This is a genomic window from Sphaerisporangium sp. NPDC088356 (assembly GCF_040685555.1).
GTDB lineage: Bacteria > Actinomycetota > Actinomycetes > Streptosporangiales > Streptosporangiaceae > Sphaerisporangium.
The window spans coordinates 1-57671 of sequence record NZ_JBFBIK010000029.1; the positions used below are offsets into that span (position 1 = coordinate 1).

A 57671-nucleotide genomic window follows, 5' to 3' on the forward strand; every position below is an offset into this window, starting at 1 on the left:
CATGCACTGGCTTTTAACACACTGTTGAGTTCTCAAGAAACGGACGCGTACACCAGACAAGAACCAGAACCAGTGGCTCCGGCCCGTCCAGGGCTCACCTCTCGTTACCTAACTTTACCAGATCCAGACACTTCCTGTCAAATCTTGCGATCTAGCAGGAACCGCCCCGAACTGGTACAGTTCGGCCGCCCCGTCTCCAGGGCAACCCGTCCAACTTACCGGACCAACCGGACAGATGCAACCTTAGTGCACCAACCGGGATGATCCGGACGCTAGAAGGGCTGTGGGCAAGCCAGTAGCCCGCAAGATTTTTTGGATCTCTCGGGGCCTGATCGCCGCCCAACGAGGGGAAACTCTAGCAGCATCCCAGGAGTGCCGGACGCCACTCTGATATCCGGTAAACCTTTCCCGCCCCTCAGCCATCCCAAACAGCGAGCGATTCGCGCCGGCGCAACCCGCCAGCAAGTCATCCGCAATCGCCAGACGTTACGAAGAGGGTGCGGGACTCCGCTGGCGCCACCCCGGTGCCCGGATCCCCGCCCGTGGAGGTGGTCATCATGACGCGGTCGGAGTTCGACGACATCCGCGCTCACATCGCGGCCGAGGAGGGCGACTCAGACGATCTCCTGCAGATCGCCCGATCCCTGCTGGACGACTTGGAGCAAGCGCGACTTCGCGAAGCGACCCTTCGCGCCCAGTACCTGGGTCTGCTGACGGCCGGACGGGCGACCGTCGCCTCCGACGCCGTGGGAGATCCCGACCCGCTCACGTTCCTGCGGCACGAGCTGGACAAGAGGGGCCAGCTGCCTGCCGGCGACGAGGAGGTCGTGCGGATCCTCGCGGACGCCCATATGGCCGAAGAGCTGCTCGCCCACCTGGAGGAGGCGCCTCCCAGCCGCCTAAGGAGGAGCGGGCGGATGCGCCGGTGCGCCGGCGTCGCCCGCAGGCTGCCTCACTAGCGAACCGGCACCGGCGAACCGGGACCTGCGGACCGGCACCGGCAACAACCGGCACTAGCAACAATCCGGCGAAATCGGTGATGCAAGCTCACTTGTTGAGATGACAGCCTTTGCCCTGACATGAGGGTCGCCCTGGAAGACTTCCCCCATGTGGATCCGGGGGCTGAACTGGGCGGCCGTCACCCTGGTAGCGGTGTTCGGCCTGCTCTGGCTGGGCGTGGTGCTCTTCGCCGCCACGACCACGCCAGGCTGGCTGCGCACCGTCCAGATTCTCTTCAGCATCTGCCTGATCGGCTGGGCGGCCAGGAAGTCACTACACCTGATGAGGGCCATGGCATGACCTATTTCGCTTCTCCGTAACAGGACACCGCCACCGCCTCCATGGGAATGCGGACGGGCGTCGCTCCGAAGAGCAGGCGGGTGGCGTCCTCCGCCGCCCGGCTCACCGCCGCGGAGACCTCGCCCACGAGGTCCTCGGGGCAGTGGACCATCACCTCGTCGTGCTGGAAGAACACCAGCCTGGCCGGATGGGGCAACCGCCCGCGCAGCAACGCCATCAGCGTGAGCGCCCACTCGGCGGCGGTGGCCTGCACGACGAAGTTGCGGGTGAACCGCCCTCGGTCGCGAGCCGCACGGCTGCCCTCGGGCCCTGAGACGAGGTTCAGCCAGTGCGCCGACGGCGGCGGGCACGTACGTCCGAGCCAGGAACGCACCAACTTGCCTTCCTCGCCGGTGCGCGCGGCGTCCTCCACGAATGCGTACGCCTGCGGGAACCTCTGCCGCATCATCGCCAGCAGCTTCGGGGCGTCGCCGCTGGTGCCGCCGTACATCGCGGACAGCATGGCGATCTTGGCGTTGTCGCGGTCGCCGCCGAAGGCCTGGGCGAGCGCGGCGTACAGGTCGATCTCGCCCGCCGCGCGGGCCAGGCCGCAGTCGCCGGCCATCGCGGCCAGCACCCGGGGCTCGAGCTGGGCCCCGTCGGCCACGACCAGCCGCCACCCCTCGTCGGCGACCACCACGCGGCGCATCACCTTGGGGATCTGCAACGCGCCTCCCCCGTTGGTGGCCCAGCGGCCCGACACCACGTCCCCCACCACGTACTCGGGGTGGAACCGGTGATCGCGCACCCACTGGTCTGCCCAGGTCCAGCCGTGGAAGCTGTGGAGCCGGGCCAGCTCCTTGTACGCCAGCAGCGGCGCGACCGCCGGATGGTCGACCTGCTTGAGCACGTGGGATCTGGTCGAGGAGATGGCGAGGCCCGCCGACTTGAAAGCCTTGACGATCTGCTGCGGGGAATCGGGGTTGACGGTGGTGCCGAAGGCGGCACTGACCCGATCGGCGAGGGCCTGGAGCTTGGCGGGCCGCATGCCGTGGACGGGCCGGGGGCCGAGGAGGCGGGTCAGCAACTCGTCGTGGATGTCCTCACGCCACGGCATGCCGTCGTGGCCCATCTCGGCGGCGATCAGCGCGCCGGCCGACTCCGCGGCGACCAGGAGACGGAAGCGGCCGGGGCTCTCGGTGGCCTCGATGCGCCTGAGCTGGTCGAGATAGACCTCGGTGACGTCGATCTCGGCGGGCTCTGGCTCGAACAGGGTGTCCTGCACGGCGTGCGTGCCCGCCCGGTCGTCGGGAACGGGGAGGCCGTGCAGCCTGGCATACGCGGCCTGCGCCGACCTGGGCTCGCCGTACCTGCCTTCGTGGCCGAGGAGCAGTGACTCGGTGAGCGTCAGGTCGTGGCAGCGCGCCAGCCGCACCTCGCGGGCGAGGAGGGCGGGGTAGATCTGTCGCGTGTCGGCCCAGATCCATCGGGGATGCGCGGCGAGCTCCAGGTCACCGACTGCCCGCGCGAGATCGCGGACGCGCCTGGCGTCCTCACCCATCGGTCGCAGCGTGCCGCCATCGGCGCCCGCCGTCACCGCGATCCGCATACCGACGAGACTAGCCGAGCGGGACGACAGTCATCGATCACAGGTTCGAGTACGCCGCCCCCGCGTCCGACGCCTCGCCGGGCGTTGCATGGACGGGGGTACGGGCGCGAGGCTGATCACATGCTTGCGTTGATCAGGGCATGTCACCCGGGCCCCACGGTGGTCGTCACGGCTGTGGGGTGCGCACTCGCGGCCGGGGTCGGAAGGGGCGCGGGCGGCACGTTCCTGGTCGGGGCCGCCGTGCTCAGCGGCCAGTTGTCGATCGGCTGGAGCAACGACTGGATCGACCGTACGCGCGACCGCGCCATCGGACGGGCCGACAAGCCGCTCACCGGCGACTCGGCCGAGCCCCGCACGGTCGCGGGGGCGGCGTTCGCCGCGCTGGCCCTGTGCGTGCCGCTCTCGCTGGCCAGCGGCGTGCTGGCCGGCTCCGTGCACCTCGCCGCCGTTGCCTGTGGATGGTTGTACAACCTCAGGCTCAAGGCCGGCGTGGCCTCCCCTTTGCCGTTCGCCGTCGCCTTCGGCCTGCTGCCGGCGTTCGTGACCCTGGGGCTGCCCGGGGAGCCGTGGCCCGCGTGGTGGGCGCTGCTGGCGGGGGCGCTTCTCGGCATGGGCGCCCACTTCGCCAACGTCGTCCCCGATCTGCCCGACGACCTCGCGCTCGGGGTACGCGGCCTGCCTCAGCGTCTCGGGCCCACGGGGGCCAGGCTCGGCGCCGCGCTCCTCCTGGTGGCCGCCTCCGTGGTGATCGCCCTGGCTCCGGGGGATCGCGGGGGGCCGGTCACCGTGGCCGGCCTCGGAGCGGTCGCGGTCGTGCTGATCGGGAGCCTGCTCATGGCCCGGCGCTCCGTACGGCGGGCCGCCTTCGCCGTGACCGTCGCCGTGGCCGCCATCGACATCATGATGTTCGCCGCCCAGGGCGGCAGCCTCGTGTGAGCGCGACGTGCGCTGTGGCGTGGTCTCCCGCCGTGAAGGCTCTGCGTGATCGATGAGCGCGAGAGCGAATTCGGTCGTCCAGTGCGGTACGGCGCGCACCAGCGAAACGGAGAACAACGCCGAGAAGAGCCGAGACGCATCGGGAGTCAATCGGCCCCGCACATGCGTGAGGGCCCGGGATCCAAATGGATCCCGGGCCCTCATTGGTAGCGGGGGTAGGATTTGAACCTACGACCTCTGGGTTATGAGCCCAGCGAGCTACCGAGCTGCTCCACCCCGCGTCGGCTTGCATTTGAAGACTATCGGCCCGTTGGGGCACTGGCAAATCGTCAGGTCTTCGCTGCTCCGGGGCCGGTACGGCTGTCGCCAGCCGTGCCGGCCCCGGAACGTGCCTACGAGCTGGGCGTCGGCGATGGAGTGGGGCTAGCCGTCGGCGTCGCGGTCGCCGCGGCCGCCGACGGCGCCGGGGTGGGCGTCGCCGAGGGCGTGGGGGACGGGCTGGCCTTCTGCTTGCCCAGCGCCGACTCCAGGTCCTTCAGCGCCTGGGCGAGCCGCTTCTGCGCCTCGCCGTACCCCGCGAAGTCACCGGCCTTGATCGCCTTCTGGCCCTCGTCGTACGCCTTCTGGGCGCTGTCGAAGGCCTTGGCGAGATCGGGCGTCACCGTGGAGGTGTTCGGCTCGGTCGGCGTCGTCGGAGTGGACGGCAGTTGCTGGCCCTGGCCGAACACCTGGTTCAGCGCGTCCGACAGCGTGGTGCCGATGCCGACGTCGGACCCGAACATGACGAGCACCCGCGCCAGGGTGGGATAGCGCGCGGAGTTCTGCACCTTGGGCTGGACGTAGACGGGCTCGACGTACAGCAGGCCACCGCCGAACGGCAGGGTCAGCAGGTTGCCGTTCAAGGTCTCCGTCGTACCGCCGATCCGCAGGTCGTTCAGGACGCTGGCGGCCTTCGTGTCGAAGGTGTTCTGCGCCTGTTTGGGCCCGGGGATCGTGGTGTCGCTCGGTAGCTGAAGGATCTTGATGTTCGTCGCCGAGTCGCCGGTGGCGTCCACCGCCATGAAGGCCGCCAGGTTGTCCCGGTTGTTCGGCACCATGGTGGTGGTGAGCGAGAAGCGCGGCTCCGTCTCGTTCGGCATCCTGAGCGTCACGTAGTACGGAGGCTGCTTGGTCTTCGAGCTCGCCGGGTCCTCGGGCACCTTCCAGAAGTCCTGGCTGCCGTAGAACGCGTTCGGGTCGGTGACGTGGTAGTTGCCGAGGATGTCGCGCTGCACCTTGAACAGGTCTTCGGGGTAGCGCAGGTGCTCCATCAGCTCGCCCGAGATCTTGGACTTCGGCTGGATGACGCCGCCGAAAGCCTTCTCCCAGGTCTGGAGCAGCGGGTCCTTCTCGTCCCAGGCGTACAGCGAGACGGTGCCGTCGTAGGCGTCCACCGTCGCCTTGACCGAGTTGCGGATGTAGTTGATGTGGTCGCGCGGCTGCTGGGCGGCCAGGAGCCTCTCGGTCGAGGTGTCCCTGGTCATGTCCCCGAAGCTGCGGCGCTCGGAGTAGGGGTAGTCCTCGGACATCGTGTAGCCGTCGACGATCCACAGGATGCGCCCGCCCACGATCGCGGGGTACGGGTCGCCGTCGAGCGTCAGGAACGGGGCCACCTGCTGGACGCGGTCGCGCGGGTCGCGGTTGTACAGGATGCGCGACTTGCTGTTGATGTCGGACGACAGCAGCAGGTTGGTCTCGCCGTACTTGCTCGCGTACAGCAGGCGGGTGAGGAAGTTCCCCATGGGAACGCCGCCCTTGCCGGTGTAGGTGAAGTTCTCCTGACCGCTGCCCTGCCCGTTGTTGCTCTGCTCGGGGAAGTCGAGCTCGATTGGCTTGGCGCCGCCACCGACGATGGAGTACTCGGGGGAGTTCTCACCGAAGTAGATGCGCGGCTCGAAGTCGCCCAGCCCCTTGGTGGGCGGGATGTCCTTCACGATGAAGTCGGGCTTGCCCTGGGAGTCGGTCTTGCTTCCCGGGCCGGCGACGAACCCGAAGCCGTGGGTGTAGACCAGGTGGTCGTTGATCCAGTTGCTGTCCGGAGCCTTGCCGACTTCACGGACCGCGACCACCGTGTCGCGCGACACCCCGTCGATCTTGTAACGGTCGACGTCGAGCTGGTCGGGGAACTGGTAGTAACCCTTGATCTGCTGGAGCTGCTCGAAGGTCGGGGACAGCACGCTCGGGTCGAGCAGCCGCACGCCGGGGATCGTCGAGACCTCGCTCTGGAGCTCCTGCTGAGTGCCCTGCGTCTTGGCGCTGTAGGGGGTGACCTCGGTGGAGGCGACCCCGTAGCCGTCTCTGGTCGCCGTGATGTTGCGCTTGATGTAGTCCTGCTCTTTGCTCTGCTGGTTCGGCTTGACCTGGAACTGCTCGACCAGCGCCGGGTAGACGGTGCCGACCAGGACGGCCGAGAGCACGAGGAGCCCGAAGCCGACGCCGGGGAGCATGCCGCCCGGCCGCACGATGCCGGCGAAGAAGAGCGCGGCGCAGATCAGCGCGATGATCGCCAGGATGCTCTTGGCCGGCAGCACGGCGTGGACGTCGGTGTAGGAGGCGCCGAAGACCTTGCCACGGTCGGAGAAGACCAGGCCGTACCGGTCGGTGAAGTACGCGACGGCCTTGAGCAGCACGAACAGGCCCACCAGCACCGACAGGTGGACCCGGGCGGCGCGCGTGGCGTGCAGGCCAGGCGACTGCAGCCGGAAGCCCCCGTACAGGTAGTGGACGATCGCCGCGGCGACGATCGAGATGATCACCGCGGTGAACAGGAAGCTCAGCACCATCCGGATGAACGGGAAGGTGAACATGAAGAACGAGATGTCCATGTGGAACATCGGATCGGCCTTGCCGAAGGACGACCCGTTGATGAAGAGCAGCCAGGTCTTCCACTGCCCGGCGATGGAGGAGCCGGTGAACAGGCCCAGCACCGCCAGCCCGATGAGGAAGATCATCTTTCGGTGCGGGTCGATCGCCGCGCGGTAGCGGTCGGCGCCCTGGGAGGCGCCGCCGAACATGCCGATCCCGAACAGGGGACGGGCCCGGTAGGCGATGATCATGTTTCCGCCGACGACGCCGCCCATCAGCAGCGCGCCGAAGACGAACAGCAGCAGCTGGGTGACGAGCATCGTCGAGAAGACCGAGGTGTAGCCGACCGAGTCGAACCACAGCCAGTCGGTGAAGATACCGGCGAAGACGAAGAACAAGATGACGATCGCGACCAGAGTGATCGCGACGGGCACGAGAAGCCGCGGCCGGCGGGGCAAACGCATCGCCCGACCCGCGCCGGGGTTCCGGAAGGTCAAGGCCCACCCCTAGATTTCACGAGTAACGGTCCGTGTCTGGCAACCTACACCGGTAGACAAGCGGTCACCTTCCAAGCCCCGGGAACGGTCGGGCCACAACTCGCGGCCTCCCCACACGCGGCCGGCCCACGCGCTGCATGAGCGCGAGCACGGCTCGGAGCACGCGCGACGCCACCGGATAGGACGTGCGCGTACAGGTGGCCCAACGCCTCGGCCACCCGGGGGGTTCCCCACCGGGTGGCCGGGCACGCGGGACATGCCGCGAAACCCCGAAGGTTCACGCGGGCTCGACCGGCCGGGCGAGGTCACCTGGCCGGACAACTCGCCACTTGCCCGGATCCCGTGCGAAGCGAGTCGATCGCCTGGACGGCCTCGTGCATGGTGCTCACCTTCACGAGGCGAAGGCCCTTCGGCACCGCCTGGACGGCGTCGTCGCAGTTGTCGGCGGGGGTCAGGAAGACCGTGGCCCCCGCGTCGCGCGCGCCGACCATCTTCTGCTGGATGCCGCCGATCGGGCCTACCTTGCCGTCCGGAGTGATCGTGCCGGTGCCGGCGATCGACGAGCCGCCCGTGAGCGGGCCGGGCGTGAGCTTGTCGTAGATGCCGAGGGAGAACATCAGGCCGGCGCTCGGCCCGCCGACGTCCCCCACGTTGACGTTCACGGTGAACGGGAACTTGAACCGGGTGCCCATGATCATGCCGACGATCGGCCCGTTGGCGCCGGGCACCGTGCCGACCCGGAGGGTCATGGGCTTGCCGTCGCGCACGAGGCTGAACTCGACCTGCTCGCCCGCCTTGTGCTTGCGCACGCCGGCGGCGACCTCGTCCACGGTGTGAACCGGCGCGCCGTCGACGGCGGTGATCTCGTCGTTGCGCAGGAGCTTGCCATCGGCGGGCTTGCCCTTCTGCGTGGACGCCACGGCGACGATGACCTTGATGGGGATCTTCAGCTCGTTCAGCGCCGCGGCGGTCGCGTCCTGCTGGGAGCTGCTCATCTCCTGGGTGTTCTGCTCCTCGACCTCCTTCACCGACACGGCCTTGGGGAAGATCGTCTCCTCCGGCACGACGGCGACGGTGGGGTCCATCCAGCCGCGCAGCGCGGTGAGCAGGTCGATGTGGGCCTCGGGGCCGCCCTGGTAGGCCACGGTGACCAGGCTGAGCTTTCCCGACGTGGGGTAGGTCTGGTGCCCCGAGATGCTGATGACCGGCTTGCCCTTGACATCGCCCAGAGTGTTCTCCGTCGGACCGGGGCTCAGTGCGACGTACGGCACGGGCAGCAGCGCGCCGGCGCCGCCGAGCACGAGCGTGAGCACGCCCGCAACCATCAACGTCAGACGTCGTCGGGACATGGGGGCAACTCTATGCGCTCACCGGGACGACGGTTACGCGGACACACACAGGGCGGACATCCAGGTCAATCACAGCCTCAGAACCGGCGAACTCCCTGGTCAGCCGCAGGAGCCGACCCATTCGGCGGAGCCGTCGGCGAAGACCTGGTGCTTCCAGATGGGCACTTCCCGTTTGAGATCGTCGATCAGGCGCCTGGACGCCTCGAACGCCTCGCCCCGATGCGCGGCCGACACGGCGACGATCACCGCCGTGTCGCCCAGCTGCAGGTCGCCGACCCGATGCACGGCCGCGAGCGCCGTCAGGGGGAAGTCGGCGGCGATCTTCTCGGCGACCCGGCGCAGCTCGGCCTCGGCGTTCGGGTGCGCCGAGTACGACAGCAGGGTGACGGGCTTGCCGTGGTCCTGGCTTCGCACGGTGCCGACGAAGATCGTCGTACCGCCGGCCGCGTGGTCACCGACGGCGCGGAGGACCTCGTCCACGGAGAGCGGGGTGTCGCGAATGCCCAGCAATCGGATGACGTCCACGCCATGAGAGTACTCCGCTTCCCGGACGTGGCCCGGGACCCCCATGCCCATGGGGAGGCCCGGAACCGCGCCCCGAACCGCCTGGAGCCGCATATCCGCAGGTCCGCCGCGCGTGACCGGCATACCCCTGAACGCCTCCTAGATCCGCCGCTTGCGCCGTGCCCTGCGGACGATGGCGGCGGTGCCGATCACGGCGACGGTGGCGCCCGCCGCGGTCAGCGTGGCGTCCTTGCCGGACAGGCGGCGTCCGACGACCGCGTGCTTGCCCTCGCGGAGATCCAGAAGCTGCTGGAGCGCGGCCTCGTTCGTCCACGCCGGCTTCCATCCGGCGGCGCGCAGGGAAGCGCAGTCGACCACCCAGGGGTAGACGACGTAGTGCAGGTCGGTGGCGGGAGCGGGCGTGATGCCGAGGCGGTGCAGGCGCTGGGCGGTGCCGAAGGTCAGCCCGGCGGGCAGCTCGAAACGCCGCAGGCCGGAAAGCTCCTCGACCTGCTCCATTTCCAGCCATCCGTCGCTGCCGACGGTGACGACCCCGGAGACCAGGCCGAGCGCCGCCAGCTCCAGGGCGGAGACCAGGTCGTCCACGTGGCAGAACTGCCAGTGCGGCGCCGAGCCCTTGACGGTGAGCAGGCGCGGAGCCTCGAAGTGGCGCGTGACCACCGTGTCCATGCCCGGGCCCACCACGGCGGCCGGCCGCAGCACGGTCACCTCCAGGCCGGGATGGCTGCGAAGGCACCGGCGTACCAGTGCCTCGATCTCCAGATGGTCGCCTACGACGCCGGAGTCGGGCTCGGCGGCCACCGGAGCGTCCTCGGGCAGCGGGACCGGGTTGTCGGGCACCGCCCCGTAGACCATGGCGCTCGTCACCAGCACCACCCGGCGCACCCGCGCGGCGGCCGAGGCCGTGAGCACGGTCTGCGCCGCCCTGAGGTTGTAGGCGCGGCGCTCGGCCGGGTCCGCGTCGAGCCGGTAATCGGTGGCGAGGTGGACCAGGACGTCGACGTCGGAGATCCGGTTCGCCAAGAGCGGATCTCGGACGTCGAGAACCCGCCAGGTGACGTCCGGAACGTCGCCCCGCTGGTCGTCAATCGCCACCACGCGGCGGAAATCCGCAGACGAGGCGACACGGGAGAGGAACTCCCTGCCCAGCCCTGTGGCCGCGCCGGTGACGGCGACGACCGGTGGCCGGTGGCGTTTCGAGGTAGGCACGAGGTCCTCACTTTGCACTGATCCGCCCTACGACGGATAACGTGGCGGATGTGGACTCCTCCATCCTGCACGAGGTAGAGCGGTGACTGACCTGCCAGGTCGCGAAAACGACCCCAACGAGAATCCGTTCGCGATGTTCGGCGATCCGGAGCAGATGGCCGCGGCCATGCGGCAGTTCGCCGACATGCTCTCGGCCCCGGCGGGCTCAGGGCCCGTCAATTGGGATATGGCCAAGAACATCGCGCGCCACGCCGTGGTCGCCGAAGGCGACCCGAGCGTCATGGAAGGCGAGCGCCGCCAGATCGTCGACGCGCTCCGCCTCGCCGACCTCTGGCTGAACGAGGTCACCGAGCTACCCAGCGGCCTCACCAACCCGGAGGCGTGGAGCCGTTCGGAGTGGATCGAGAAGACCGTCCCGGTCTGGAAGCGGCTCTGCGACCCGATCGCCGAGCGCATGGTCGAGACCATGGGCGGCGCCCTGGGCGGCGCGGGTCTCGGCGGTGAGGCCCAGGCGATGGCCGCGCAGCTCGGGCCGCTTATGGGCATGATGCGCCAGATGGGCGGCATGATGGTCGGCACCCAGATCGGCCAGGCCCTCGGCACGCTCGCCCCCGAGGTGATCGGCTCCTCCGACATCGGGCTTCCGCTTTCGGAGACCGCGGCCCTGCTGCCCGGCGGGATCGCCGCGTTCAGCCACGGCCTGGAGATCCCCGCCGAGGAGATCCGCCTGTACCTCGCGCTCAGGGAGGCCGCGCACCACCGCCTCTTCCAGCACGTCCCGTGGCTGCGCACCCAGCTGTTCGGCGCCGTCGAGGAGTACGCCAAGGGCATCACCGTGGACACCTCCGCCCTGGAGGAGCAGATCCGCGGGCTCGACATCAACAACCCCGAGCAGATCCAGGAGGCTCTGAGCGGCGGTGCGCTGCTCAAGCCCGAGGAGACCGAGCGTCAGAAGGTCGCTCTCGCGCGTCTGGAGACCATCCTCGCCCTGGTCGAGGGCTGGGTCGGCACGGTGGTGGACTCCGCCGCCGAGGGCAAGCTGCCCTCCTCGGCCGCCCTGTCCGAGACCGTACGGCGACGCCGCGCGACCGGAGGGCCGGCGGAGCGCACCTTCGCCACCCTGGTCGGGCTGGAGCTCCGTCCGCGCCGCCTGCGCGAGGCCGCCGCGCTCTGGCAGGCCCTCGCCGCCGACCGTGGCGTCGACGGGCGCGACGCGGTGTGGTCCCACCCCGACCTCATGCCGACCGCCGGCGACCTCGACGATCCCCAGGCCTTCGTCCGGGGCGAGGCGAGGTTCGACCTGTCGTCGTTCGAGGACCAGGGCGGGCGGGAGCCCGGCAAGCCCGGCGACACCCCGGAGGAGCCGGGCCCGAAGGAGCCCGGCGGCGAATGACGCTGCGCGACGAGGCGCGAACCGCGCTGAGCCTGTGGACGGCGCCCACCCCCGCCGAGGAACTGCTCCGCAAGGAGTTCGTGGAGCACCTGCACGCCTACGACGACGCGATGTGGCGTTCGTGCGCGGCGGGCCACCTCACGGCCACCACGGCGGTGCTGTCCCACGACGGCGGCAAGGTGCTGCTGACCCTGCATTCGAAGGCCCAGATGTGGCTGCCCATGGGCGGGCACTGCGAGGTCTCCGACGTGTCGCTCGAAGCCGCGGCGCTGCGCGAGGCGACCGAGGAGTCGGGCATCCCCGGGCTCAGGCTGCTGCCGGGCCCGCTGGCGCTCGACCGCCATCGGGTGTGGTGCCACCCGCCGCACACCTGGCACCTCGACGTCGAGTACGGCGCGGTGGCGCCGCCGGGAGCCGAGTTCGTGATCAGTGACGAGTCACTGGAGCTCCGGTGGGTCCCGGTCGACGAGATCCCCGAGCCGACGGACGAGGCGACCCGCAGGCTCGCCCGCCGGGCGAGGGCACTCGTGCTGTCCTGACGGCGGGGTGGAGATCAGGCGTGCCCTTCCCGGCGGCCGGGCTCTGACACGCCTCGGCTTCTTCACGCGGTTCATACATTCGCTCGATAGGGTCGTGATCAGGACACCGAGCCGGACCTTGAGATGGGTGAAGAACACGGCCGAGACACAGGTGGGCGGCGTGATAGTGACTCCTACCCGTCCACGACGGCTTCAACGGCGCGTGCCGGGCACACTGGCCTGGCTCGCGGTGACGCCGTTCGCCGCCTGGGCCGTCACCCGGGTGGGCGGCCTGGAGCGCGGGTCGTTCCCTGAGCAGATCATGACGGCCACGCCGTACGCCGCGGCGGGCTCGCTGCTTCCGGTGCTGCTGTCCGTCCTGTCCAAGAAGAAGGCCGTGACGGCCGTCGCCGTCGCGACGTCGGTGGCGCTGGGGTTCAGCGTGCTCCCCCGCGCCTTCGGGGACACGCAGGTCGCGTCCGGCCGGCCCTTCACGGTGCTCACGGCGAACCTCTTCTTCGGTCACGGTGACGCGGACACCGTGGTCGACCTGGTCCGCCGCCACCGTCCCGACATCCTCAACACCCAGGAGCTCACTCCCGGGGCCGTGGCCGACCTCGACGCGGCGGGGCTGAAGGAGCTGATGCCCTACCGCGTCCTGCAGGACGAGTGGAGCGCGGCGGGCAGCGGCATCTACTCCAGCCATCCGATCACCCAGCTCGACGGGCTGTTCCAGGTGATCGGCCACAACATGCCCGCGGTGCGGCTGAGCCTGCCCGAGGGCCCGCAGGTCGAGATCGTCGACGTGCACACGCTTCCCCCGCTGGGCCGTCAGGTCACCCAGTGGACCGAGGGGCTGCGGGCGCTGCCGCCGGGGCCGTCATCTGGACCGTTCCGCATCCTGGCGGGCGACTTCAACGCGAGCCTCGACCACGCCGAGATGCGGCGCCTGATCGCACGGGGTTACCACGACGCCGGCGACACGACCGGCAACGGCCTGACCCCGACCTGGCCGGCCAACAAGCGGATTCCCGCGATGATCACGATCGACCACGTGCTCGCCGACCTTCGCGTCTCCGTGCTGGGCTACCACGTGTACGACGTTCCTGGCACCGACCATCGGGCCGTGCTGACCCGGCTGTCGCTGCCGGTCGCCGGGCACTGACCGCACCGGGCTACGCGCTGAGCAGGGCCCGGGTGTTCTCCCAGCCTTCGAGGCCGGGGTCCAGCCTGGCGATGTCGCCGGGGGCGCGAAGGCGGTGCCAGCCGGGGCCGGTGGCGACCATGCGGCTCCCGGGTGCCTGGCCGCGGAGCCGTACGACCACATCGGGATCATCGAGGCCGGCCGAGGCCCACGCGGGGAACGGCAGCCTGGCCGCCATCGCCACCGCGCCGCCGTCGGCGGCCGGGCAGATCGCGATGGGCGCGCGGCCCAGCTCGCGGAAGAGCTTCCCGATCAGCAGCGGGGGGAGGTCGGGCGCGTCGCCGCTGATCACCACCGCCTCCTCGCCGTACGGCTGGAGGGCCGCGAACGCCTCGGCGGGACCGGCGGGGCCGGAGAGCGAGATCACCCGCGTGCCCGGCCAGGCGAGGTCTTCCAGCCCGTCCACACCCGCGGCGAGGATCACCGGCTCCACCAGGTCGAGCCCGGCCACGATCTCGTAGGTGTCCTCCGCCAGGGCGAGCAGGAACTCGCCGGGATCGACCCCGGGGGGCGCCCCCTTGCCCATCTCGGGCGTGACCAGGACGGCCGCGAGCCTCAACATTCCTCCACTGAACCGTTGGCGGCCATGGAGAACCCCTCCAGGAAGCCACGCGCGCGCTCGGCCTTGGGATAGCGCTCCACCAGCGCCCAGAAACGGGGACCATGACTCGGCACCAGCAGGTGCACCAGCTCATGCATGATCACATAGTCGACCACCCAGGCGGGCATGCCCCGCAGACGCGTCGACAGGCGGATGCTGCCGTGGTCTGGGGTGCACGAACCCCAGCGGTGCCGCTGGTTGTCGACCCATCGCACACTGGTCGGCCACGCCTGATCGTCAAGATAGCGGGAGGCGAGCTCTCTGGCCCGGTCGAGCAGGTCGTCGTCGCTCGGGCGTCTGCGCTGCTCCTTGGCCGCCAGCCGATCGAGCATCCGGCGCACCCACTGTTCCTCATCCACTCTGCTCAAACCGGCAGGCAGGAGCACGATGGTCTTGTCGCCATCGCGGTATGCGGATACGGTTCGCCGTCGGCGTGCACTCCGGCGGACCTCGACTGTCTCGGGGGGCACATATGCACGGTAGCCGAGAGTCCTGGGATTCCACAGGGGGTGAATCACGTTTTCGCTGGTCAATCCCGGTTCGTGTAATGTTCAACAATCACTTGACTCACGACGGCCCCACAAGATGGTGAGCACGGGGCTCGCGAGGTGGTACTGAATCGTCCATGTTCGCGCAGAGCGCATCGCTCCCGCATCGTCCCCCTGAGTTATCCACAGGCGGGCACAACCGGCCTCGGCCCGTGGTGGAGATGTGCCAGGCTGCGCGACCGTGACCACGACACCATCTCCGGACCGGCCCGCCCGGCAGCCCGTCCGGCCCAGGCTGAAGCCCGCGCTGCGCCGCCTCGACCGTGACGACCGCACCCTCCAGCTCGGCGTCCATCCCCTCCGGGCCGTGGTGCTGACCGATCTCGAGCCCCGCATGCGGAGCTTCGTCGAGAGCCTCGACGGCACGCGCACGCTCGACGAGCTGATCGCCCGTGGTGATCTCGACGAGGGCACCGTCCACAAGGTCATGCGCCTGCTGACCGAGCGCGGGTTGCTCGACGACGCGTCGGTGCGGCCCGAGCCGCTGCGCGGGCTGTCCACCGCCGAGCGCGACCGGCTCGGCCCCGACCTCGCCGCCCTGTCCCTGTCCGCCGCCGACGCGGGCGACGGTGGGCTCGCGGCACTGGAGCATCGCCGCGCGGCCTACGTCCGGGTGTACGGCGCGGGCCGGATCGGCGCCCAGATCGTCGCCCTCCTCGCCGCCGCGGGCATCGGCCACCTGTGCGTCATCGATCCCGGCCCGGCCCGCCACGAGGACGTCGTCCCTGGCGGGCTCTCCTTCGCCGAGGTCGGGCTCGGCAGGCAAGAGGGGGCGGTGGCGGTCGCGCGCCGGGTGGCCCCGGGCGTCAACGCCTGGACGGGGCGTACGGCCTCACACCTCACCGACGGCGCCCGCCGTCCCGACCTGGTGGTCCTCGCTCCCGTGGGGCCGCTCGACGGTGTGGTGACGCGGGAGCTCGTGGCCCTCGGCATCCCTCACCTGCTCGTGACGGCGGGCGAGGGAGTCGGCTCGGTGGGTCCCCTCGTGCTCCCGGGCCGCACCTCATGCCTGCGGTGCCTTGAGCTGACCCGGCGCGACCGCGACCCGTCGTGGCCCGTCGTCGGCGCCCGGCTCGGCGGCTTTCCCGCGGGTGAGATCGCCTGTGACACGGTGCTGTCAACGCTGGTCGCGGCGCAGGCGACCGGGCATGTGCTGGGTTCTGTCGACGGCCTGGAGCCGGTTGTGACCAATAGCACAGTTGACGTAATGCCTGATTGGCGTTGGAAAAAACGCTCGTGGAGCGCTCATCCGCAATGTCGTTGTAGTCGAAACCAGTTTGGTCCGCTAACAATGGTCGCGTGAGTGACTTCCCCCAACATGCCGTGACGCGTTCCGCCAAGCTGGCGACGCTCCCTCTGGGGTTCGCCGGCCGCACCGCTCTCGGGCTTGGCAAACGGATCGGTGGGAAGTCCGCCGAGATCGTCGCCCAGGAGATCCAGCAGCGCACCTCCGACCAGGTCTTCCGCGTCCTCGGCGAGCTCAAGGGCGGCGCGATGAAGCTCGGCCAGGCTCTGTCGATCTTCGAGGCGGCGCTCCCGTCCGAGATCGCCGGGCCCTACCGGGCGACGTTGACCAAGCTGCAGGACGCGGCGCCACCGCTGCCCGCGTCCACGGTGCACGCGGTCCTCACCGAGCAACTCGGCGACGACTGGCGGGAGAACTTCCTTGCGTTCGACGACACCCCCACCGCCGCGGCCTCGATCGGCCAGGTGCACAAGGCCGTCTGGCACGACGGCCGCGAGGTGGCCGTCAAGATCCAGTATCCCGGCGCGGGCAAGGCGCTGCTGGCCGACTTCAACCAGCTCGCGCGCCTCGGGAAGCTGTTCGGGGTGCTGCTGCCGGGGCTCGACATCAAGGCCGTCGTGGGCGAGCTGAGAGAGCGCATTTCCGAGGAGCTCGACTACCTGCGGGAGGCGGAGGCCCAGCACGGCTTCGCCATGGCGTTCCACGACGACCCCGACTTCCGCGTGCCGGACGTCATCGCCGCCAACGAGCAGATCCTGGTCACCGAGTGGATGGACGGCACGCCGCTCTCCAAGATCATCACTGACGGCACCAAGGAGCAGCGCGACCGGGCCGGGCTGCTGTTCGTGCGCTTCCTGTTCAGCTCCCCCGCCCGCGCCGGCATGCTGCACGCCGACCCTCACCCCGGCAACTTCCGCATATTGCCCGACGGCCGCCTCGGGGTTCTCGACTTCGGCGCGGTGAACCGCATGCCCGACGGCTACCCCGAGGTCTTCGGCACGCTGACCCGCATCTTCAACAAGGGCGACATGGGCACCGTCGTCCAGGGCCTTCGCGACGAGGGGTTCATCCGTCCCCACATCGAGGTCGACACCGAGGCGCTGCGCGCCTTCCTCGCCCCCTACGTCGAGCCGACGCAGGTGGAGGAGTTCACCTTCAGCAGGGAGTGGCTCCAGCGGCAGGTCGCGACCGTGACCGACCTGCGCCCGACGAATGTGGTGCGCCAGCTCAACCTGCCGCCCTCGTACGTGCTGATCAACCGCGTACACGCCGCGGGCATCGGTGTGCTGTGCCAGCTCGGCGCCACGGCGCGCTTCCGCGACGAGGTCGTGCGATGGGTTCCCGGCTTCTCCGACGACGACCCCGAAGGCAGGTCCACCGCCCTCGCCGCCTCCTGAGCCAGGGTCCACCACACCCGTCAGGTGGCGGTGCGCAACCCGTATTCGAATGAACGCGAAGAGGCGGATCCCGCTTACCGGATCCGCCCCTTGAATTGTTACTCGCACGCGATGGTCATGGCCGTTCCACGAGCATGCGGGGCCATGATCAAATGCGTGCCGTCATCGCGTCACGCCATGCGCGCGAGCGCCTGCCGAAGGCGTACGGAAGCACGTTCGGCCTGCTTGCGGGCCCTTCGCACGCGCAAGATCCGGTTGACGAGCCGTTGCTCCTCAGCCTCGCGGTGAAGGGTTTGTATTCGGTCTTGAACCAGTTCTTTGTACATATACGGCATCTCGCTGGTCCAAGAAGGAATGGTGGTCATCGGGGTGGTCCTTTCGAAGTCTTCGGGCTTGCTAAGAAGGGGTACGAGGTGTTTCAGGCTGCGACCGGGGTCTTGCGGGGACGCCCACGCGGCCTCTTCTTGGGAACGACGGTGCCCCTGAGAACGAGCTCACCGCCCCAGACGCCCCACGGCTCCTCGCGCTCCAGCGCGCGGGCCAGGCAGGCCTTCTGGATCGGGCACCCACCACAGAGTGCCTTGGCGAACTCGACGTCGTCGGGGGACTCGGCGAACCACAGGTCGGGGTCGGTACGACACGGGATATCGGCTTCGTCGACCAGGTCCATGGTCGTCCAAACCGCCATCTGCGTCACCTTTCTGTCTGCTGGTTGATCTGGTCTTTTACCTCTTGGGTGGTCGGATCGTGGCGGCCGAACAACAAGAAGGCCGCGGATCCTGGTACGGATCCGCGGCCTGGAGGCTCATTCAACCGGTCAGGTTGTGACCGGTTGCCTCCAGGGTGGCGGACCCTGCACCCCACCATTGGCGGTGCTCGTGGTCAGCGGGTCGCCGGCCTGTCGCTCGAAAGCGATCGGGTGCACGGTGACCATGGCGGTGTCGCCGTAGGCGAAGGCGTCCGAGCCCAGGGCAGCCTGGACGCGGGCAGTCTTCTCCTGCCGAAGTTTTGCCGGGCCATCAGCCGTGAGGCCAAGGGTCATGGGCGCGATCGGAGCGGTCAGGCTCCGCTCAGCTCCGGTGGGAACGACGGTGCGGCTGCTCCGCAGGGAAGCGAGCCACGGCGTGGCGAACGTCGAAATCGAAATCGTCTTCACGGTGGTCACCTCCCAATCGAGTGCGGGGTCGGACGGGGATCGTCCGACCGGCTTGTGCATGACTCTAAACGCGGACCACGCAGCCCGGCAACACATTTTCTACCTGCGATTTCACGGATTCGCGACACGAATCATGCACTCCTGCACGACCGAGACCGCGAGCTCTCCGGTGGGAGTGAACATCTGCCCCTGGGCGAGCCCCCGCGCGTTGCCCGACCACGGCGACTCCTGCGCGTACAGGACCCAGTCGTCGACCTTGAGCGGGCGGTGGAACCACATGGCGTGGTCGAGGGAGGCGCCGACGACGTTCGATGCGCCCCAGGCCAGGCCGTGGGCCAGCAGCACGGTGTCGACCAGCGTGTAGTCGGAGGCGTAGGCCGCGAGCACGACGTGCAGCAGCGGGTCGTCCGGCAGGTCGGCGTCGTAGCGGAACCACACCCGCGTGTCGGAGCCGCGCAGCGAGGGGTCGCGCTGGGCCTCCCAGGTGAGCGGCGTGACGTAGCGCGAGTCCACCGGGCGCGGCTTGGCCAGCCATTCGCCCCACGGCTCCTTGTCTCCCACCAGATCGCGCATGCGGTCTTGGAAGAGCGGCAGCGTCTCGGGGTCGGGCACCGCCGGCATGCTCGCCGCCTGGTGGCTGACGCCCTCCTCGAAGATGTGGAAGGACGCGGACAGCGAGAAGATGGTCTTGCCGTGCTGGATCGCGGCCACCCGGCGGGTCGTGAACGACCGGCCGTCGCGGACGCGCTCGACGTTGTAGACGATGGGGATCGCCGGGTCGCCCGGCCGGATGAAGTACGCGTGCAGCGAATGGACCGTGCGGTCGGAGGGCACCGTGCGCCCCGCCGCCACCAGTGCCTGCGCCGCCACCTGACCGCCGAAGACCCTCTGGATGCGCTCCTCCGGGCTCCGACCCCGGAAGATGTCACACTCGATCTGCTCCAGGTCGAGCAGGTCGAGGACCTCCTTGAGCGCCTCGTTCACGTCACTTCCCCTCCGCGGCAGATCTCCAGCACGGCCTCGCCGTACCGCTCCAGTTTGACGCGGCCGATGCCGGCGATCGACAGCAGGGCTTCCTCGGATGTGGGGACCCGCTCGGCCATCGCCTGGAGCGTGACGTCAGTGAACACGACGTAGGCGGGCACCTTTGCCTCTTTCGCCGCGTTCGTACGCCAGAGCTTAAGGCGTTCGAGCAGGTCCTCGTCGTAGTCGGCGGGGCAGGAGGAGCAGCGGCCGAGCTTCTGCTCGGCGCCGACGGTCAGGGTCTTGCCGCAGACCCGGCACTGGATCGGAGTCGCGACGCGGGCCTGGCCGGAGCGCCGATCCCTCGCGGGGGCGCTCGCACGGCCGACGCCGGCCGTGACGCCGGTGAGCCCGTCCAGGAAACGTGACGGGCGCCGGGCCTTGCGTCCCCCCGGCGAGCGGGCGAGCGCCCAGGACAGGTGGAGGTGGGCGCGCGCGCGGGTGATGCCGACGTAGAGCAGGCGCCGCTCCTCCTCGATCTGCTCGGGGCTCTCGGCGTAGATGATCGGCAACATGCCGTCGGTGAGGCCGACCAGGAAGACCGCGTCCCACTCGAGCCCCTTGGCGGCGTGCAGGGAGGCGAGCGTCACGCCCTCGATCGGCGGGGCGTGCTGCTCGGTGGCGCGGCGCTCCAGCTCGGCGACGAAGCGCGGCAGGTCGCCGCCCTCGGCCGCGAGGTCCTCGGCCAGCTCGGCCAGGGCGTTCAGCGACTCCCATCGCTCGCGGGCGGTGCCGCCCCCCGGCGCCTGGGCCGTGAGGCCGATGCCGGCGAGGATGTCGTGGACGGCCTGCGCGAGCGGCTCCTCGTCGTTGGCCGAGCGGGCGGCGCCCCTCAGCAGCACGACGGCCTGCCGCACCTCGGGGCGCTCGAAGAACCGCTCGGCGCCGCGCAGGAGATAGGGGATGCCCGCCTGGGCGAACGCCTGCTCGTACACCTCGGTCTGGGCGTTGACGCGGAACAGCACGGCGATCTCGCGCGTGGGCACGCCCTGGGAGATCAGCTCCTTGACGCGCCTGGCGACGGTCTCGGCCTCGGCGGGCTCGTCGTCGCACTCGGCGAAGACGGGCTGCGGGCCCTCGGGGCGCTGCGCGACGAGCTCCAGCCGGTGGGGGGTGCGCGACTTGGCGAGCACGCTGTTGGCAAGGCCGACGACCTGGGGTGTCGAGCGGTAGTCGCGCACCAGCTTGATGACCGTGGACGAGGGATGCTCAACGGCGAAGTTGGTGAGGTAGCGCGGGGTCGCGCCGCTGAAGGAGTAGATGGTCTGGTTGGGGTCGCCGACGACGCAGATGTCGTCACGCCCGCCGAGCCAGGTGTCGAGCAGGAGCTTCTGCAGCGGGTTGACGTCCTGGTACTCGTCGACCACGAAATAGCGGTATTGCCGGCGGATCTGGCCGGCCACCTCGCCGTGCTCGGTCATCACCGCGGCGGTGAGCTCGAGGATGGTCTCGAAGTCGACCAGGTGACGCCGGCGCCGCAGCGTCTCGTACGCCTCGTACAGGCGCGCGACCTCCTCGGGAGCGATCGGGGGCGTGCGGCCGGACTTCGCGGCGAGACCGGGGTAGTCCTCCGGCCCGACCTGGGTGACCTTGGCCCACTCGATCTCGCTCGCCACGTCGCGCAGCTCCCCGCGGTCGGGGTTGCGCCGGAGCTCGCGGCAGGCCTCGATCAGAAGCGGCAGCTTGGACTCGACCACCTTCGGCGGGTCGCCGCCGATCACCCGGGGCCAGAAGTAGGTGAGCTGGCGCAGGGCGGCGGCGTGGAAGGTGCGCGTCTGGACACCGTGGGCGCCGAGCTCGCGCAGGCGCTGCTTGAGCTCGCCCGCGGCACGTGTGGTGAAGGTCACCGCCAGGACACCCTGCGCGTCGACCACACCCGTGCGGACGGCGTGGGCGATGCGGTGGGTTATGGCCCGGGTCTTGCCCGTGCCCGCGCCGGCGAGCACGCAGACCGGCCCCCGCACCGCCTCGGCCACCTCGCGCTGCTCCGGGTCGAGCCCGGCGAGGGCGTCTTCGCGCTCCAACTGGGCCTCCTAACGTGCGATGCGGACAGGGGTGCTGGCATCATCCTTCCAGCAGCGAACCACGCGCGTGGCTTCTGATGTGCACAACCTAGGGCCGTACGGGCACCATCAAGGCACCTGGTTGTCCGCGACCGGAGTGCTTGCGCGTGCACAACCAAGGCATTTTGCCCCACAATGGGATGCCATGATTCCGGGGGAAGGAAAGAGGCCCGTGAGAACCGCGGTAACGGTGGGATCGCTCGCTCTGGCTGCTGCCGTCGCCCTGGCACCCGCGGTCGCGTCGCCGGCCGGTGCGACGACCGCGCCAACGCCAACGCCCACCGCCACCCCCACTCCCTCCGAGGACGTGCTGGCCTCGACGGTGGTGCGCACCTACTCTTACGGGCGGCAGTCGGCGCACCAGCGCATGGACGTGTGGTGGCAGCCGGACGCGGGGCGCAGGCCGGGCGTGTTCGTCATCCACGGCGGCTGGTGGAGCGGCGGCGACAAGAAGTACATGACCGAGGTCACCCGCATGTACGCCGAGATGGGCTACACGGTCTTCAACATCAACTACCGGCTCTCGCAGGAAGCGCCGTGGCCGGCGCAGCGCACCGACACGCTGTCGGCCATCGCCACCGCCCGCAGGCACGCCGACCTGTTCTCCTTCGACCCCGATCGCTACGTCGTCATCGGGTTCTCGGCGGGGGGCCACCTCGCGACGGCCGTCGGCACGTACAGGGACGGCCTCCCGGGGCTGCGCGGCGTCGTCGGGGTCTCCCCCGTGGTGTCCCCGCTGACCGCGTACTCCGACGGTGACGAGGGGGCCGACTTCGATCAGCGCAAGCTCCGTCAGGCCGCCATCGCGCTCGCGGGCCACTGCCGTCCGACCGGCGCGTGCGCGAAGGTCTGGTCGAGCATGGAGGTGCCCTGGCACGCGAGCGCGCACGACGCGCCCGTGCTGACCGTGCACTCCAAGGACGAGTTCGTCCCCGCCTACCAGAGCGAGTTGCTGAAGGAGCAACTCAACCAGGTGGGTGTGGCGATGAACATCCGGGTCGTGCCGGGCATCAACCACAGCGCGCCGCTCTACCGCGAGCCTGGTGTCGCCACGGGCATCGCCGAGTGGGTCGCGGGCAAGCTCGCGCCGCCCGCCCCGCCGAAGACCGACACCCAGCAGAAGACCGCGACCCAGCGAAGGACGGCGGCCCAGCAGAAGACCGCGAGCCACCTGCCCGCTCTTCACAAGGTCAGCGCCCGGAAATCCGTCCTCTAGAGTCCGGGAACACGAGCGATCCTCACGGTGTTGCCAGCTAGTGCCAACGCCACTCGGAGGACGTGAAGGGATACATCACGCTATGGCGCTCAAGGTCTACACCACCAACTGGTGCGGTCCGTGCAAGCGGCTGAAGAGCCAGCTGACACGGGAAGGCATCTCCTACCAGGAGATCGACATCGAGGCCAACCCCGACGCGGCGGAGTTCGTCATGAGCGTCAACGGCGGGAACCAGGTGGTCCCCACCGTCGTGCTCGAAGACGGCACCGCACTCACCAATCCCTCCGTCATCCAGTTGAAGGGGCTGCTGGCGCGGGCGCAGGCCTGACGCGGCCCACGGCGGTTCACCGGCGATCGGGGCTTCCCCGGTCGCCGTTTCACCGCTCCCGGAGTTCGCGCCCGGAGGGCGTCACCAGTCGCCGGGCAGGTACGAGCCGTACCACGTCTCGATGAGGCGGCGGGCGATCGATACGCCGGGCGGGAGCCGGATGTCGCCGTTCTCCACGGCGGCGCCCAGCTCGGCGCGGGTGACCCAGAACGCCTCGGCGATCTCCTCGGGGTCGCAGGTGATCTTCGTGGTGGTGGCCTGCGCGAAGAAGCCGAGCATCAGGCTGCGCGGGAAGGGCCACGGCTGGCTCCCCATGTAGCGCGGGGCGGTGACGGTGACCCCGACCTCCTCGAACACCTCGCGCGCGACGGCCTGCTCCAGCGACTCACCGGGCTCCACGAACCCCGCGAGGACCGAGAACCGCCCCTCGGGCCACTGCGGGCCGCGAGCGAGCAAACAGCGGTCGCGGTGGTCGTGGACGAGCATGATGACGGCGGGGTCGACACGGGGGAAGTGCTGGCTGCCGTCTTCGGGGCAGACCCGCATGTGACCGCCGGCGATGACGGTCGTGGGGGAGCCACACCTCGGGCAGTGGTCGTGGGTGGCGTGCCAGGCTTCCAGGGCGACGGCGTTGACCAGCAGCCCGGCGTCGCGGTCTCCGAGCGTGGCCCCGGCCCTGCGCAAACCTTCGGAGGCCACGTCGGCCCAGTCGGGGACGTCCTGTATCGCCCCGGCGACCTCGGTGCCCTCGGGCAGCGGGAGCGGGGCGGGCAGTGGCAGCGGGGCCTCGACCGCGACGGCGAAGTACGCGACCCCCTCGGGATCGACGCCGAGCAGGTAGCGCTCGCCCGCGGGGGCCTGGTGCGGAGCCAGGAACACCAACTCGGCCGTGCCGTTGTGGCGCCGGATCAGCGTGTTGCCGTCGTTGATGAGCAGGACGCGCGTGCCGGGGTCGGCCCAGGCGGACTTCAGCCAGGCCTCGTCGCTTCGGTGAAGGGCGGACCTGTCGACCCCTCCTCGCGCCAGAAGCAAGGGGCCGAGCAGCCCCTCTTGCGAGATCTCCTCCACGTGCGCCTCCTCCCCAGCAGACTGTCCATCCTATGCCGCCGGAGAGGACGGACCGAAATGACTGCCACACCGGCGACAACACCGACTTTTATCGTGATTAGCATGTCGGGCAGCAGGCTGATCTCCGTACGGCTAGGATGCGCTAGTTAGGTTAGCCTTACCTGATCCGGGGGTGCCCTGCGTGCGGCTGTACCTCACCGCGCTCAATCCGACCGACTCGGTCACCGGTGGATTCCTTCCCGCGGCCCGCGCGCTGGGGTTCGAGGTGACGCTGCTCACCGACCAGCCCGAGCGTTACCCCGGCGTGGAGGCGCTGCGGACCGACGTCCGCGACGTCCGCTCGGTGATCGACACGATCGCCCGCCACCACCGGCCGGAGGCGATCTTCTCCAACTCCGACCACATCCAGCCCGAGACCGCTCTGGCGGCAGAGTATTTCGGTCTTCCCGCCAAGGACTGGCGCGCCTGCCTTACGGCCAAGAACAAGGCGCTCATGCGCGACAGGCTCGCCGCCGCCGGGGTGGAGACGGTCCGGTCCGTACGGCTCGCGCCCGGTGACCCGGTGCCCGGCGATCTGCCGTACCCGGTGGTGGTCAAGCCGCGCGAGGGGGTGGCCAGCGAGGACGTCGTCCTGGCCCGGGACGGCGAGGAGATGGCCAGGGTCGTGGAGAACATCCGCTCCCGGAGACCCGGCGCGACGCTGGTCGCCGAGGAGTACCTCGAAGGGCCGCTGCACACACTCGAGACGCTGGGCGACGGCCGTGCCCTGCACGTTCTCGGCGGGTTCCGCACCACCCTCGGCCCGCTGCCCCACTTCGTGGAGGAACGGCTCGACTGGCGTCCTCCGGACCCCAAGTGGCGGGAGCACGTCCTCCGGGCGCTCTCCGCGATCGGCGTCGGCTTGGGCGCCTGCCACACCGAGTACGTCCTCACCTCCCGAGGGCCGCGCATCGTGGAGGTCAACTACCGGGTCATCGGTGACACGTGCGACTTCCTGCTCGCCGAAGTGCTCGGAGTGCCGCTCTTCGAGTGGATCCTCCGCGTCCACCTCGGCGAACCCGTCATGACGCCCCCGCGCGCGGGCGGGCACGGCGCGGCGGTGAGCTTGATCGCCGGACGGTCCGGAACCATCAAGGAGTCTCCCGGAGACGTGGCCGAGACCATCGATGGCGTACGACTCCGCCACCGGCCGCTGCGGCCGGCGGGAGAGACCGTCGAGCTGACCCACACCAACCGCGACTACCTCGGCATCGTCCGCGCCGTCGGCCCGGACGAGGACGCCGTGGACCGCGCGATCGACGCCTTCCGCGTCCGCTCGCCCTGGGTCGTCGAGTGACCCCCGCGATCGTCGAGTGCGGCGATCCCCCCGCGCGTCCGGGGAACGCCGATCGGGACTCGGCCCCGGCCGGGGCCCGCGCGACCGCGCCGGGGGGCGACGGGGACACCGCCGAGTCGTACCTCGCGGCGCGCGTGCTGGACGCGCTGCTCCGTGAGGACTACGGCGGGCTGGCCGCCCGGATGACCCGCACCAAGGACGGCGTCCAACTCGTGCTGCCCACCGGACGGCGGGTACGGCTCGCGCCCGGCCGGCTGTATCAGGACTTCGTGGTCGCGGGCGATGAGTCGCTGACACTCGACGAGGTGCTGAGCACGCTCGCCGGGATCGCCGATCCGGCCGACGCCGCAGGGGTGACCGCCTTCACCGAGGAGTGCCGCGCGGCCCTGCGCGCGTACGAGCTGCACGACTCGCACCGGGCGGACATCCTCGCCCGCCTCCACCGCGAGCCGGCGCTCCCTTCCACAGGCTCAGCGGGGGTAGGGGCCTGTTCGACCGTGGTGTACGAGACGCTCGGGGCGTTCGCCGATCATCCGGTGTATCCGACGTCGCGGTCCCGGCTCGGCCTCTCGGACGAGGAGGTGACGGCCTACGCCCCGGAGTTCGCGCCGAGCTTCGCGCTTCGCTGGGCGGCGGTGCCGATCGAGCGGGTGACCCGTTCGGGGTACCTTCCCCCCTGGTGGCCCGCCGCCGCGAATCCCTCGTACGTGCCGTTCCCCGTGCACCCCTTGACGCTGCACGCGGTGCGGGACATACCCGGCGTGATCGTCCACGACGAGCCGTACCTGGTGGTGCGGCCCACGCTGTCGATGCGCACCGTCGAGGTGGACGCCCGTACCCATCTCAAGCTGCCCCTGGCCACCAGCACCCTGGGAGCGCGCAACCGCAGGTCCATCAAGCCGGCCACCCTCGGCGACGGTGCGCGGGCGGAGCGGCTGCTGCGCGAGGTGCTGCTCAGGGAGCCCGACCTCGACGTGCTCCTCGCCGACGAGCAGACCTACGCCCACGCCGGGCACGAGCACCTCGGCTGGATGGTCCGCCGCCTGCCGCCCGGAGAGATCGTCTCGGTCGCCGCGCTCCTCTCGCCCTCGCCCACGTGTGCCTCCGGGCCCCGGGTACTCGACGACCTGGCCGCGAGGCATCACGGGGGCAATGTCGGCGCGCTGCTCGCCGGCTACCTGCGCGTGCTGTTCGCGTGGAACGTCAGGCTGTTCGTCACCTACGGCATCGCGCTGGAGGCGCACCAGCAGAACCTCTCCCTGGTCTTCGGCGACGGGACGACGCGGTTGCTGGTCAAGGACAACGACGGGCTGCTCGCCTCGCCGGACCGGCTGGTCGCGGCGGGCCTGTCCGTACCGGACTTCGCCGACCGGCGCCTGCTGACCGACGACCCGAATGCCCTCGCTGACGTGTTCGTGACGATCACCCTGCACCTGGCCGCCGCCGCGATCGCGTTCGGCGCCGGCCACGGCGAGCTGGTCGCCGAGGCCCTCCAAGACGCACTCGCCCCGTACGGCGGGCATCCGATGGCCCGGCTGCTGCGGGCCCGGACGCTGGACGCCGCGCGGCTGGTCGGCAAGTCCATGGTCAGCGCGGGAACCCTGGTGGACCGGGCACGCATCGGCGCCGCCGACATCAACAAGCACTACGGCACCAGCGGCCCGAACTACCTGCGCCGCCATCCCCGCAGAGAGGCGAACCATTGAACGGCGTCGCGCTCGACTCCCCCAGCCTCGGCTCCCCCGTCCGCGGCTCCTCCGGCCTCGCGCGGGGCGTCTCGGAGGAGGTCGCGCGGGAGACCGCGGAGGAGGCGTCGTTGGCGGCCCTGCTGCGCTGCTGCGTACGCGAGGTGGCGGGCCCGCGCGGCCAGGTGTGGGCCGCCGCGCCCTTCCAGCTGCTGCGCCTTGCGGGGAACCTGATCCGCGTGCCCACCTCGGGCGGTCTCGCCCTGCGCTTCGACGGCCCGGCCGAACGGCTGGAACACGGCTCCTGGCGCCCCCTGTCCGTGGACCACCTCGTACACCTCGTCGAGACCGAGCTCGCGGGCCAGGACGATCCCGCCGGCACGGTTGGCGTCGCTGGGTACAACGTCGCTGGGTACAACGGGGAGTTCGCCGGGCAGGTGCGGGGTAGCCGGGCGGCGGTCGCGACGCTGCTGCGCGTGCGGGCGTCCGCGACGCCGCCGCAGGACCCGTGGCTGGCCTCGGAGCAGGCACTGGTCTTCGGGCACCCGTTCCATCCCTCGCCGAAGTCCCGCGGAGGCTCGGCATGGGTGCGGTACGCGCCGGAGGCGCACGCCGCGTTCCCGCTCCGGCTGCTCGGCGTGCGGGACGACCTGGTGGCGTCCGGGGGCGATCCCCGGATCCTCGACGGGCTCGGCCACGCGCCCGCCGGGTACACGCTGCTGCCCGCCCACCCGTGGCAGCTCGAACTGCTCGGCGCGGAGCTGGCCGCCCCGTTCGCGGACGGCCGGCTCGTGGACCTCGGGCACAGCACCCGGGCGGCGGTCCCCACCTCGTCGGTACGGACGGTGTACGAGCCGCACACCGGCAAATGCCTGAAGTTCAGCATCGATGTACGGATCACCAACTGCGTGCGAAAGAACGCCTGGTACGAGCTGACCGCGGCGGCCGAGCTGACCAGGCGACTGGACCCGGTCTTCGGAGACCTGGCCGAGCGCTTCCCGGGGACCGGCTGGCTTCCCGAGCCCGGATACCGTTCGGCGTCACTCGGCACGCGCCTGCTCGAAGGCCTCGGAGTGATCGTCCGCTCCAGCCCATGGGAGGTCACCGGGCCGGGCGTCACACCCGTACTGGCCGGGGCCCTGGCCGCACTCGGCGATGGCACCCGGCACGTGGACGGAGCCGGCGAAGGCACGAGCCGGGGGCCCCGAGGCACGGGCGGGGGCGAGCCGGTCGAGGGGGTCCGAAGCACGGGCGGGAGCGAAGGCGAGCCGGGTGGGACGGGAGACGTCGTGGGGGCGGCGGCGGGTGCGATGCGGCGGGATCCAGTGGGTTGGTGGGGGGCGTATGTCGAGCGCGTCGCGCTGCCGGTGCTGGACGCGTACTTCCGGCACGGCGTGGTGCTGGAACCCCATCTGCAGAACGTGCTCGTGGGCATCGACCCCGTAGGCATGCCAGTTGAAGCCATATTTCGGGATATGGAGGGCACCAAGCTGGTCGCCGGGCGCCACGACCTATCTGGCCTGCCCAATCTGGTCGCGGCAACCGCCACCTATGACGCCACGCGTGGCTGGAACCGCGTGGTCTACTGCATCATGGTGAACCATCTCCCCGAGATCGCGGCCACGGTGGCAAGATCGGCGAAAGTCCACCGCGAAATGACCACCGAGCCGGCGGCATCCCGTGACGAAGACGAGTTGCTTCGCGAGCTGTGGGCCGGCACGCGCGCGCGGGTCACCCGGTACGCCGACGAGAACGGCCGGCCGCTGCTCCTGGACGACCTGCTGGCCGGGGTCCCCCTGCCCGCCAAGGCGAACCTGTCGGCCCGGTGGGCCCGCTCAGCCGACCGCGACGCCGGGTACGTCCCCGTGGCCAACCCTTTCGCAGGATGGCCCACGTGATCGTCCCCGTGGCCGGTTCCGTTGAAGGAGGGGTCTTGTGATTGTTTCGATGGTTCCCGTCGTCGGCGGTTTCGGGGGAGGGCCGGCGTGATCGTTCCTGATCGGGTTCGGGAGCGGGCTCTTCGGCTCGCTGACGCGCTGCCCGCCTACGTCTACGACATGGCGGCCCTGGACCGGCACGCGTCCGCCGTGCGGCGGGCGTTGCCCGGGGTCGAGATGTACTACGCGGTCAAGGCCAATCCCGACCCGGCACTGTTGCACGCGCTGGCCCCCTATGCCGACGGCTACGAGGTGTCCTCCGGCGGCGAGGTCGCCCACGTGCGCTCGGTGCTGCCGGACGCCCGGCTCGCCCTGGGAGGTCCGGGCAAGACCGACGCCGAGCTGGCTCTGGACGTCCATCGCACGCACGTCGAGAGCCCAGGCGAGCTTCGCCGCCTCATCGACATCGGCAGGCCGGTGGACGCGCTGCTGCGGGTCAACCTGGACGTCCCTGTGGAGGGCGCGTCGCTCACGATGGGCGGCGGTGCGACGCCGTTCGGCATGGACCCCGACGGGATCAGCGAGTGCCTGGAGCTGATCCGGGGCCAGAACAGGGTACGGCTGCGCGGCGTCCACGCTCACCTGGCCAGCGGGCTCCAGGCCGGCGAGCTGCTCGACCTGGCCAAGGCCGTGCTGTCCTTCGGCCGCGAGCTGGAGGCGGCCGAGATCAATCTCGGCGGCGGGATGGCCGTGTCGTACACCGACCCCGAGGAGCGTTTCGACTGGGAGGCTTACGGCGAGGGCCTCGCCGAGCTGCGGCAGCCGGGCGAGACGCTGCGCATCGAGCCCGGCCGCGCGCTGACCGCCTACTGCGGCTGGTACCTCACCCGGGTGATCGACGTGAAGCGCGTACACGGCGAGGTGTTCGCCGTGGTCACCGGAGGCACCCACCATCTGCGCACCCCGGTGGCGAAGGGCCACGACCAGCCCCTCGCCGTGCTGCCCACGGGCCGCACGGGCACGAGGCTCACCGGAGCCGTCGGAACCGGGGTCACGGGCACGAGGCTCACCGGAGCCGTCGGAGCCGGGGTCACCGGCGCTGGGGTCACGGGGGTCGCCGGAGCTGGAGGCGCCCGGGTCGGGGGGGTCACAGATGAGCCGGTTACGGTGGTCGGGCAGCTTTGCACGCCCAAGGATGTGTTCGCGCGCAGGGTGCCCATGTCAGTGAATGTGGGCGACATCATCGCGTTCGGCATGGCCGGCGCCTATGCCTGGACCATCTCCCACCACGACTTCCTCATGCACCCGAAACCGGGCTTCCACTACCTCCCGTGACGCACGGCGTTCCGCCACCGGACCTGACGTCGCCACGCCCCTACCTGACCTTACGTGCCGTGCTTCCCCTGGCCCGGAGCCCCCGGATCCCCATAGTCGCGTCACGGCCGGTCAAGCCAGGCCCAAGTCCTATCCAAGGGGTGTCGCCTAACGTCTCCCTGGACGCACGACCTAGAGCGTCCGGGGAGTGAGATGCGTATCCGATACGCACCTCAGTCTGACCGCTTTCCACAGCGAAGTACCAAGGAATCTCTCATGCAGATCGGATACACAGTCCCGCAGTACGGCGCCTTCGCCGACCCGGATTTCATCCGGCAGGCCAGCACGGATCTGGAGGCCATGGGTTACAACAGCCTGTGGGCGGGTGATCGGATCATGGTGCCGCTCGCACCCAGCGATCCCTACCCGGGAGGAGACGGCACGATCCCTCCGGCCTTCTCGACGTTCTTCGACCCGCTGACCGCGTTGACGCTGGCCGCCGTCAGCACGCGGGAGGTCCGGCTGGGGACCAGCACGCTCAACGCGCTGTGGCAACCGCCGGTCCTGCTCGCCCGCATGTTGACCTCACTCGACCTGCTCAGCCGCGGACGGCTGGACGTCGGCATCGGTCTCGGATGGCTGCGTGACGAATACACCGCGACCGGGGTGCCCTGGCAGGGAAGGGGAGCCCGGCTCGAAGAGACGCTCGACGTGATGGAGGCCGCCTGGGGCAGCGAGGTGGTCGAGCACAAGGGCACGCTCTGGACCGTGCCGCCGTCGCACATCGACCTCAAGCCCTTCCAGCGCCCGCGCCCCCCGATCCTGCTCGCCGGTTACACGCCCCCGGCTCTGGAGAGGATCGGCCGGCGAGCCGACGGCTGGCTGTGCGTGCCACTGCCCATGCCCTATCTGACCTCCCTGTGGGAGGTGGCGCTGCAGAGCGCGGCACGTGCCGACCGGGATCCCTCGGCCCTGCGGATGGTGGTGCGCATCAATCCGATGATCACCGATTCTCCCGCGCCCGACGACCAGGTGCCGTACGTCGGAACCGTGCGGCAGATCGGTGACTACCTGCTGGCCGTCGCCGAGGCCGGTGCCCACGAGGCGTTCGTCGACCTGCAGACGACGTCGTCCTCGCGCGACCAGTTCATGGACGTCGCGCACCAGCTCATCACGAGGCTGCACGCCGGCTGACACCGCGCGCCCGGCTCACGCGACGATCCGTCCGCCACTCGACGCCGGCCGCGCCTTGGGTGGGAGGCACCTGACGGAACGCCGGGCCGTCGCCGCCGGCGCGGAAGTCGGGCGACAGACACCAAGAGCGCGAAAGCCGAACACCTCTTCTCGGCCTTCCTCGGAAATCATCCGGCATACAGCCGTAACGTCGCGAGTTCGTGCTGTGAGCACCTCGCCCACCTGGCCATAAGTGATCTTGTAAAAGGGCCTTGACCGTGGCTTGTGGTCATCTTAATGTAAGTTCTCGACAGCTACATTGATGCTTATCGATGCAGGGCCGTCCACGGCAGGCCGGGAGAGGCACTCTATGCGAGAGAAAGAGCGCGCCCCGTCCTCCTCGCCGGAAAATTCGATTGACTTACTGGACCCCTTGCCCGGCTGGCGGGGATCACATCTGTCAGCCACGCTGGTCGGCCTCGGAATCGGCGTGCTGCTGTGTGTGCTCAATGTGCTGGTGCTCTTCAGGACGGGAACGTCTTTCGGCGGATCGGCTCTGGTCGCCGCGCTGGGCGCCGCATTGCTCAGGCTCATGGGAGCGCTCAACTGGCAGGCCCTTTTCGTCGTCTTCTCCATCGCGTCCAGCGGATATGTGGCGACGGCCGCACTTGACACCGGAATCGGCGCCGTGGTGCTGCGGTCCGGTGAATTACCGGCCTGGGGAATTCTCATGATATTGGCGATGGCCGCCAATATCCTGGGTATCGGGCTGGGTGCGCTCGTCGCGCGCACGCTGGTGATCACCGAGCGGTTGCCCTACCCCACGCTGAGGCCGGCGATCACCTTGATGGCGTCGCTCAGCAGCCCGGCGGGGCAGGAGGGCAGCCGACTCGGCAGGACGCTCCCCATCGCCGCGGGTATCGGTGCCGCCTCGGCTGCGGGCGTCGCCGCCTGGGGCCATGAGGCCACGCCGGAACTCTTCGGCTCCGGGACGCATCTGGCGCTGGCTCTGTCGCCGTTGCTGTTCGGCTTGGGATTCCTCATCGGCCCTCGCGCGTGCGCCTGGCTGGCGGCCGGCTCCTTTTACTCCCTCACGGTGTGGTTCGTCCAGGACCACTCGGCGTCGGCCGGACCGGTGGCCTACACCCAGCATCTCGCCTATCCCTGGGTGCTCGCGGCCGGAGTCGGCCTGATTCTCGGCTACTCGGTCGCCGCGATCGTGCGTGTTCGTGGCCCGCTGATGCGCTCGCTCCGCAGCGGTGACACAACCGGACGCCTGGTCGCGGACCGTCCAGGACTTACCCGATGGTGGGGTGCCGCCGCCCTCGCCGTCGTCGCCCTCGCCGCCATGCTGTATCCCCCGCTTCTCAGGTATCTGGGCTTCGGGCTGCTGACACTGCTGCTGCTGGTCACGCTCACCGTCTTCCTCACCCGAGCCGGTGGGGAGATCGGCCTGGTGCCACTGGCTCCCGCGCTGTACTTCAGCGTCGCGGTGTTCGCGGTGTCGGGGGCCGATCCCGTGGTGGCGGTGCTCGCCTCCTCCACCATCTGCTGCGCCGCCATCGCCTCGGTGTACTACACCTACTCGGCCAAGGTGGCGCACGAGCGGCCCGCCGGGGTGGCGGAGCCTCCCGCCCGTCTGACGAGGTGGACGCAGGTGGTGGGCGGGCTCGCCGGGGCGGCGGCCGGCGTCATGGTGATCGCGGTCCTCACCCGCGCCGGGGTGATCGGCGGTGACGGCTTCCCGGCTCCCGTGGCCATCGCGGTCCAGTTCGTGGACTCCACCGTGCGGGGCTCGTCGGACTATCCCGTCGCCGTCGCCGTCGCGATGGCGGTGACCGGTCCCATCGGCGCGGGACTGGCCTTCACCACGGCCATGCCCACGATGCTCGGGCTGGGCGTCCTGCTCCCCCCGGCCTACTCGCTCACCATCGCGGCCGGGGGCCTGGCGCAGTGGCTTCTCACCCGCCGCAACCCCCAGCGTCGTAGCGGAACGGAGATCGCCGCCTCCGGCCTGATCATCGGAGAAGGTCTGGTCACCGTGGCCGTGCTCGTCGCGAGGGAGGTCTTGCGGTGACCCATGGCTTCCATCCGGGGCTCGTGCCCCACCACCGACTCTCCCTTCCGCCTCGCGGTCGGGAGTTGACAGGAGAGCGCGGCAGAGACCATCGAGGAGGAGGTGATACACATGATCGCAATTTCCATGATCAAGGACGCGGAAGTCTCGGAGAAGCAGCCCGACTGCTGCACCGCCATGCGCGGCCGAAAGAACCTCGATGTCCAGACCAACGTCATGGTGGGCGACCCGGACGGCTGCGAGTAGCAGCGAAAGCCCCCTTAAAAAACCCGTTCCCACGGGTGCCACCTGCCGCGCTCTCCAATTCCCGGCAACTCCGTGGACACCGTTTCTGGGAGAGACCCCATGCTAGTGAGCCCGAACACCGTCACCTTCTCGGTGGCGCTGCCCGAAGGCACCCTCGATCCGAGTTACCTTGACGAAAGCGGCAAGGTCAGCGTCCTGGCCAACGCGGTGTCCGGATCGATGGACATCGTCACCCCAGCGGAGATCACGGCGCTGGAACGGCTGCGCACCGGAGACCCCACCGATGCCGACAGCACCGTCATGGCCGGACTGCTCGAACGCGGGTACATCTGCGCTGACGCGGACGAGGACGATTCCCGGTACCGCTCGATCGTCGACGGCTACTTCGAGGCGATCCAGCAGGCACCGTTCCAGTTCATGTTCATCCCCTCCTTCGTGTGCAACCTCGCGTGCCCGTACTGCTTCGAGGGCGAGCTGACCACCAAGAGCCCGCGCATGGACGAGGAGATGATCGACGCGGCGTTCGACGCGATACCGATGATCCAGGAGTTACACGACAACTCAGGCCCGCCGTACATCACCCTGTTCGGCGGGGAGCCACTGCTGGACACGGCCTACCAGCGCGGCGCGGTCGAGCGGATTCTGCGCAGTTCCTACGACCGCGGCTATCCGGTCACCGCGATCACCAACGGCGTGGCCCTGGACAAGTACGTGCCGATGCTGCTGCGGTACGGCTGCGAAGAGGTCCAGGTCAGCCTGGACGGCACCCCCGAGATCCATGACTCACGCCGGGTCTTCAGGAACGGCAAGCCGACCTTCGAGCTCATCGAACGCGGCATCGACGTGGCGGCCGACGCGGGTCTTCGCGTGCTGGTCCGGGTCCTCATCGACGACGAGAGCGTGGAGGCCATGCCGCGCTTCGCGGAGTTCGCCCAGTCGAAAGGCTGGATCGACCACCCGAAGATCCGCATGTTCCACGGGTTCACCAAAGCCATCACGTTCCTCTACGTCACCCCTGACCACCCCGAGGAACAGCGCAGGCGCATGGTCAGGGGCGATGTGAAGCCGGGGCTCCAGGAGTCCTTCTACCGGATGCTTCGGGCCAACCCGCTCGTGGACCGGATGCTCGAACCCGACCCCGCCAGAATCCGGTCAGCCGTCATGGAAGGTGACCGGGTGCGGCCCAACCTGCAGGGGTGCAGCGCCGGGACCAGCGTCGTGGCCTTCGATCCCAACGGCAAGGTCTACGGCTGCCCGGAGACCGTGGGCCGTCCCCAGCACGCCTGCGGGACGTTCTTCCCCGAGTTCAGCTACGCGGGGGGCTACAGGGATCCGTGGCGGCACCGCCACGTCGACACGGTGCCCATGTGCCGGGACTGCAACGTCAAGCTGTTCTGCGGTGGCGGTGGCTGCCCCATCAAGGCGTGGGCGGCCAGCGGCGGTGACTTCAACACGTGCTACTGCCCGAAGGTGTCGGCCATCAAGACCCGGGTCGAAACCGAGCTTGCCTACCTGCTGCCGATGGCCCTGCGACGCCGGCAGGACAAGGCCGCGAGATCCGAAGGAGGAGAAGGAACGTGGGAGCAGATGACGCGCGTGGGTTCATTTCCCTGGATGAGCTGACCCGGCCGCGGACATCCGTGGAACCGGACGCCTGCGGGTGCGGCCCGGATCCCGCGGGAGAGGCCGCCGGATGCGGGTGCGACACGCCGGAGGCGACCCCGGTCAGGCGGGTCTCCGTCGAAACCCATGTCAAGCAGCGCTACGACCTGTTGGCCGGGCAGGGTGCCAGCACCCTGTGCTGCTCGCCCAACGCGGTTTACAGTACGGAGGAACTGGCGGGGATTCCCACATGGGTGCTCGAACTGTCCAGCGGTTGCGGGTCGCCGATGAACGCGATCGACCTCCAGCCGGGCCAGACGGTCGTCGACTTCGGCTGCGGGGCCGGCCTTGACCTGCTGATCGCGGCTCGCAGGGTGGGCGTCACGGGCCGGGTGATCGGTGTGGACGCCTCGATGCACATGGTCAGGTCCGCGCGGCGCGCGGCCAAGGAGACCGGGTTCACGAACATCGACGTGCGCGTCGGCGACATCCGGCGGCCCCCGCTGCGCGAGGCCAGCGTCGACGTGGTGCTGAGCAACTGCGTCCTTGGGATGTTCCCTGACAAGCAGGAGGTGCTCAGGGCCATCGCCGGCGTGCTGCGCCCCGGCGGGTTCGCGGTGATCTCCGATGTCGTCTACGCCGACGACGCCCCTCCGCCGCAGGACGTGGCGGTCGGCGAGTCGGCCGACGCCGAGGACTTCGCCCGGTGCGTGGTGGGCATGACCGAGAGCCAGTACCGGGAACTGGTGCTGGGCGCCGGATTCGCCCGGGTGGAACTGCGCAGCGACGGCCCGGTCCCCTACCGGGACGGCGCAGAGGTCACCAGCGCGATGATCTTCGCCTACCGGGATGCCAGCACCACCGGGCAACCGTGCTGTTGACCTGCGCCACGGTCTTCGGGGCCGCCGGGCTCCACGCGGACGACTACGCCGAGGTCCGCGTCGAACGAACCAGGATCATCGACCTCGTATGGCGCGGTGACGGTCTGGAGAGCACCCTGACCAGCGGCGACGAGGGCTGCTGCGCCCGGGTGGCCGGCCCGGCGGGGTCCTCGTTCGCCTCGTCCACCACGATGGACGCATCAGCGGTGCTCCGCCAGGCCAGGCGGAACGCCCGGGAGCTAGGGGTCAGGGGGGAACCTCTCGCGGACCGGCCACCGGAGTCGGGAGAGTACCCGTGCGACGTCGGCGAAGCGCCGGAGCGGGTCAGTCTGGCGGAGAAGACGGACCTGCTGGGCGGCTACCACGCGTCGGCGCTGGCCGCCCATTCCGCCGTGGCCGGGGCGCTGGTCTACTACCGGGAGCTGGTGACCGATGTCGAACTCCTCACGACCGAGGGAACCCGGATCGGGTACCGGCGCAGGGACCTGACGCTGCAGATCACCGTCTACGCCGACGGAGGCGCCGCGCGGACCGCGGGGTCGGTGTCCGTCGGCAGCGGGGGCGACTTCTCGGTGGCACGCGGGCTCGCCCCGGTCATCGAGTCCGCCGCCGCGACCGCGGTGGACCTGCGAGGAGCCCCCGTCGTGGAGCCGGGGAGCTATGACGTCGTCTGTGACGGCCCGCTGGCCGGTGTCTGGGCGCACGAGACGATCGGGCACCTGGCCGAGGCCGATCACCACAGGGGGGACGCGGAACTGCGGAAGGCGCTGGCACCCGGGCGTCGGCTCGGCCCGTCCGGCCTGACGATCATCGATCACGCCGGGCATCCCGGTGCCCGCGGGTACGTGCCCGTGGACGACGAGGGAACTCCGGGTGGCCAGGTCGACCTGCTGCGGGACGGTGTCGTGGTACGGCCGCGGTTGCACGACCGCTCGACCGCGGCGGCCTTCGGCGAGGCGCCGACAGGGAACGCCCGGGCCTTGAACTTCCGCCACCCGCCCCTGCCCAGGCTGCGGACCATCATGATCGATCCGGGCACCGCCGGTGACGAGGAGCTCATCGGCGGTGTGGATCGCGGGCTGCTGGCCCGCGGGGTGCTCGGCGGCCAGACCGACCGCTCCGGTTTCACGTTCCTGCCCGCCGAGTGCCGTGCGATCCGTGACGGCAGGGTCGGTGGGTTGGTACGGGGCGTCGTGCTGTCCGGCGACGTCCTTGGCGCCTTCGGCGCCATCGACGCGATCGGGCGGGACCAGTGGCGCGGTGACACTTCTGCGAGCTGCGGCAAGCAGGGTCAGTACCCGCTGCCGGTGAGTTCCTGGGCGCCTGCGCTCCGCCTGCGAGGTCTCCGTGTCCACCCTGGCTGAACGTGTCGCGGAGATCGGAGCGGCGGCCGCGGCGCACGCCGACCACTGGGAGGTGCTCGGTGTCGACCGGGTCGACACCGTGGTCGAGGTCGGCTCAGGTGTTCCCGACGCCGTCCGGTCCGCGCACGAGGCGGCGCTGTGCCTGCGCGTCCATCGAGCCGGGCGGGTCGGCACGGTCACCACGACAGGGCCGGATGACGCGGGTGCGCTCGTACGCCACGCCGTACGAAGCGCGGCGTACGGACCGCCGGCGTCACCACCAGCGCGACCGAGCCCCGCCCCCGGGCGTTCCCCCGCGGCCGAGCCGGCCGACGACGGCGAAGGGGGCGCCGCCCGCGCCGTCCGTCGCCTGGCCGAGGGACTGGGCGCGCTGCAAAGTGCCGTCGGGCTGACGATGCACGGCACGGTGAGCCGCACCGAGCAGACGGTCCACCGCATGGCGCCGGAAGGCCACCAGGAGGGCCGAGACCGCTTCTTCCACGTCTCAGCGCTCGCCGAGGGGGCCGGCACGTCCGGCATCCAGCTACCTTGGAACGGCTGGACCCGATCGGCGGCGCTGCCCGCCGGGCTCGCCTCGTGGCTGAGCACCGCAGCCGGGTGGGCGGGGCTGCCGGTGCTCGACGCGCCGTCCCGCGAGCACGACGTGCTACTGGCCCCCACCGCCGTGCACACCCTGCTCACTCCCCTGGTCACCGCCCTGAGCGGCACCGCAGCCGTCTCCGGCAGGTCCTTCGCCGCCGCAGGCCTGGGCGTGCCGTTGCTCCACACGTCGATCAGCCTGCGGGACCACCCCTCCCCGCCCCCGGCCGGGGACGAGGAGGGAACGGAAGGGCTGGCTTGGCCCGGCAGCGACGACGACGGCGTACCGTGCGCGCCGCTGACGTTGATCGACAGCGGTGTGCCCGCCCGTCTTTACCACAGCCACCGAACGGCGGTCGCGTGCGGGGACGTGCCGACCGGGCACGGCTTTCGCGGGAACGCGCTGCGGCGCACGATGCTGAGACCGATCACGCCGGTACTCAACGGGGCAACGCTGTCCGCCGAGGACTCGGAGACCGGCCGGTTCGACGACCTGCTGGGCGGCGTGCGCGACGGGGTGCTGATCGAATCCCTCATGGGTGGGCAACAGCGCGGTGGGCTGTCCCCGATCGTCGAAGGCCGGATCCGGCTCGGTTTCCTCATCAGGCACGGCCGGGTGGCCGGGGTCCTGCATCCTTGTGCTGTCGCCCTGGACCTGCGGGAGGTACTCGGCGCCCGCTTCCTGGGACTCACCGAGCACAGGTGGGCCGTGAGCCGGATCTGGTCGGGCCGGATGCCGTTCGTCCTGGCATCAGCAGGCGGCGGCCGCGCATGAGGAGCAGCCCATGTATGACGTGATCGTTGTCGGTGGCGGCGTCACCGGCGCCGCGAGCGCCGCCCTGCTGGCGCGACAGGGGCTGCGGGTCATGCTGTGCGACCGGGCCAAGCTGGCCGCGCCCGCCGTCTCCACGCACTTCTTCGGCCCCTCGGTGCTGGCCTTCCTGGAACGCCTGGGAGTGCTGGACGAGGTGCTGGCGACCGGTGCTCCGCCCCTGAGACGCTGGCACCTGGAGGTCGAGGGCGGCTACTACGGGGCGCCCATGCTGCCCCGTTCGGCACACCCCTACAACTTGTGCGTGCGCCGCCAGACCCTCAGCGGCATCCTGCTGAGCGCCGCGAGACGCCACGGAGCCGAGATCAGGGAGCGCCGCCCGGTACGGTCCCTGCGCTGGGAGGGCGACCAGGTCACGGGCATCGAGGGCGATGGCTGGTCCGAGAAGGCCAAGGTGGTGGTGGGCGCTGACGGGCGGGGCTCCCTGGTCGCCCGCCAGGCGGGAGCCGCCACCACCTTCGACGCCGGGGCCATGCGCTGCACGTTCCACGCCTACTGGGAAGGGGTCGCCCCGCTGCCGGCGCCCGCGCTCGAACTGTGGCATGACGACGGCCACGTGCTCCAGGTCGGCCCGTGCGACGGCGACCGCTGGGTGGTCATGCTGTCCGCGCCCGTCGAGGAGTACGACGCGCTCAGGCACGATGGCCGTGGCGGTACCGGCACGGGATACGAACAGCGACTCCTCGCGATACCCGCCATGGCGGACAGGCTGCGCCGGGCCCGCCGGGCCTCACCCGTATACGGGTCGAAGAACCTGCGGAACTTCCACCGCCGTCCCGCCGGACCGGGATGGCGCCTGGCCGGTGACGCCTACTGTCACAAGGACCCGCTGTTCGGCGCGGGTATCGCCGACGGCTGCGCGGCGGCGCAGGTCCTGGCGGACACGGTGCCTCCCGCGGTCAGGGAAGAGAACGACTGGCCTCAGTCGGAAGACCGCTACGCGGCGACCATGGAAGATCGGGTGGGCCGGAAGATGCGGATGGGCCTGGACGGACTTCGCATCGACCCGCCCCAACCGGGACAGCTTGCCTGGATCCGCGGAGTGCTGGCGCATCCGGGGCTGGCGATGGAGATGACCCAGCACTGTTCTGAGCTGTTCGCCGGCCTTCCCGATGACCGCCGCGAGTTCTGGCAGCGCGTCGCCGACGGTGCCGCCGACCTTCTGGACCTGCCGGTCGCCGCGCGCATCGACGACCCGGCGACCGCCCGGCAGGACCGGGCATGAGCCCGGACGGCGGCGCGGCGCGCAACCCGCCACCCCACGACATCCCCGGCTACCTGTCCGGTCACGTCGAAGACCTCGTCTCCCTGCAGGCGCGCGTCGCCCACACCCGCTGGCTGGCCAGCACCGGGCAGAGCGACCAGGACCCGATGCTGCCCGAAGGCGATCACGCCTGGCTGACCGACGGCGAGCTGATCGCGCGGGCACTGGCCTGCGGAGATCTGCACCATGCCGGGGAACTGGTCCGATGGTACTTCCGGGTCCAGCTCGCGGGGGCGACGGCGCGGCTGCGCAGGCTCCAGCGCACCGTCACGGTCGACCTCGACGGCCGGCCCCTCACCCACGGCGAGCTCATCGCGCTGGCCAAGGCCGCCACCACCCTGCGGCAGCGCGCCCAGATCGAGTCCGCCCTGGCCGTCGCCGACGCGCGACTCCGCGACGCTCGCCGCCAATGGCTCGACGACCACGCCGAGGCCAGGGCCAGACTCGGGTTCGCGACGCACGGCGCCCTGGTGCGCGCGCTGCACCCGGAGGTCGACCTTTTCACTGAGCACGCGCGTGCCTGGCTGGACGAGACCCGCGCGGACTTCCTGCGGCAATGGCGTCGCTGGCGCGAGCGCGACGGGCTGGCCGCCCCGGCGCTGGGTGACGCCCGGCTCATCGCCGCCCGCGCCGCCGTACCCGAGCACGCGGCCGGACCGCTGGCCAGTGTCCGCTCGACCGTCACCGCCTGGGACCTGGGCGAGCACCTGGACCACATCCTCGTCGACGACGCTGTACGGCCCGGCAAGGCCGGATCCGCCTTCTGCTCCCCGGTCGCGCCGCCGGCCGACGTGCGCGTGTCCACACCCGGGGGCAGGACGCTCGGCCACTACGTCACGCTGCTGCACGAGTTCGGGCACGCGCTGCACTTCACGGTGGGTGTCCGTCATCCCGCCGACCTGTGGCGCGTCCCCGTGGCGCTGAGCGAGGCGTTCGGCTTCACCCTGGAACGGGTCGTGCACGAGCCGGACTGGCAACGACGCCACCTGGGCACCGTGGTCGACTCCGAGGCCGTCGAGCGTGTCCGGTTCGCCCGCGAGCACGTGCGGCGCGTTGTGGCGACCAGCCTCTGCTTCGAGATGGCCGTCCACGACGGCCACCCGGATCCGTCCGCCGAATACCTGCGCTGCTATCAGGCGGAGTTCGGCATCACCGTCGACGGACGGGTCGCCTGGAACCGACTACAGGCCTACCTGGAGGGCCACCCCTGTTACCCGCTGGTCTATCACCAGGCGTTCTCGCTCCGGGATCGGCTCTCGGACCACCTCGTGGAGCGGGCGGGAGAGCGCTGGTACGCCGGGCCTGACGCGGCACGGGCCTTGCGGGCGTTGTTCGGGCTATTGGCCACCACCGACCTGGACGACTGGTTCGGCCGCTCCCCCGGCGGCGTCCCGCGCGGCAAGGCCCACGGAAAGGGCGAGCTCGTCCCTGGCCTGGCCGACCAGCCTGCGCAGGAGCGGCGACCGGCCGTCCCCGAGCATGCGATCGACCTCGGCCAGCGTCCGTCCTGACACCGACCACGTGGGGAACATCAGGGTCGCGGCGGCCCGTGCCGGTTCCGCGTCACCGGAACTCACCAGCAGCGGCGGGATGTCGCGGACGTAGCGCTCGGCGAAGGCGGCGATCAGGTGGTGCTGGGCGGGATGGACGAAGCCGCTCGCCAGCGCGCCGATCTGGGCCGGGCGCCCGCTGCCCAGGATGGCGTTCCACGCCCACTGTTTGGCATCCACTGCGGGCACCGAGGCCTTGAGCCGCTCGACGCGCCTTTCCCCCGCGCCGGTCATGCCGTCGATGATCGGATCGACGGTGTCCCCGTGCGCGACCAGCGCCCGGGCCAGCCGCCATCGAAGGTCCTCGTCCACCGGCCGTCCGGCCAGGACGGCTCGGTGAAACCAGTCACGCACCACGTCGAGCTGGGCGGAGGTCAGAGCCGCGTCCGCGACAGCGCGGACGGACACGAGCCGGTGGTCGGCGCCGGTGTCCTGGCGCGTGGCCAAGTCGAGCAGGTGGTCGACGAGGGCGGGCCAGCCACGGGTACGGGCCCAGCCTTGCTCGGTGTAGGCGCCGAGCACGGTCGCGGCCTGGCGCAACAGCCGCTGCACCACGCCGATCTGCGTCTCGGCTTGAAGACCGCCGATGACCATCGTCAGGAACCGCCTCGGGGGCAGCTCGCGGTGCCGCACCATCTCCCACGCCGCCGTCCAGCAGAGCGAGCGTGCCATGGGGTCGGTCAGGTGGCCTATCCGGTGGATGATCTCGTCGGCCGACCGGGCGTCCAGGACTATCCGGCAGTAGGTCATGTCACCGTCGTTGGGGAGAACCAGAAGACCAGGCCGGTGCCCGATCAGCGCCTCCACGCTCGTGCGGGCGCCTTCGACGTCGACCTCGTGATGGGCCACGCGCACCAGGGCGCCGCACCGGTCCTCGGCGTAGACGCCCACCGCGAGGCGATGCGGTCTGAGCGATCCAGCCGGTTCCTGAAGGAGGTCGAAACGGGTGAAGCGTCCGGTGTGGTCGAGGCTGAAGTCCGCCCTGATCTCGGTCAGTCCGGCCGAGTGCAGCCAGGAGCGCGACCAGGCGGTCAGGTCATCGCCGGCCTGCTCCTGCAGAACGCTGATCATCTCGGTATGGCCCGCGGTGCCGTAGGAGTAGGTGGCGAAGTAGCGCCGCATCCCCGCGAGGAAGCCGTCCAGTCCGAGGTGGGCCACGAGCTGCCGCAGCACGCTGGCGCCCTTGTGGTAGGTGAGCGCGTCGAAGGCGGTGGCCACCGCACTCAGGTCAGGGATGTCGGCCACCACCGGATGCGTGGACGGCGACTGGTCCTGAGCGTAGGCCATGGCCTTCTTGCCCGCCGTGAAGTCGGCCCATGCCTCGGCGTACTCGGTGATCTGGGTCTGCGCGTGGATACCGGCCCAGGTGGCGAACGCCTCGTTGAGCCACAGGTCATCCCACCAGCGGAAGGTGACGAGGTTGCCGAACCACTGGTGGGCAAGCTCATGAAAGATCATTTCGCAGCGGCGGCGGTGGGCGTGCCGGGTGACGGCCCGGTCGAACACGAACGTCTCCGCGGCCAGGACGCACCCGGCGTTCTCCATCGCCCCGAAATTGAACTCCGGAACGAAGCAGAGGTCGAGTTTCGCGAACGGGTAGGGGCTCGCGAACGCCTTGGCGAAGAAATCGATCCCGGCGCCGAGCTGCTCGAACAAGGCCGGTGAGTCGACGTGTCCAGCCAGGGAGCGCCGGGAGTGGACGCCCAGCGGCACGGAAGCCGGGCCACCGGCCGTCCACGAGGCCCACGGGCCGGCCGCGACGGCCACGAGGTAGGTGCTGATCGGCGGAGTGGGCGCGAACCGATGCACCTCGGTCAGGACGTCAGGGCCAGACCGTTGGCGGCGGCCGAGCCGGCCGTTGGACAGGACGGTCCACGCGGCGGGCACCCGCACGCTGATCTCGAAGGTCGCCTTGAGGTCGGGCTGGTCGAAGCAGGCGAACACCCGGGGGGCGTGGTCGGCTTGGAGGTGGCTGTAGACATACACCTCCTGGTCCGCCGGATCCACGAACCGGTGCAGACCCTGGCCGCAGGTCGAGAAGTCGTAATCGCCGTCGACGGTCAACTCGTTGACGGCCGCCAGTTCGGGAAGGTGGATCCGCCCGGTGTCGCCGCCGTACTCCAGCGAGCGTCCGTTCAGCATGACCGAGCGTACGCGCCGGGGTAGGGCGTCTACCCAGCTTGAGGCCCCCGGCCTGGCGCACGTGAACAGGATCTTGGTCCTGGACCGGAACGTCGGGGCGTCGACCTGGCTCAGATCGAGGTGCACCTGATAGGAGCGCGACTGGAGCAGCGCGGCTCGCTCGGCAGCCTCGGCGCGGGTCAGCGAAGTGCGCGAAATGGCGAAACCTCCTGGACAGGGAGTTGTCTAGACTGGGGTCACTGTCGCCGGACAGGCCCGCCACACGGCCGTGCCGTTGTTCTGCGGGAAAGGAGCCGAGCACCGTGGCCGAGCACGACGAGCCCGTTTTGCTGCCGGATGAGAAGTTGCCGCCCGTCGCGCCCGATGTGCCACGTCCTTCCCGGGTGGCCGAACCCCTGACCCAGGAGCAGAGCGCCAGGATCGCCGCGGGCTTCAAGGCACTCGCCGACCCGGTCCGGCTGCGCCTGCTCTCGCTCGTGGCCTCCCACCTCGACGGGGAGGCCTGCGTGTGCGACCTCGTCGGGGCGTTCGATCTGACCCAGCCGACCATCAGCCATCACCTGAGGGTGCTGCGAGACGCCGGGCTCGTAGAGTCGACCCGACGGGGGACCTGGGTTTACTACCGGGTCGTGCCCGAAGCGCTCACCTCGCTGACGACGATCATCGCACTGCCTTCCGTCGCCGCTCGCTAGCAGAGCCGCTGGGTGGTCTTCCATCACCCTCCTGAGTTCGTCAGGACGAACGCCGCACACGAACAAAGATGACAACGGCTGCCGCAGGGTTATTCTATCATCCACATTTATAGCCATCAATATGTTTTATTGGCAAACTTCGGGGATTATTGATAATTTCTTGTCGGACGTCAACCGCTTGACCGCCTGACAAAATTGTTGTTATCTTGCCCTCGAACAGCGCGGCAAATCCGGAAATGACCTGAAAGTACCATTGCCGCGACCGAGAATACTCACTCGTGCTGCACAGCTCCGCGATATCCCGCGGAACCCCCAGCACCACAAGCGAGGCGGGTGTCGGTTGATCAACTTTCTGACCTTGAGCGGATTCTTAGGAGCCGGTAAGACGACCACGCTCGTCGCGGCCGCGAAACTCCTCCAGTCGCGAGGGAGCCGAGTCGCGGTCATCACCAACGACCAGGGAACCGAACTGATCGACACCCAGCTGGCCCGCTCCGCCATCGCCCAGGCCGGCGAGGTCACCGGGGGATGCTTCTGCTGCCGTTTCGAGGACCTCCTCACCGTGGCGCATCGCCTGGTCGACGAGCACGGGGTCGACACCCTGCTCGCCGAGGCGGTGGGGAGCTGCACCGATCTGCAGGCGACGGTCATCCGACCACTGAGCGCCCACTACGGCGACAGCTTCACCCCTGCGCCACTGGTCGTGGTGGTGGAGCCGGAACGGCTACAGACCCTCCGAACGACGCTGCCGCTGGACGATACCGACTCGGATCTGTCCTACCTGTTCGGCAAGCAGCTGCAGGAAGCCGATGTGATCGCGCTCAACAAGGTCGACCTCCTGGGCGAGAACGAGGCCGCCGCCCTGCTGGCGGACCTTCGCGACCGGTACCCCACGGCGACCGTACTGGGATACTCGGCCAGATCCGGCGCTGGCCTCGACCAGTTCGTCTCCCACTGGCTGGGACCATCGCCCGCCGGGCGCGACCTGGAGATCGACTACGACCGTTACGCCAACGCCGAGGCTGCCCTGGCGTGGCTGAACCAGAGCCTGACCGTCACGGCGGCAGAGGGGTTCGATCCCGACGCGTGGGCCCGATCACTGCTGGAGCACTTGTCCGGCGCCGCCGCGCGAAGTGGCTGGATGATCGGCCACGTGAAGATCAGCCTGGAGTCCGCTGCCGTCCTGACCAAGATGAGCGTGACCACCAGCGGCGGAGAGCCGACCGTGGACCGCGCCGCGGGGACGCGGTTCACCGAGGCCGAGGTGCGGATCAACGCCCGAGTCGCCTGTGAGCCCGCCGAACTCGACGAGGCCGTGGCCGAGGCGGTCAACACGGTGACAGCCTTGACCGGGACCTTGGCCCTCCAGCACGCGGGCGTTCCCTCGTTCAAACCGGGATATCCCCAGCCCACCTACCGGATCCCATCCGGAGCATTCCCCGGCTGAAGCCTCGCCTGGGTCGCGACCGCCTGGGTCGGCGACCGGGTCCGTCCGCCTCACCGATGCCTCCGATCAGAGGCCGGGCAGATCGCTTCCCGGCCTCCGCGAGGCATGCCCTTTCACCCTCGCCCCGGATGCGAGCCGGCAGTGAACAGGAGACGCCCGCATGTCATTCACCTCCGTCCTGGTCTTCTTACTGGTCGCGGCGCTGGCCGCGGTCAACGGCAGCAACGACGTGCCCAAAGGCGTCGCGACCCTGGCCGGGGCCGGGGTGACCCGGTACCGGACCGCCATCCTGTGGGGAACCGTCACCACGCTGGCCGGGTGCCTGTGCTCGCTCGCCCTCGCCTCGAAGATGACCGCGCTGTTCTCCTCCGGAGTCGTCACCGCCGAACCGACCAGCGCCTTCGCCATGGCCGTCCTGACCGGCGCGGCCGGCTGGGTCGGCCTGGCCACCGTGTTGCGACTGCCGGTCTCCACCACTCATGCCCTGCTCGGCGGACTCATCGGCGCGGGCCTGCTGTTCGCCTCGGACTCCATCGCCTGGAGATCCATCCCTGAACGACTGATCGCGCCCCTGCTGATCAGCATCGCCGTGGCGTACGCCATCACCCTGATCCTGGCGCTCCTGTTCGGCCGGGTGAAGAACACCGGTGGGATCCCCGCCCCCGCCCCCGTAACGCCTGATGGGGGTGCGGCGCCGCTCCAGTCCACCGAGCCCGCCGTAGCCGCCAGGGAGGCGACCACCCACCAGCTTCTGACGGCGGCACACTGGCTGACCAGCGGTGCCACCGGCTTCGCCCGCGGCCTCAACGACACCCCGAAGATGGTGGCGATCGGCGCGTTCGCCCTCGTCCCCGCCGGGATGACGACGTGGCAGATCATGCTCGTCGTCGCCCTTTCCATGGCCGTCGGCTCCCTGGTCGGCGGCATGCGGGTGGCCGAGCGGCTGGGCCAGGGCGTGGTGAAGATGAACCACCGGGAAGGCTTCCTCGCCAACCTCACCACGGCAACCCTGGTCGGCCTCGGCGCCGGGTACGGCCTGCCCATGTCCACCACCCACGTCTCCACCGGCGCGATAGCCGGATCAGCGGGCCCCAACCTCAGCCGCCTCAGCGGCAAAACCCTGCGCGACTTCCTGATCGCGTGGCTGATAACCCCCATTTTCGCCGGCGCCGTCGCCGCCCTGGTTTTCGCCATAGCCGGCTAATACTCCAACCGTAGCCAGCGATCTCGCCTCATAGCGGTGTGTAGAGACGAGTACGGCCACCACCGCCGCGTTGGTCAGGTCGTCCAGTTCTCCACCCACCCCTTGATCCGATTCAGTGACGGGAAAGGCGGAACTCCATGCCTTCCGGGAAATCACCAGCTCGGCGGGAAGCACCGGCTCACCACCCACACGGGTGCCGGGTGGGTCGAACAACCGATCACGCCAACGCCGAACCTCGCCAACCGGTACGCCGGCGAGCTTCGGCTGGGCATCGTGCAGAAGGGCCCGCACCGGGAGGCGCGGGCCCTTCGCCTATCCAGGTTCAGACAGACACGCCGCCGAACACGCCGTTCTTCACACCCGCACGGAACACGTCCCACTCAGCGGCGGTGACCCGCAACACCGGCCCGTACGGACGCTTACTGTCCCGTACCGCCATACCCTCGCCGCCCAGCGAAGCCAACTCCACACACTCACCGCCGTTATCTCCTGAGTGCGAGGACTTGATCCACCTCGGGTTGGTCAGGTCATCCATTTCTCCACCCACTCCTTGATCCGATTCAGGGATTCACCATGCGGTAGCGCGCTCGTGCGTACAGCTTCGTATCGTATTTGGATGTCGCGTACCTCCTTGGGCTGGGCAACAACGTGCCCCTTACCAGCGGATTCCAGATAGGCGACTTCACGGCCGTCACGCAACTGCGCGAGGAAGAAGCCTCCCAGCAATCCTGCGGTGCAGGATGCGACCACTGGGACTATCTGGAGCGTGATACATGGATGCTCGGCCATGGTCAACAGATGTTTCAGCTGTCGTTCCATGACTGCACCGCCATCTGACCTCCGAAGGCATCCGGTGCCACATCTTCAAAAGGATGCGGCTCGTGATCGGCACCGAAACGGTCCCACCGCAGCGCGCGTACAACCCCACGGAGATGATCGTCTACGGCCCGGACGCGAAGGGACGGGCGAAGGTCACCGTACGCACGAGGCTCTGGGGAACCGCGATCATGATCACTCCTGCGGGGGACATGCCGGAGTTCCAGTTCCCTGTGCAGCAGGTCTCGGAAATCCTCCGCTGGCTCCGCCTGCTGGCCTGGGACGACCTCAGCCTCGGGGACTGCCGTCCTCACCCCTGAGATCGGGTCACCACCACATCGCCGTCGCGCGGCGGCGCTCGCATCCGTCCCGCCTCACGGGAGCGGTGACGGCATTTCCTTTATAACGGGAAATAGTCGTCGGATTTAAATCTCCCGCATGTCGGACAATAAGCGCGACGACCTGAATAAGTAGGCTCGAAACAATGGCGCACGCGATTCACCCTGCGCCTGGACGGAGCAATACCAAGAGCAGAGGACAGCTTGATGATATATCTCGGTCGCCGTCGCGTCGTGCCGCGAAAAACCGCCCGTTCCTGGCTGGCCGCGACTCTCACGACCATTGTGGCCATGGGAGTCGTGGTGACGACGCCACACACCGCTGGGGCCGCGCAGGCTCCGGTGGGGCTCGGCACAGCCACCAGCTACGCGGTCCTCGCCGGGTCCGCGGTCACCAACACCGGCCCCACCGTCGTCACCGGGGACCTGGGAGTGAACCCCGGTTCGGCGGTGACCGGCTTCCCGCCCGGCACCGTGATCGGGACCATCCACGCGGCCGACGCCGCCGCTGTACAGGCCCAAGTCGACCTGACCACCGCCTACAACGACGCCGCAGGCCGGACCCCCGTCACCACCGTGCCCACGGAACTGGGCGGCACCACCTTGACGCCAGGTGTCTACACCTCGGCGGCCGGCACCCTGGGGATCACGGGGAACCTGACCCTCGACGCCCAAGGCGACCCGAACGCGGTCTTCATCTTCCAGGCCGCGTCCACCCTCATCACCGCGTCCGCCAGCACGGTGACGCTCATCGGGGGCGCCCAGGCGTGCAACGTGTTCTGGCAGGTGGGCAGTTCGGCGACCCTTGGAACGAGTTCCAGCTTCGTCGGGAGCATTCTGGCACTCGCGTCCATCACGGTGACCACCGGCGTGACCGTGAACGGTCGCCTGCTCGCTCGCAACGGCGCGGTCACCCTGGACTCGGACACCGTCACGCGTTCCGACTGCCTGATCCCTCCTGACAGGACGACCACCACGACGGTGACCTCGTCGTCACCCACGGCTCAGGTCGGAACTCCGGTCACCTTCACCGCGACGGTGACCTCCGCGGCGGGGTTGGTCCCCACGGGCACGGTCAGCTTCACCTCCGGCGGAGTGGGCATCGGCTCGGCCCCACTGGACGTGAACGGCCACGCGAGCCTGACGGTCTCGAATCTTCCGCTCGGGCCACACCAGATCGTCGCCACCTATTCGGGCTCGGCACAGCTGAATTCCAGCATCTCAGCGCCGTTGACCCAGATCATCGTCACCGGCCCCATCCCACCCACTCCGACCCCGACCCCCACTCCCACCCCCGCCCCGACGCCGACGCCGACGCCGACGCCGAGCCCGACGCCGAGCCCGACCGCCGTCCCAGGTGGCTCCGCGCTGGCGAAGGGTGAGGAGAAGAAGATCGACGAGAAGCCGAGGAACGCCAAGGCTCGCGATCAGCAAATCCGGGAATGGGACCGCAGGCATCATCGCCGGGAGCACGGCCGCCTGGTGACCGTCCAGACACTCCACACCCTCCACGGAGTGTTCAGTGAAGGCGGTCACAGAGGCCACCACAGCACCCACAGATCCTGGTCCGCACACCGACCGGGTCATCACCACGGGTACGGAAAGCCCCACAAACACAAGCGCCCGCATTTCCGTACGCACCACAAGAAGCACCCGAAACTGCGCACGAGGATCGCCGTAACCGGCTGACCCACCACTGGCTTGGCGGCCCTGCCCGAGGCGGGGCGAGGGTCTTATCTGTCCTCAGGGACCGATTCGATGAGGCGGACGAGGCCCCTCGCGTCGAGGAGGTCGACGGGGCGTACGGTCTCGTTGGCGCGGACGTAGTGGAAGGCGGCGCCCACCTTCGGAATCGGGACGCCCGCGAGGTGGGCCCAGGCCAGCCGGTAGGCCGCGAGCTGGACGGCGGAGGCTTTGGCCGCCTGCCCACGCGGGCGCTCCCCCGTCTTCCAGTCGACCACCACGTAGCCGTCGCCGTCGGCGAAGACCGCGTCCATCCGCCCCCGGACGAGCCGGTCGGCGATCATGGTCTCGAAGGGGACCTCCAGGTCGACCGGTTCGAGGGCCGCCCACTGGCTCTCCTCGAACCGGGCCTGCAGCTCGGCGAGCTGGACGTCCACCCCGGAAAGGTCGTCGGAAGCGCCGGGCAGCTCGAAGTCGTCGATCAGGCGCTGCTGGCCCCACCGCCCCTCCAGCCAGCGGTGGAAGGCCGTGCCCCTGCGGGCGAGCGGCGCGGGCTTGTGGGGCAGCGGGCGGCGGATCTGCCGCGCCAGCGCGGCCGGGTCGGCGGCCAGGGTCACCAGCGACGAGACGGTGAGGTGCGCGGGCAGGTCCACGACGGCTCCGCCGCGCCGCCTGGACTGGTCGCGCTCCTTGAGCAGCAGCTCGGTGTCCCGTGCCCAGGCGCGCACCCGCTCTTGCTCCCAGTCCTTCATCGCACTCGGAGAGGTCACAGTGCTCCCCGGACTCCCAGGACTCGTCGAGGGGGCGGGGTCGGTGGAGGCAGGGTTCGGGAGGGGGGTGATGCCGTTGATGGCGTTCATGACCATCTCAGCCCCGCCCTGGATGGCCTCGTACCGCTCGCCCTCAGGGGTGACCGGCCACTGCTCAGCGGGAGGCTCGGCCAGCAGGGGGTTCGCGGCGTCGTCCTCGATCTCCGGAGCCCAGTAGGCCACCTGCCCGGACGCCTCGCGGATCTCCAGCAGGAAGTCGGAGGGGTCGAGCGGCCTCGCGGCCGAACCCCACCGGTAACCGGACGCGATCAGCAGGTAGTGGGCCCGCGTGACGGCGACGTACGCGAGGCGCCGCTCCTCCATGAGGTCGCGCTCGCGGCAGCGCTCGTCGAACTCGGCCAGGTCGTCCTTCTCCAGGCCGTTCAACACCGGCAGGTCGTCCCGGTCGCCCCGCAGGGAGTACGGCAGCTTGCGGGGGTTCTCGGTCCACCGGGAGTTGGTGACGGGCGTGGCGGGGAAGACGCTGCCCTTGGCCAGGGCGCCCTTCTGGGTGGTGAGCTGCGAGAGCCCCGGCACGATGACGACCGGCCACTCCAGCCCCTTGGAGGCGTGCACGGTCATCAGCTTGACGCTGTTGGTCTCGCCGACCCGCCCGGCTTCGAGGCCGAACTCCTCCGACTCCGCCGCCTTGAGGTACGCGAGGAAGGCGCCCAGCGTGGGATCCTCGGCGTCGCCGGCGAACCTGGACGCGGCGTCGAGGAACGCGTCCAGGTCGGCGCGGGCGGTGAGCGGCCCGCCGCCCCTCGCCGCGACCTCGACGTCCAGGCCGAGCCGCCGCTCGATCTCGGCGATCAGGTCGGGCAGCGGCTGGCCCGTGTGCGTCCGGAGGACGCGCAGCTCCTGGGCCAGGCGCGGCAGGCGAGCGCGGGCGAGCGGCGAGAAGGGCTCCAGCCACTCGGGCCGGTCGGGCAGCTCGTCCAGCGCGTCGACCAGGCTGCCCCGCTCCTCGGCCATGTCGGCGACGACCTGGTCCAGCGGGTCGTCCCCGGCCGGGCCGCCCCGGTTGGCGACGGTCAGCTCTCTGGCCAGCTCGCCGAGCACCTTCAGGTCGGCGGGGCCGATGCGCCAGCGCGGCCCGGCGAGTAGCCGTACGAGCGCGTCGCCCGCGGTCGGCTCGTACAGCACGCGTAGCGTGGCGACGAGGTCGGCCACCTCGGGGACGGTCAGCAGGCCGCCGAGCCCGACCACCTCGACCGGGATGTCCCGGGCCTCCAGCGCCCGCCGCAGCGCGGGGAACTGCGCGCGCTTGCGCGCCAGGATGGCGACGTCCTGCGGTTGCAGTGCCATCGCGCCGCCCCAGGTGCCGCCCGGCTTGACCTTGTCGCGCAGCTTGTCGCGCTCGCCCTCGCCCCACGGCAGGCCGTCGGGCGCGACCTCCCTGCCGAGCATGCGGACCACGCCGTCGGCGATCCAGGCGGCCTCGTCCTCGGCGGTCTGGTGGAACGCGGACACGACCCTTCCGCGCCCGACGCGGTTCACACCGGGCACGAGCACCGGCACCTCCCGCGCCTCCTCGCGGAGGGGAAGCTGCACTCGGGCCGCGACGTCGAGGACCCGCTCGCCGTTGCGGAAGCTGACCGAGAGCCGGCTTACGGAGGCGGGCTCGCCGGTCGTGGTGGGGAAGTCGTGGAAAAATCGCTTGAGGTTGCCCGACGAGGCGCCGCGCCAGCCGTAGATGGACTGGCAGGGGTCGCCCACGGCGGTCACCGGGTGGCCGCCGCCGAACAGCGCACGCAGCAGGACGAGCTGGGCGTGGCTGGTGTCCTGGTACTCGTCCAGAAGGACCACCGAGAACCTGCCGCGCTCGATCGCGCCGACCTCGGGGTGCCGGTCGGCGATGCGGGCCGCGAGGGCCATCTGGTCGCCGTAGTCGATGACCTCGCGGCTGCGCTTGAGCCGGTTGTACGCGTCGACCATCGGCAGGAACTGCTCGCGGATGTCCTGCGTGCGCACGGGACGCCGCTGCGCGAGCGTCGGCCTGCCGCCCAGCTGGGCGAAGCGCTCGTCGAGCCAGTGGCCCACCTCACGCACCTCGTCGGGCGTGCGCAGGTGCTCCGACAGCTCGCCCGCGAGGTCGAGCACCGCCGCGGTGACCGAGGGCGGGGCGAGGTCGACGCGGTCCATGGGGCCGTCGTACCGGCCCACCACGCGGGCCGCCATCTGCCACGAGATGGCCGGGCTCACCAGCCGCATGGTCGGTTCGAGCGCCTCGCGCAGGGCGTGGTCGGTGACCAGCCGTGCCGCGTACGCGTGGTAGGTGGACACGGTGGGCTCGGCGTCCAGCAGCTCGGGCGGGGCGAGGCCGACCTCGGCGAGCCGGGTGAGCCGCTTGCGCACCCGGGCGGCCAGCTCGGCGGCGGCTTTGCGGGTGAAGGTCAGGCCGAGGACGCGCTCGGGGCGGACCAGGCCGTTGGCGACCAGCCAGACGACCCTCCCGGCCATGGTCTCGCTCTTGCCGGATCCCGCGCCGGCGACCACCACCATCGGCTCCCTCGGGGCCTCGATGACGGCGGCCTGGTCAGGGGTTGGCGGCGGGATGCCGAGCTTCTCGGCCAGCTCCATCGGCCCGATCAGGGCCGGGCGTGTCATCTCCGTGGCGGAATCGGCCTCCGGGCCCGGCGTGGGCGGCCCTAGCAAACCTGGCCCCCGCTGTCGTTGACCGGGCAGCTCACCTTGGCCGCGCAGGTGCGGCAGCCGTCGTTCACCTTGGCGGTGAACACCCCGGCGGCCATGCCGGTGGCCACGGTCTCGACGAGCTCGCGGGCCCACTCGGGCTGGGGGTCCTCGCCGAGCGCGCCCTGCCGCTGCTCCTTGGCGACCTTCGCCTCCTTGCCGGCCGCCTTCCCTACCTGGACGAGCGAGGCGCCGCCCGGCTCGGTCATGCCGTGCCGCTCGAACGCCCCGAGGAGCGTGGCGAGCTGGTAGACCCCGAGCTGCGGGTGGCGGTCGAGCTCCGCGTCCGGCGGCTTGGCGGTGCCGGTCTTGAGGTCGATGATCACGGCCCGGCCCTCGCCGTCGCGCTCCACGCGGTCGACGCGGCCACGGATCTGCACGCCGTCGGACAGGACGGCCGTGAACGCCTCCTCGACCGCGACGAGCTCCCTGGGGTTCTCCTCGTGCCAGGTGAGGAACCGGGCGACCATCTGCTCCGCCACCTTGCGCTGCTTGCGGTTGAACCAGACCCCGCCGAAGTCGAGCTCGTCCCAGATCTCGTCGAGCCGCTTGCCGAGCGTGTCGCCCGCCTGCCCGGCCACGGCCAGGACGGCGATCGCGTGGATGACGCTTCCAAGGCTGCGGGACATGTCGGTGCCCGAGGCGCCGACGGCCGTCTCCAGCAGCCAGCGCAGCCCGCACTTGGTGAAGCTCTCGACCGCGGAAGGGGAGACCCGGACGATGTTCTCGGGCCAGCTCAGCGGGCGGTCGTCGGAGATCGGCGTGAGCGCGTACCACTCGTCGGGGTGGGCTCCGGGGACGCCGGAACGGGCCAGCCGCGCCAGGTGACCGGCCGCGGCCGTGCGCATCGGCTCGGGCCTGGTCGGGTCGCACACGGCCGCTCTCAGGTCGGCGACCAGCGCGGACATGCTCAGCCAGCGCGCCCGGTCGTCGACGGCGGCCTCCTCGACGGCCCCGGGGAGCAGCTCGGACAGGAACCGGGACGGACGCTCATCGGTGTCCTCACCGCCCACCGCGGTGACCACCAGGCGGCGGCGCGCGCGCGTGGCGGCAACGTAGAACAGGCGCCGCTCCTCGGCCAGCAGTTTGGAGGCGAGTGCGGCGCCGGCCGCGTCGGCCCCGTCGAGCACGGAACCCTCAGACAGCTCGACCAGCTCCTCGATGCCGAGCAGCGACCCGCGCAGGCGCAGGTCGGGCCAGACGCCTTCCTGCACCCCCGCGACCACCACGACGTCCCACTCAAGACCCTTGGAGCGGTGGGCGGTCAGGATGCGCACGGCGTCGCCGTCCGGCGCGTGCTCGGCCAGCGAGTCGCCGGGGATCTCCTGCGACATCAGGTCGTCCAGGAAGACCTCGGGCCCGGCGTGGGGCAGGCGGTCGACGAAGCGCGCGGCGTAGTCGAACAGCGCCACCACCGCGTCGAGGTCACGGTCGGCCTGCGCCCCCTTGGCCCCGCCCGCGAGGCTCGCGTCGGTCCAGCGCTCGGCCAGGCCGGACGCCTGCCAGATAGCCCACAAGGCCTCCTCGGCGGTGTCTCCCCGGCTCACGGCCTCGCGGGCGGCGGTGACCAGGGCGGCGACGCGCTGGGCACAGGCGCCGACGTGCGGCTCGATCGGGATGAGCTCGCGCGCGTCGCGCACGGCCGCGACCAGCAGCTCGTCGGACGAGCGCGGGGGCAGGGACATCGGGCCCGCCGGAAGCGCCGCCGCCGCGAGCTCGGCGATGCGCAGCGCGCGGCGCAGGCGGCGCACGCCTATCGCGTCGGTGCCGCCCAGCGGGCCGGTGAGCAGCTCCTCGGCCGTGGCGACGTCGAGCGTGGCGGGGTGGAGGGCCACCCGCAGGAGGGTGACCAGCTGCCGCACGCCGGGCTCCTGGATGAGGGGCACCTCGTCGCCCGCCACCACGACCGGCACGCCCGCGGTGAGCAGGGCGCGACGCAGCATCGGCACCTGGCGGCCGGCCGACCGCACGAGCACCGCCATGCGCGACCAGGGCACTCCTTCGAGGAGGTGCGCCCGGCGCAGCGTGTCGGCGACGACGGCGGCCTCCTGGGTCTCGCTGTCGGCGAGGAGGACCCGGACCTGGCCCTCGTCGGCGCTCTCCACGGGAAGCAGGTCGCGATGCTCGCCACGGGCACGGCCCGCGCTCGGCGGCACGGGCAGGCGGGACGCGACGCGGCGGGAGGCGGTCAGCAGCTCGGAGCCGCTGCGGCGGCACACCCGGAGCGCGACGACGGGCGCCTCCTGGCCCTCCAGCGTGCGGAACCTCTCGGGGAAGCTCAGGATGCCGCGCACGTCGGCGCCGCGGAAGCCGTAGATCGACTGGTCGGGGTCGCCGACCGCCACCAGGTCGCGGCCGTCCCCGGCGAGCTGCTGGAGCAAAAACTCCTGCGCGGGGTCGGTGTCCTGGTACTCGTCGACGAACACCACGTCGTAGGCGGCCCGCTCGCGCTGCCGTACCTCGACGTCGGTCAGCAGGGCGGCGGCGGCGCGGATCAGCTCGGCGTAGTCCAGGGCGGGGCTCGGGTCGAGGTCGAACCGGTCGGCGTACCGGTACGCGAACCGGCCCGCGGCGACCCAGTCGGTGCGGCCGTGCTCGCGGCCGAGGACGACGAGGTCCTCGCCGTCGAGGCCGCGCTCGGCACCGCGCGCCAGGAAGTCGCGCAGCTCCTCGGCGAACCCGCGCGTCTTCAGCGCCTCACGCATGCTGGAGGGCCACTGCCTCGCGCCGTCCTCCAGCTCACCGTGGAGCAGGCGGCGGATCTCCAGGAGCTGCTCGGGGCCGGTCAGCAGGCGCGGGGGTGCGTCGCCGGCAAGCACGGCCTCACGGCGCAACAAGGCGTAGGCATAGCTGTGGAACGTGAGCGCGAGTGGCGTTCGCGTGGTGCGGCGCATACGGCCGGTGATACGCTCGCGCAGCTCCTCGGCGGCCTTGCGGCTGAACGTGAGCACCAGCACCCGCTCGGGGTCGGCTCCACGCCGCTCGACCCGGTCTACGACGCTCTCGACGACCGTGGTGGTCTTGCCGGTGCCGGGGCCCGCGAGCACGAGCAGCGGGCCGCCCTCGTGGCGCACGACCGCACGTTGGTGCTCGTCGAGAGCAGGGGGCATCGCCTGCCCCGTGCTTCCCCGCCGCACCAGACGGTAGGCCTGACCACTCACAACACGCTATTCCACCAGACCACACGGGTAGATCGTGCCGACTCGACCGTACGGTGCGTGTGTCGATCTCCGCCGAGCACGGCAAAACACGTTACCGGGGGGTTGATCCGGTCTCCGGGAGTGACACGGCCCACAGCCGAAAAGCCTTCCGCCCGGTCCGCTTCGGCCCTGATTGGCCCTGTATCGCGGCAGGGCGCGCTGCCAGCATGGCCAGCGGATGAGCAGCGGGGCTTCACGGGGAGGGCGACATGCCGATGACCACCGCGCTCGGCGGGACGGCGACCACATGACCGGGACCGGTGTCAGTGATCGGCGGCGGGGGGCGGTGGGGGCGGCCACGGCGATGTTCTGCGTCGGCACGCTCACGGCGGTGTCCCCTGCGCTGCACGACTACCCGATCTACGGCGGGCAGGCCCTGCGGTACGCCGCAGGCGCGGTCCCGCTCTTCCTGGTCATGCGGGCACGCGGGCTCCCCAATCTACGGCTGAACGCCCGGGAGATCATCCTCATCGTGCTCCTGGCGCTTGCCGGTGGTGGCCGGTCAGCCGAGCGCGAGGCTGACCGGGGTGAACAGGTGATCGAGGTCGCCGGGGAGCGGGCCACCGTGCACCATCAGGGCCGTGTCGAAGGCCATGGTGAGCCCGCGCGCCACCGCCCAGGCCGTCAGCTCGGCGTGCCGGGTGTCGATGTCCAGGCGGACCTGCCCATGCGCTCCGGTGACCAGCTCGGCGATCAGCGCCTGGGCCACGGCCGTGCTCTCGCCGACCACGGGCCCGGCGACGACGTGGTCCACCCTGCGCCATGCCGCGCCGAACCCGACCATCGCGCCGCCGCGCTCGACGACCCGGGTCTGCTCCGCGAAGGTGAACAGCCGCGTGATCAGCCGCGTGCGGGGCG

At 70.3% G+C, this 57671-nt stretch carries 45 protein-coding genes, 1 tRNA gene and 1 pseudogene (1 of these 47 running past the window's edge); 27 read left to right on the forward strand and 20 right to left on the reverse strand.

Features of this window, described 5'->3' with window-relative positions; translation table 11 throughout:
- Positions 1-557: 557 nt before the first annotated feature.
- Entirely contained in the window at positions 558-959 is a 402-nt protein-coding gene (locus AB0O34_RS13685; RefSeq protein WP_363915671.1) for a hypothetical protein, read from the forward strand.
- 148 nt (positions 960-1107) lie between these two features.
- Positions 1108-1299 carry a hypothetical protein gene (locus AB0O34_RS13690; RefSeq protein ID WP_363915672.1) on the forward strand — a complete coding sequence of 64 codons (192 nt, stop codon included), beginning with the start codon at positions 1108-1110 and terminating at the stop codon, positions 1297-1299.
- 1 nt (position 1300) lies between these two features.
- Here AB0O34_RS13690 and AB0O34_RS13695 read toward each other — a convergent pair whose 3' ends face one another.
- Positions 1301-2887 (reverse strand): bifunctional 3'-5' exonuclease/DNA polymerase, encoded by a 1587-nt coding sequence (locus AB0O34_RS13695; protein ID WP_363915673.1) that lies wholly within the window; start codon positions 2885-2887, stop codon positions 1301-1303.
- Between the two features lie 120 nt (positions 2888-3007).
- Here AB0O34_RS13695 and AB0O34_RS13700 point away from each other — a divergent pair, with 120 nt between their 5' ends.
- The gene (locus AB0O34_RS13700) at positions 3008-3823 is read left to right on the forward strand and encodes a UbiA family prenyltransferase (RefSeq protein ID WP_363915674.1); all 816 of its coding nucleotides are present in this window, start codon (positions 3008-3010) and stop codon (positions 3821-3823) included.
- A 204-nt stretch (positions 3824-4027) separates the two neighbouring features.
- Here AB0O34_RS13700 and AB0O34_RS13705 read toward each other — a convergent pair.
- The 5 genes from AB0O34_RS13705 to AB0O34_RS13725 form a co-directional block, all read right to left on the reverse strand.
- A tRNA-Met gene (locus AB0O34_RS13705) sits at positions 4028-4104 on the reverse strand.
- Positions 4105-4215: 111 nt separating this feature from the next.
- On the reverse strand, positions 4216-7131 hold the full coding sequence (locus AB0O34_RS13710; protein WP_363915675.1) for a UPF0182 family protein: 2916 nt from the start codon (positions 7129-7131) through the stop codon (positions 4216-4218).
- A 338-nt stretch (positions 7132-7469) separates the two neighbouring features.
- Positions 7470-8477: a PDZ domain-containing protein gene (locus tag AB0O34_RS13715; protein WP_363915676.1), complete on the reverse strand. Its 1008-nt coding sequence runs from the start codon at positions 8475-8477 to the stop codon at positions 7470-7472.
- Positions 8478-8612: 135 nt separating this feature from the next.
- Positions 8613-9038: a molybdenum cofactor biosynthesis protein MoaE gene (locus tag AB0O34_RS13720; RefSeq protein WP_363915677.1), complete on the reverse strand. Its 426-nt coding sequence runs from the start codon at positions 9036-9038 to the stop codon at positions 8613-8615.
- 138 nt (positions 9039-9176) lie between these two features.
- Positions 9177-10247 (reverse strand): NAD-dependent epimerase/dehydratase family protein, encoded by a 1071-nt coding sequence (locus AB0O34_RS13725; RefSeq protein WP_363915678.1) that lies wholly within the window; start codon positions 10245-10247, stop codon positions 9177-9179.
- A gap of 82 nt (positions 10248-10329) precedes the next feature.
- On the opposite strand from AB0O34_RS13725, the gene AB0O34_RS13730 reads away from it, so the two are divergent.
- The 3 genes from AB0O34_RS13730 (at position 10330) to AB0O34_RS13740 (ending at position 13323) form a co-directional block, all read left to right on the forward strand.
- Complete coding sequence (locus tag AB0O34_RS13730) at positions 10330-11640, forward strand: zinc-dependent metalloprotease (protein WP_363915679.1); 1311 nt, start codon at positions 10330-10332, stop codon at positions 11638-11640.
- Positions 11637-12179, forward strand: a complete 543-nt coding sequence (locus AB0O34_RS13735; protein ID WP_363915680.1) for an NUDIX domain-containing protein — start codon at positions 11637-11639, stop codon at positions 12177-12179. Before AB0O34_RS13730 ends, AB0O34_RS13735 begins: the two co-directional genes overlap by 4 nt.
- Positions 12180-12381: 202 nt before the next feature.
- Positions 12382-13323, forward strand: coding sequence for an endonuclease/exonuclease/phosphatase family protein (locus tag AB0O34_RS13740; RefSeq protein ID WP_363915681.1), 942 nt, complete (start codon positions 12382-12384; stop codon positions 13321-13323).
- 10 nt (positions 13324-13333) lie between these two features.
- On the opposite strand, the gene AB0O34_RS13745 is transcribed toward AB0O34_RS13740, so the two are convergent.
- Both AB0O34_RS13745 and AB0O34_RS13750 read right to left on the reverse strand, forming a co-directional pair.
- Entirely contained in the window at positions 13334-13924 is a 591-nt protein-coding gene (locus AB0O34_RS13745) for a DUF2064 domain-containing protein (RefSeq protein WP_363915682.1), read from the reverse strand.
- Positions 13918-14433, reverse strand: coding sequence for a M48 family metallopeptidase (locus AB0O34_RS13750; RefSeq protein WP_363915724.1), 516 nt, complete (start codon positions 14431-14433; stop codon positions 13918-13920). The genes AB0O34_RS13745 and AB0O34_RS13750 overlap by 7 nt, the downstream gene beginning before the upstream one ends.
- 259 nt (positions 14434-14692) lie before the next feature.
- Here AB0O34_RS13750 and AB0O34_RS13755 point away from each other — a divergent pair, with 259 nt between their 5' ends.
- Together AB0O34_RS13755 and AB0O34_RS13760 are read left to right on the forward strand one after the other, a co-directional pair.
- Positions 14693-15814, forward strand: a complete 1122-nt coding sequence (locus tag AB0O34_RS13755; RefSeq protein WP_363915683.1) for a ThiF family adenylyltransferase — start codon at positions 14693-14695, stop codon at positions 15812-15814.
- Positions 15811-17154, forward strand: coding sequence for an AarF/UbiB family protein (locus AB0O34_RS13760; RefSeq protein ID WP_363915684.1), 1344 nt, complete (start codon positions 15811-15813; stop codon positions 17152-17154). The genes AB0O34_RS13755 and AB0O34_RS13760 overlap by 4 nt, the downstream gene beginning before the upstream one ends.
- A 170-nt stretch (positions 17155-17324) precedes the next feature.
- Here the strand turns inward: AB0O34_RS13760 and AB0O34_RS13765 are convergent, their stop codons facing one another.
- From AB0O34_RS13765 to AB0O34_RS13785, 5 genes are all read right to left on the reverse strand, one after another.
- Positions 17325-17519: a hypothetical protein gene (locus tag AB0O34_RS13765; protein ID WP_363915685.1), complete on the reverse strand. Its 195-nt coding sequence runs from the start codon at positions 17517-17519 to the stop codon at positions 17325-17327.
- 53 nt (positions 17520-17572) lie between these two features.
- Positions 17573-17842 (reverse strand): WhiB family transcriptional regulator, encoded by a 270-nt coding sequence (locus tag AB0O34_RS13770; RefSeq protein ID WP_358547093.1) that lies wholly within the window; start codon positions 17840-17842, stop codon positions 17573-17575.
- Positions 17843-17971: 129 nt separating this feature from the next.
- A complete protein-coding gene (locus AB0O34_RS13775; RefSeq protein WP_363915686.1) occupies positions 17972-18310 on the reverse strand; it encodes a hypothetical protein in 339 nt (112 codons plus the stop codon).
- Positions 18311-18421: 111 nt separating this feature from the next.
- Positions 18422-19294 carry an acyl-CoA thioesterase II gene (locus tag AB0O34_RS13780; protein WP_363915687.1) on the reverse strand — a complete coding sequence of 291 codons (873 nt, stop codon included), beginning with the start codon at positions 19292-19294 and terminating at the stop codon, positions 18422-18424.
- On the reverse strand, positions 19291-21357 hold the full coding sequence (locus AB0O34_RS13785) for an ATP-dependent DNA helicase UvrD2 (RefSeq protein ID WP_363915688.1): 2067 nt from the start codon (positions 21355-21357) through the stop codon (positions 19291-19293). The genes AB0O34_RS13780 and AB0O34_RS13785 overlap by 4 nt, the downstream gene beginning before the upstream one ends.
- Positions 21358-21568: 211 nt before the next feature.
- Here AB0O34_RS13785 and AB0O34_RS13790 point away from each other — a divergent pair, with 211 nt between their 5' ends.
- Together AB0O34_RS13790 and AB0O34_RS13795 are read left to right on the forward strand one after the other, a co-directional pair.
- Positions 21569-22612, forward strand: a complete 1044-nt coding sequence (locus tag AB0O34_RS13790; RefSeq protein WP_363915689.1) for an alpha/beta hydrolase — start codon at positions 21569-21571, stop codon at positions 22610-22612.
- A gap of 82 nt (positions 22613-22694) precedes the next feature.
- Positions 22695-22940, forward strand: coding sequence for a mycoredoxin (locus tag AB0O34_RS13795; protein ID WP_363915690.1), 246 nt, complete (start codon positions 22695-22697; stop codon positions 22938-22940).
- Positions 22941-23021: 81 nt separating this feature from the next.
- Here the strand turns inward: AB0O34_RS13795 and nudC are convergent, their stop codons facing one another.
- The gene (gene nudC, locus AB0O34_RS13800; protein WP_363915691.1) at positions 23022-24008 is read right to left on the reverse strand and encodes an NAD(+) diphosphatase; all 987 of its coding nucleotides are present in this window, start codon (positions 24006-24008) and stop codon (positions 23022-23024) included.
- A gap of 181 nt (positions 24009-24189) precedes the next feature.
- On the opposite strand from nudC, the gene AB0O34_RS13805 reads away from it, so the two are divergent.
- The 12 genes from AB0O34_RS13805 (at position 24190) to AB0O34_RS13860 (ending at position 40199) form a co-directional block, all read left to right on the forward strand.
- Positions 24190-25344 carry an ATP-grasp domain-containing protein gene (locus tag AB0O34_RS13805; protein WP_363915692.1) on the forward strand — a complete coding sequence of 385 codons (1155 nt, stop codon included), beginning with the start codon at positions 24190-24192 and terminating at the stop codon, positions 25342-25344.
- Positions 25341-27050, forward strand: a complete 1710-nt coding sequence (locus tag AB0O34_RS13810; protein WP_363915693.1) for an IucA/IucC family protein — start codon at positions 25341-25343, stop codon at positions 27048-27050. The genes AB0O34_RS13805 and AB0O34_RS13810 overlap by 4 nt, the downstream gene beginning before the upstream one ends.
- On the forward strand, positions 27047-28927 hold the full coding sequence (locus tag AB0O34_RS13815) for an IucA/IucC family protein (protein WP_363915694.1): 1881 nt from the start codon (positions 27047-27049) through the stop codon (positions 28925-28927). Before AB0O34_RS13810 ends, AB0O34_RS13815 begins: the two co-directional genes overlap by 4 nt.
- Before the next feature lie 90 nt (positions 28928-29017).
- Complete coding sequence (locus AB0O34_RS13820; protein WP_363915725.1) at positions 29018-30241, forward strand: alanine racemase; 1224 nt, start codon at positions 29018-29020, stop codon at positions 30239-30241.
- Positions 30242-30496: 255 nt separating this feature from the next.
- Complete coding sequence (locus AB0O34_RS13825) at positions 30497-31414, forward strand: TIGR03619 family F420-dependent LLM class oxidoreductase (protein WP_363915695.1); 918 nt, start codon at positions 30497-30499, stop codon at positions 31412-31414.
- Positions 31415-31763: 349 nt separating this feature from the next.
- A complete protein-coding gene (locus AB0O34_RS13830; protein WP_363915696.1) occupies positions 31764-33470 on the forward strand; it encodes an OPT/YSL family transporter in 1707 nt (568 codons plus the stop codon).
- 111 nt (positions 33471-33581) lie between these two features.
- Positions 33582-33716: a hypothetical protein gene (locus AB0O34_RS13835; protein WP_358547051.1), complete on the forward strand. Its 135-nt coding sequence runs from the start codon at positions 33582-33584 to the stop codon at positions 33714-33716.
- A 99-nt stretch (positions 33717-33815) separates the two neighbouring features.
- Positions 33816-35339, forward strand: coding sequence for a radical SAM protein (locus tag AB0O34_RS13840; RefSeq protein ID WP_363915697.1), 1524 nt, complete (start codon positions 33816-33818; stop codon positions 35337-35339).
- Between the two features lie 17 nt (positions 35340-35356).
- The gene (locus AB0O34_RS13845) at positions 35357-36199 is read left to right on the forward strand and encodes a methyltransferase domain-containing protein (RefSeq protein WP_363915698.1); all 843 of its coding nucleotides are present in this window, start codon (positions 35357-35359) and stop codon (positions 36197-36199) included.
- Positions 36190-37563, forward strand: a complete 1374-nt coding sequence (locus AB0O34_RS13850; protein ID WP_363915699.1) for a TldD/PmbA family protein — start codon at positions 36190-36192, stop codon at positions 37561-37563. Before AB0O34_RS13845 ends, AB0O34_RS13850 begins: the two co-directional genes overlap by 10 nt.
- Positions 37547-38917, forward strand: coding sequence for a metallopeptidase TldD-related protein (locus tag AB0O34_RS13855; protein ID WP_363915700.1), 1371 nt, complete (start codon positions 37547-37549; stop codon positions 38915-38917). Before AB0O34_RS13850 ends, AB0O34_RS13855 begins: the two co-directional genes overlap by 17 nt.
- Positions 38918-38927: 10 nt before the next feature.
- Complete coding sequence (locus tag AB0O34_RS13860; protein WP_363915701.1) at positions 38928-40199, forward strand: FAD-dependent oxidoreductase; 1272 nt, start codon at positions 38928-38930, stop codon at positions 40197-40199.
- Positions 40200-41575: 1376 nt separating this feature from the next.
- On the opposite strand, the gene pepN is transcribed toward AB0O34_RS13860, so the two are convergent.
- Complete coding sequence (gene pepN / locus AB0O34_RS13865; RefSeq protein WP_363915702.1) at positions 41576-44056, reverse strand: aminopeptidase N; 2481 nt, start codon at positions 44054-44056, stop codon at positions 41576-41578.
- Positions 44057-44274: 218 nt separating this feature from the next.
- Here pepN and AB0O34_RS13870 point away from each other — a divergent pair, with 218 nt between their 5' ends.
- The 3 genes from AB0O34_RS13870 (at position 44275) to AB0O34_RS13880 (ending at position 47273) form a co-directional block, all read left to right on the forward strand.
- On the forward strand, positions 44275-44622 hold the full coding sequence (locus AB0O34_RS13870) for a metalloregulator ArsR/SmtB family transcription factor (protein ID WP_363915726.1): 348 nt from the start codon (positions 44275-44277) through the stop codon (positions 44620-44622).
- Positions 44623-44962: 340 nt separating this feature from the next.
- Complete coding sequence (locus AB0O34_RS13875; RefSeq protein ID WP_363915703.1) at positions 44963-46069, forward strand: GTP-binding protein; 1107 nt, start codon at positions 44963-44965, stop codon at positions 46067-46069.
- A 160-nt stretch (positions 46070-46229) separates the two neighbouring features.
- Complete coding sequence (locus AB0O34_RS13880) at positions 46230-47273, forward strand: inorganic phosphate transporter (protein ID WP_363915704.1); 1044 nt, start codon at positions 46230-46232, stop codon at positions 47271-47273.
- A gap of 322 nt (positions 47274-47595) precedes the next feature.
- Here the strand turns inward: AB0O34_RS13880 and AB0O34_RS13885 are convergent, their stop codons facing one another.
- Both AB0O34_RS13885 and AB0O34_RS13890 read right to left on the reverse strand, forming a co-directional pair.
- Positions 47596-47808, reverse strand: coding sequence for a DUF397 domain-containing protein (locus AB0O34_RS13885; RefSeq protein WP_363915705.1), 213 nt, complete (start codon positions 47806-47808; stop codon positions 47596-47598).
- Positions 47796-48107 (reverse strand): annotated as a pseudogene (locus AB0O34_RS13890) (Scr1 family TA system antitoxin-like transcriptional regulator); the annotation flags it as partial. The pseudogene AB0O34_RS13890 and the gene AB0O34_RS13885, both read right to left, overlap by 13 nt.
- Positions 48108-48154: 47 nt before the next feature.
- Between AB0O34_RS13890 and AB0O34_RS13895 the strand changes: the two are divergent.
- Positions 48155-48409: a hypothetical protein gene (locus tag AB0O34_RS13895; RefSeq protein ID WP_363915706.1), complete on the forward strand. Its 255-nt coding sequence runs from the start codon at positions 48155-48157 to the stop codon at positions 48407-48409.
- Positions 48410-48730: 321 nt separating this feature from the next.
- Positions 48731-50116 (forward strand): ice-binding family protein, encoded by a 1386-nt coding sequence (locus AB0O34_RS13900; protein WP_363915707.1) that lies wholly within the window; start codon positions 48731-48733, stop codon positions 50114-50116.
- 44 nt (positions 50117-50160) lie between these two features.
- Here AB0O34_RS13900 and AB0O34_RS13905 read toward each other — a convergent pair whose 3' ends face one another.
- From AB0O34_RS13905 to AB0O34_RS13915, 3 genes are all read right to left on the reverse strand, one after another.
- A complete protein-coding gene (locus tag AB0O34_RS13905) occupies positions 50161-53529 on the reverse strand; it encodes a UvrD-helicase domain-containing protein (protein WP_363915708.1) in 3369 nt (1122 codons plus the stop codon).
- Between the two features lie 41 nt (positions 53530-53570).
- Positions 53571-56723 (reverse strand): ATP-dependent DNA helicase, encoded by a 3153-nt coding sequence (locus AB0O34_RS13910; RefSeq protein WP_363915709.1) that lies wholly within the window; start codon positions 56721-56723, stop codon positions 53571-53573.
- A 592-nt stretch (positions 56724-57315) separates the two neighbouring features.
- A protein-coding gene (locus AB0O34_RS13915) for a GNAT family N-acetyltransferase (protein ID WP_363915710.1) crosses the window boundary here: on the reverse strand, positions 57316-57671 show its end. The gene runs 514 nt beyond the window's last position; only the last 356 of its 870 coding nucleotides appear in the window; the start codon falls outside the window, past its right edge — the gene reads right to left on this strand; its stop codon occupies positions 57316-57318.

Excerpts from the sequence above, each read along its gene's own strand:
- AB0O34_RS13700 (WP_363915674.1), top strand. The coding sequence starts at position 3,008 with ATGCTTGCGTTGATCAGGGCATGTCACCCGGGCCCCACGGTGGTCGTC.
- AB0O34_RS13735 (WP_363915680.1), top strand. The coding sequence starts at position 11,637 with ATGACGCTGCGCGACGAGGCGCGAACCGCGCTGAGCCTGTGGACGGCG.
- AB0O34_RS13765 (WP_363915685.1), bottom strand. The coding sequence starts at position 17,519 with ATGACCACCATTCCTTCTTGGACCAGCGAGATGCCGTATATGTACAAA.
- AB0O34_RS13885 (WP_363915705.1), bottom strand. The coding sequence starts at position 47,808 with ATGGATGACCTGACCAACCCGAGGTGGATCAAGTCCTCGCACTCAGGA.
- AB0O34_RS13770 (WP_358547093.1), bottom strand. The coding sequence starts at position 17,842 with ATGGCGGTTTGGACGACCATGGACCTGGTCGACGAAGCCGATATCCCG.
- AB0O34_RS13685 (WP_363915671.1), top strand. The coding sequence starts at position 558 with ATGACGCGGTCGGAGTTCGACGACATCCGCGCTCACATCGCGGCCGAG.
- AB0O34_RS13710 (WP_363915675.1), bottom strand. The coding sequence starts at position 7,131 with ATGCGTTTGCCCCGCCGGCCGCGGCTTCTCGTGCCCGTCGCGATCACT.
- AB0O34_RS13795 (WP_363915690.1), top strand. The coding sequence starts at position 22,695 with ATGGCGCTCAAGGTCTACACCACCAACTGGTGCGGTCCGTGCAAGCGG.
- AB0O34_RS13840 (WP_363915697.1), top strand. The coding sequence starts at position 33,816 with ATGCTAGTGAGCCCGAACACCGTCACCTTCTCGGTGGCGCTGCCCGAA.
- AB0O34_RS13690 (WP_363915672.1), top strand. The coding sequence starts at position 1,108 with ATGTGGATCCGGGGGCTGAACTGGGCGGCCGTCACCCTGGTAGCGGTG.
- AB0O34_RS13905 (WP_363915708.1), bottom strand. The coding sequence starts at position 53,529 with ATGACACGCCCGGCCCTGATCGGGCCGATGGAGCTGGCCGAGAAGCTC.
- AB0O34_RS13835 (WP_358547051.1), top strand. The coding sequence starts at position 33,582 with ATGATCGCAATTTCCATGATCAAGGACGCGGAAGTCTCGGAGAAGCAG.
- AB0O34_RS13830 (WP_363915696.1), top strand. The coding sequence starts at position 31,764 with ATGCGAGAGAAAGAGCGCGCCCCGTCCTCCTCGCCGGAAAATTCGATT.
- AB0O34_RS13860 (WP_363915701.1), top strand. The coding sequence starts at position 38,928 with ATGTATGACGTGATCGTTGTCGGTGGCGGCGTCACCGGCGCCGCGAGC.
- AB0O34_RS13910 (WP_363915709.1), bottom strand. The coding sequence starts at position 56,723 with ATGCCCCCTGCTCTCGACGAGCACCAACGTGCGGTCGTGCGCCACGAG.
- AB0O34_RS13695 (WP_363915673.1), bottom strand. The coding sequence starts at position 2,887 with ATGCGGATCGCGGTGACGGCGGGCGCCGATGGCGGCACGCTGCGACCG.
- AB0O34_RS13825 (WP_363915695.1), top strand. The coding sequence starts at position 30,497 with ATGCAGATCGGATACACAGTCCCGCAGTACGGCGCCTTCGCCGACCCG.
- AB0O34_RS13880 (WP_363915704.1), top strand. The coding sequence starts at position 46,230 with ATGTCATTCACCTCCGTCCTGGTCTTCTTACTGGTCGCGGCGCTGGCC.
- AB0O34_RS13745 (WP_363915682.1), bottom strand. The coding sequence starts at position 13,924 with ATGTTGAGGCTCGCGGCCGTCCTGGTCACGCCCGAGATGGGCAAGGGG.